The following is a 49,680-nucleotide window of genomic DNA, read 5'->3' as shown; positions in this document are numbered from 1 at the left end:
TGGGCCGGTTCCGGGGCGAAGGTGACGATCAGGGCGTTGCACAGCACCATGCTGAGAAACGCCGTGAGGAGGGCCAGGACCGGTCGCATGCTTCCCTTACGCGCCGGGAGCCGCGGGCGTTGCCGGGCGGGGGTCGCCGGGTTGCGGGTGCTGGGCGTGGAACGTGAGGGCGCCGGCAGCAGCGTCCACCCAGACGGTGCGGGGGTACCCGGAGGCGAGCAGCCACCCGCCGATCAGCGCGTGCAGGGCGTGCCGGTGATCCCCGGCGTGCACGGCCACGTGCTGGAGGAGCGCGACGAAGGCCGGGTCGTGATGCAGGGCTTTCAGGGCGCGCTGGACGTCCGGGTCCGGGGCGGCCGCGTCCCACGTCCGCTGCACCGCTGACGCCTGGCGGAACCGCAGGGCCTGAGTCGCCAGGGCGTGCAGGGCCGCCGGGTCGGGCAGGACGCCCCAGGCGAGGCACGCGCCGGTCAGGGTGGCCTGGAAGCGGAGCGTGGCGCTGGCGGGGTTGTCCATCTGGATCTGGGCGATGAGCTCCTGCCGCAGGGGCGGGCAGGCCTGGATGCGCGCGGTGAGCGGGAAGTGGGCGTGGTGGTCGGCGAGGACGGCGTCCTGCGCGGCTTCGGCGTGCCGGGGGCTGGGGTCGCGCAGCCAGGCGGTGAGGGTCTGCCGGACCGGGGCGCCCCGGTCCCAGCCGGGCACGTGCGTGTCCAGCAGGGTCAGGACGTCCAGGGCGTCGTGAGGGCCTTCGGGAAGCGCGCCGCGGTGGTCCTGCAGCATGATCCCGCCGGGGGCGGCGTGCAGCTGCAGGGACTCGTTGAGGTCCACGGAGGGAAGGGGGGTCATGTCTGGCCGGGCACCCGCGGCCGCGCGGGTGAGAGGGCGTCTTCCCCTGCACTGAACTGCGCGGCGACCAGCAGGACCTCGCGGATCAGGAGTCGGTCGGTGGGCGGCCAGTGCAGGGTGGCGGGGCCCGCGGTGGTGAAGCCGTCATGGAGGGTGAAGTGCGCACTGGGGCTGGTGAAGGTCAGGGTCCCGGTGTGGGCGTGCACGTCACCCCGGTGCAGGGGGAGGCCGCCGCAGAGGGCCTCGCCGAGGGCCGCAGCGTCCGCGGCGGGGAGGCTCAGCTGCCCTTCGGCGTGCATGACCCGGACCTCTCCGGGCCCGTGCGCCTGGATGACCAGGCCGCACACGTGCGTGCCGTGACGCAGGGCGCGTTCCACAGCGAGCTGGCTGAGCATGCGTTCGCGGTCCAGTTCGGCGTGGTCGTCGGCCGTGAAGCCGTCGGCGAGGGCATCCTCCAGGGCGGCCCACGCGGCGGTTTCGCGGCCGTCCAGTCCGGTGAGGTCCAGCAGGTGGCGGTTCCCGGCGTGCACGCGGCCGGTGTCGGCCAGGGTCGTGAAGGCCGTGTGGAGGGCGAGGTCGCCGACGACCGCGCCGGTGAAGTCCAGCAGGACGCCGTCCGGGAACGCGTCCAGGGCGGCGGTGATGGCGCGGGTGAGCGTTTCGCTGTTGTGGGGGCTCTCGTAGCTCCACTGCGTGACGGTGAACGGCGCGGCGGTGCGGATCAGGACGCGCGGGCGGGGATTCGGGAGGGTCATGCCCCGGCCTGGACCGCCTGCGGTGAGGGCCGGTCCGGGCCGGGGAGGGACCGCTCCGCGCGCCTGGACCGTGACTGGGGTTCAGCGGCCCTCGACCGGCGGGGCGCCGGACGGAGGAGGTCAGAAGGGCAGGTCGTCGCCCTGTTCGACCTTCGGGCGGGGCAGGTGCTGGCGGATCAGGCGGGCGAGGCCCTGGGCGGCGCTGGGGGGCAGCGTGAGGGCCGCGGTGGCGTGCACGCTCTCCGGGGCCTGGGGGTTCCCGGTCCAGTGGGTGCGGGGCGCGGTCAGGCGGAAGGTGCCCGTGTCGGGGACGAAGTGCACGGCCGGGGTGTGCCAGGGCGTGAGGGTCTCGGCGGCCTGCGCGAGGCCCTGGGCGTCCGCGGCGGGCAGGAGGGCGCTGACGTGGGCCCCCCCCGTGACGGCGATCAGGCGCAGGGCGGGCCCGGCGGCGTGCCCGCGGGGGACGAGGCTGGCGTGCAGCGTCCCGTCCGGCAGGGGCAGGAACACGCCGCTCGCTTCGAGCAGGCCCGCGCACTCCGCGTGGCGTTGCGCGTCGTCCCAGCGGGTGACCTGTTCCGGGAACAGCTGCCGGGCGAGGGGGTGCGCGCCGTTGTACCGCACGGCGTCCCGGCAGTCCTCGTCGCTGTACCCGGGGTAGAGGGTGACGCTGGTGATCCAGTCCCCGCCGAGATGCACCTCTTCGTGCCAGGCACACGAGCCGCTCGCCTGGGAGATCACGCGGCCCAGATGCCAGGTGCCGCCGACGCGCAGGGAAAGGCCGACGTCGTCCGGGCCGTCCTGGTCGGGGAAGTCCGGGTCGCTCTCGGCGGGCAGCACGCGCAGGTCGCAGCGGGGAAGGTCGCGCAGGGGCGTGAGGGCCTGACTGCGGAAGACCGGGTGGTCGTCCGGGACGGGCTGGCCGAGCAGCAGGGCGCACAGGCCGCTGAGGTCGTCGTGGTCCAGGACGCGTCCGGCGAGCATCACGCGCCGCCCGTCCGTCCAGAGGGGACCGGCGGGGGTGGTGTGGGGCATCGGCGTGCTCCCGAGGCGCCGGGCGAGCGCTGCGGCAGGGGTGGAAGTCAGCGGAGCGGTGATCGTCATGGGCGCACCATCACCCCCGGGTGCGGGGGTGAAAGGCTCGTCACGGCGACTGGCGCAGCCGTCCCTCCGCCCACAGCCCCCGCGCCTGGGCGTGCTCGTCATTCGGGGTCGACACCCACGCTTCTGGACCGGAACGACCTTCCGGTAGGCTGACCACGATGGCCGATGACGCACCCATTGTGATGCCCCTGATGCTCCTGATACTCATGAGCGGCGGGGCGCTCGTGACCCTCTTATTCAAAGCAGTGTTTGGATCAAGAAACTGGCACGTGACCGATGGCGTCGTCACCGGAACGAAGACGTCGACAAGCGACTCGGTGGGGAGGCTGCCTGCCTACAACGCGCACATCGTCTTTCAGTATGAAGTGGGGCCACAGACCTACGATGGCGAGATGGCCGTCCCCTACTTTTCCGCGCGGACCGCACACCAGGTCATTGAGTCGCATCCAGCCGGCACGGCCGTGAAGGTCCATTTCAATCCCAGGAAACCCGCTCAAAGCGTGCTTCGCGTCAAGAGTCCAGGCATCTGGCTGCTCTGGATCGTGACTGCGCTGAGTGTGTTTACCTTCTTTTGCATGATCATGGCGGCTCGGTCTCTGCTGTTTGAGTGAATCGCCAGCCCCTGACACTGTGCCGCAAGTGGCGTGCTGATCCGCTGGCCGCCCACCTGCACACGCCCCGCTGATCGAGCCCCACTATGCTCAGCCGATGAACAACAAGTACTGGCCGCTGTACGGCCTGGTTCTCCGCACGCCTCGCCTTGAACTGCGCTTCCCTTCTGAAGACGAACTGGGGGCACTGGCAGAAGTGGCCGCGACTGGCGTGAACCGGCCGGGGCAACGGACCTTTCTCACGCCCTGGCCGGACCTGCCACCCGAACAACGTGGGTTGTTCGTCGTTCAGAACCACTGGGGCTGCAAAGCGGAGTGGGCAACCACCAATTGGGTCCTGAATCTCGGCGTGTTTGCCGAGGGCATGCCGATCGGGATGGTGTCCCTGCGAGGGAAGGAGTTTTCAATTCTGCGCGAGGTCACCACCGGCTCATGGCTGGGACTGGAGTTTCAAGGGAAAGGCTATGGCACGGAAGCCCGGACGGCCCTCCTGCATTTCGCCTTTGAGCACCTTGGGGCGGTCGCAGCGCGCACGGAGGTCTTTCAGGACAACGCGTCCTCCCAGGGGGTGTCCAGAAAACTGGGCTATCAGCCTGACGGGATTTCCAGAGATGTCCTTGATGGGCAGGTGGTCGTCTCCGACCGGCTGCGTCTCACGCATGACCATTGGCTCCGGGTGCCACACGTGCCGGTGACGGTGCTCGGGCTTGAGCAGTGCAAGGCGTACTTTCTGGGAGAGGACGTGACCTGAAGGGGGGAGAAGGAGCGCACGGGGTGAGGGGACCGTGCGCGCTCTGGCTGCCCTTCAGCCGGGCCGAGAAAGCCGGGCAGATCCGCAAGGCCGCCGAGCAGGGCACCACGGTGAGCGCCATGGTGACCACCCACCTGAAAGAGACCCTGTAACCGCACGAAAAAGGGGGCCGCGCGTGCGCGGCCCCCTCTGTGTTCCTGAGGGTCTCAAGCCTGTTTCGCGGCCGGTCCGCCCTTGGCGCCGTGGCCTTTGAGGCGTTCGAGGACCAGGCGGCTGATGTCGCGGAGGGTCTCGAACACGCCCAGCCCGGCTGACGCCTGCGCCTCGAAGGTGATGTAGCGCTTGTCCGGGTCGATCACGGCGCGGATCATGTCGGTGGGCAGGGCGCCCGGCACGTCCCGCTTGTTGATCTGAATGACCATCGGGAGGGTGTCCGGGTCGATGCCGTGCGCCTTGAGGTTCTCGCGGAGGTTGCGCATGCTCTCCGCGTTGGCGCGCAGGCGGTGCGGGGACGAGTCCGCGACGAACACCACGCCGTCCACGCCGCGCAACACCAGTTTGCGGCTGGCGTTGTAGAACGTCTGTCCGGGCACGGTGTACAGGTGAAAGCGCGTCTTGAAGCCCTTGACAGTCCCGAGGTCCAGAGGGAGGAAGTCGAAGAACAGCGTGCGTTCATCCTCGGTCTCGACGGAGATGAGCTTGCCGCGCAGGTCCTCGGGGACCTTGGCGTGCACGTGCTTGAGGTTGCTGGTCTTTCCGCCCATGCCGGGGCCGTAATACACGACCTTGCAGCTGATTTCGCGGAGTGCGAAGTTGATTTGGCTCATGATCTCACCTCACCCGAGCAGGTCGTCCAGCATACCCAGAGCGCCTTCGGAAAAATCGTCGTCCAGCTCGGGCACCGGGAGGTTCTTGAGCTGCAGCAGGATCTCCGACACGCGCCGGATCGCCTGCTTGGAGTGCATCTTGACCTTCGACAGCGGCACGCTCGTGTCGAAGATCAGCGCCAGGAGCGCCTCACTCCCGACCGCATCCACGTACAGGGTGCCGTTCTTGCCCTGCTGAATCTGCTCGGTGAACTCCTCCTCGCCGAGCAGGTCCGCGAGCGTGCCGGTCGCCGCGAAGTTGCTCGCGACGAGCGTGGCGATCCCGGCCATTTCCGGCGGGCGGGGCGCCCAGGGGCTTTCGCAGTGCGAGAGGATGAAGCCCTTGCGGTCGATCAAGATGGCGTACCTGATCCCGGTCTCGTCGAGGAGGGTCTTGATGAACGTGTCGACCCGGGCGTAAGCCTCGCCGTACAGGGCCAGGGATGGATGCGTCATACCTCAAGTATGGAAGCGCGTGGGTGGTCGCGAGAAAGCACCTGCGCTGGACGCCGCGCCAGCCTTGCTGAGCATCCGGTACTCGTCCGCACCAGGATCATGAGTCAACCCCCGGCATTTCCGCCGGGGGCAGTCTCAAGGATGGTGGGTGAGCGGGGCGTCTAGTAGTCGCCGTCTCCGGCCGGGTGCGGGCAGGGGGGCGGCGTGCCGATGGCCACGCTGGCCCCCTGCGTGCCGGTCATGCCTCCGTAATCGCTGGTGGTGGTGCCGTCGATGCGGTGGTACACCCGGGTGATCTCCCAGTTGCAGCGGTTGTACCGGGCGTACCAGGGCCCTTCGATGCGGGACATCACCTTGCGGTACGTGTACGTCGTCCAGGGGTAGAGGGGGTCCTCCGGCACGTAGGCAGGGGCGACGGTGGGGTCGGCGACCGTCGTCTGGGCCTGGGCGGGGCCGGCGGCGGGCAGGGCGGCGGTGAGGATCAGGCTGAGGGCAAGCAGAATCTTTTTCATGAAGCTCCTGAGGTGAATGGGGGCGAGCGGCCGTGAAGTTCCTGCTGGAGCGAACTTCACCGCCCGGCCACCCCGCAGGGGTGAGTGGGGTTGAGGCGCGGGTCAGGACCGCCGGGCGCGCGTGGCCTGCTCGGTGCGGATCATGGCGGCGAGCAGGGCGGGGACGCCTCCGGGGGAGGTGCGCTGCAGGTCACGGGTGTCGAGCCACTGGCTGAACTCGGGCGTGGCGTGCCAGGACACGCGGGTCTGCCGTGTGCGGGGGTGGCTGTCTTCCTGGACGGTGCCGATCGCGTCGAATTCGGCCTGCGTGTCACCGGGATGGGCGAGCCGGACGGTGTCGCCGGCGCGGAAGTGGGGGGTCATGGGCGGCATCTTGGTCAGGCGCGGGCGCGTGGGTGGACGAGGTGCGGGTCGGTGCGGGGGACGATCACCAGCTGGTCCTGGCTGCGCAGCTGGCGGTGCAGGGGCTGCACGTCCCGGAGGCGGAGGCCGCCGTCCGTGGCGGGAATGACGGCCGTACATGCCACGGTCCCGCCGCGGCAGACGGTGACCTCCACCGTCATGATCGGGCGGGTGAGCTGCGCCTTGACGGCGTTGAAGAGGTGGGTGCCGAAGTGCATCAGGTTCAGGTCGGCGGGCTGCACGGCCTGGGTGATGCTGACGGTCGGGCGGAGGGTTGGCATGCCCGCTCCGTCACCCGCCGGGCGGGTGAGCGTCGGTTCACGGCCGGGCGGGCCGGGGTCAGGCCTGCAGTGCTCGGGGGGCGGGCGCGGGGAAGAACACGGCGCCGGGCAGGCAGTGGCGCAGCGCGCGGGTGAGCGCGAGGTAGCGGCCCTGCGCGCGCTGGTCGGGGTCGTCCTCCCCGCTGAGGGTCAGGTGCTGCGCGGGGGTGCCGAGGCCGAGGGTGGCGGCGATCAGGCCGTGCCCGGCCGGGACAGTCCCGCCGTCGCGCAGGTGCAGGTCGAACGTGACGTCCCCGAACGTGACGTGCAGGGCGTTGCCGGTGCGGGTGACGTGCGCGGCGCGGGGACTGAGCTGCTGGCGCAGGTGGGTGTGGAGCTGCGCAGCCTGGGTGGTCCGGGGCAGCAGCAGAACGGTCTCGTAGGCGCGCAGGCTCATGCCCTTCAGTATGTGACCCGCCTGGCTGGGCGCCGCCTTCAGAGCCCGAAATAGGTCTCCTGCGGGAAGATGAACGGGTTGGGGTCGTCGGCCGGGTCCCGGTCGAAGTCCTGCTCGACCTCCAGGGCGAACGCGGCCCACACCTCGTCGGTGAAGGGCAGGGACTGAAGGGCGTGCAGGGCGTCCGCCCAGAAGGCCCGGACGTCCACGCCGCGGGGCTGGTCGTGCCGCGCGGCGCTCCGGGCGCGGCGGAGTGCCTGGTGGTCCCCGTGCCCGTCACTGAGGGTCACCTGCACGGGCAGGCTGGGCAGCAACCGGATCAGGTGCATGCGCAGCCGGTCCGCTTCGGCGTACGGCAGCGTGGTGCCCGCCAGGCCGGTGAGGGTGAGGTGCGCGGGCAGGGTGGTGTGGCTGGGTGCGACCGACCCGTACGTGGTGGCGACGCTCTGCACTTGAGGGAACGTGAGGTCGATCAGGCCGGTGGCCAGGCCGCCGCTGGTGATCAGGGCGGCGGCCTCGCCGCGGAGGGCCACCCCGCAGTCCAGGGCGGCGCGCACCGCACCGGCGAGGTCGTGGGGCAGGACCGGCTGGGCGTTGAGCGACTCGTAGCTGTCGAAGCGCTGCGGGGCGGTGAAGAGCACACCGGTTGGCACGGCCGTGTGCAGCGCCGCGCTCAGCGCGTGACCGGCCGTGCCGGGCGTCAGGTGCACATGCGGGTCAGCAAGTGCCGCGAGGCGGATTGTGAGGGTCTCGCGGGACGCCGGGTGGATCAGGGTGTGCGCGAGGGTGCTCAGCGCGCGGGTGGCGTGCCTGCCGAGGTCGCTCGGGTGCAGGCCGGGGAAGTGCCGGGCGAGCGTGGCGATCAGGGCGCAGTACGCGCGGTCCATGCCGCGGGCGCCGAAGTGGTGCTCGGGCAGGCTGCCGGGCGGCAGGTACGTCACGAACGCCTCCGGGTTCGCGTGCCCGGCCCAGCGGAGGGAGGTGGTGAGGTTCTCGGTCAGGTCGGGGCTGGACAGGACGGTCATGCCCGGCCGGGCACCCCTTGGGGGTGAAGGGGGTGCCCGGCTCAGTCCTGCGCGGCGAGGCCCAGCACGGCTGACCGGAGGTGCTCGGCGTGGCAGGGCCGCGGGGCGCACCAGCAGACCAGCACCAGGTGCTCCCCGGCCCGCACGCGCCGCGCGAGGTCCTCAAGGGTGCGCCGGATGACCGCGCCGCGGCGGTACTCGGTCCGCAGCCACGGCAGGAACGCGGCGGCCGCTTCCCCCTGCGCGTACCCTGCACCGACCACGAACGGGTTGCCAAGGTGCGCGTGCTCCAGGCCGTCCGGTGCGCGGCCCCGGCCCACGTACACGTAGGTCTTCCCGCGTTCCTTCACGAGGGTCCTGACATTGCCGATCTCGACGGTGCCCAGCAGGCGGTGAGTCATGACCGTCCCGCCACCCGGGGGCGGCGCCCGGGTGAAGTGCGGGCCCCGGACCGGCGTGCCCGTATCCTGAGGCCCGGATGGACGTCATCGGCCTGTTCAGTGAACTCGAGCCCGGGCACCCGCACCTCCGGAGTATCCGGGACTTCGTGGGGCAGCTGACCGAGGCGGATCAGCAGCTCGTCCTGAAGTACCTGGACGACAACGCCGGCATGGTGATGTGCTGGATGGGGCTGACCCGGGACCCGCTGTCGCCGGAGGGCCGCCGGGTGTACGGGCCGAGCGTCTGCAGTGACGGGCGCTGGATCTGGCGCGAGGACCTCCGGTACTTCGTGGGGCAGTACCGGATCGGCCTCCCGGAGGCGTTTCTGGAGCACGTCCGGTCGGCCGGCGGCGTGTTCTCCACCCCGGACGAGGAACTCCGGGTGAAGTTCGATCAGATCATGGCCACGTATGAACGCGCCGAAAGGCACGGGGAGGCGCTGGGGTACTGAAGGGCGACGGACCACTGTTCCAGGCGGTCCCGGCTTTCACACGGGGCTGAACAGCTGTTCCGCCTCGGCGAACCCGTAGAAGCTCGCCTGCATCGACGGGGAGGTTCCGGTCTCCTGGAGTTCCCGGGCGATCCGGGCGGTGAGGCCCAGCGTGGCGAGCATGGCGCTCTGTCCCAGGCTCACCCGCGATGCGCCGGCGTCCAGCAGATCCCCGACCGCGGGGCCGCCGGGCAGCGCCATCACGTTCACCGCCCCGAGTTCGGCGGCCAGGGTGCGGATGGTGCCGGGGTCGGTCACGAGGGGCACGAAGATGCAGTCCGCGCCGGCGTTCAGGTACGCCCGGCCGCGCCGGACGGTCTCGGCCAGGCGCTCGGCCTCGGTCGCCCCGAACGCGGTGAGGTACGTGTCGGTGCGGGCGTTGAGGTACGCGGTGACGCCCGCGGCGTCCGCGGCGGTCCGGGCGGCGGCCAGGCGGCGCTGCTGGTCGTCCAGGGTGTAGAGGGGCTGCCCGCGGTCCCCGGTGGCGTCTTCCAGGTTCAGGCCGACGGCGCCTGCGGTGAGGAAGGCCGTGACAGTGCGGGCCACGTCGGCCGGGGAGTCGCCGTACCCGGCCTCGATATCGGCGTTCACGGGGACGGTCACGGCGCGGACGATCGCCTCCACTTCCCGGCACATCTCCTCGCGGGTCAGGGACTGCCCGTCCTGCCGGCCGCGCGCGTAGGCGATGCCGGCGCTGGTGGTGCCGACGGCGGGGTACCCGGCGGCCTGGAAGACCCGGGCGCTGGCGCTGTCCCAGGCGTTCGGGAGGAGGAAGCCGCGTTCAGCCTGATGCAGCGACCGGAAGTGATGGGCGAGGGTGGAGGCGGGCTGGGGGGACGTGGTCATGGGAGGTCTCCTTGGTGGACTGGAAGTGACGCCAGAAGTGAAGGGTGGCCAGGCTGCGGTAGGGGGCAAAGCGGGCCATGAGCTCGGTGGTCTGCGCCCGGTCCGGCCGGCTTGGAAGGGCGAAGTGCCGCTGCAGGGCAGTGGCGAGGGCGGTGTCGCCGAGCGGCACGCAGTCCTGAAAGCCGAACACGCGGAGCATCACGTAGTGCGCTGACCAGGGGCCGATGCCGTTTTGGGCCAGCAGGGTGCGTTCGGCGCGGGTGGCCGTGCCGGTGGCCAGGGCAGTCAGGGGCAGCTGGCCGTCCACGACCTGTCGCGCGGCGTGGCGGAGGTATCCGGCGCGGGCGCGGGTCAGGCCCAGCCCGACCAGGTCCGCGTCGGTCAGGGCCAGGACGGCATCGGGGGTCGGCGGCGCGAACAGGCCATCCATCACCAGCTCCCCGGCGCGTTCGGTGATCCTTCGGCGCAGGGTGCAGGCGAAGGGGAAGTTCACCTGCTGGCCCACGATCGCCCACAGCAGGCCGTCGAAGAGGTCGGCGATCAGGGGCGTGCGGAGGCCGTGCCCGCCGCTGAGCAGGGGGGCGAGATCGGAGGCGGCGGTCACGTGCGCCTCGAAGCGGCTGGGGTCGGTGGTCAGGCCCAGGCGGCGCAGGAGCATCCCGTGCAACTCGGCCCAGTTCAGTCCTTCGAGAGACTGAGGAGAGAGGACGGTGCAGGTGGCCGTGCCGGGCGTGAAGTCCACCTGGATGACCACGGCGCCGGACGTCAGGCGCACGGCGGCCGTGTACCGCTGACCGTCCACCCGGTCGGTGAGACTGGCCGGGTCGCGGCCCAGGTCCCGGAGGAGGGCGGCCGTGGGGTACCCAGGGGGAAGCGTCAGGCGGATGGCCTGGGTGTGCGGCAGGCGGCGGTAGGCGTGGGGGGTCAGGGCACTCCAGCGGCGGAACTGCTCACCGAACGCCGAGAGGCTCTCGAAGCCGACGTCGAAGGCGATCTCCGCGGCGGTGCGGGCGGTGGTCATGAGCAGCCGCTGCGCGTGCGCGACCCGCTGCCGGGCAAGCCATTCCACGGGCGTGGTGTGCAGGTGCATGCGGAACAGGTCATGCAGTTTGCTGGGGCTGACGTCCGCCAGGCGGGCGAGGTCCCGGACGTTCCGCACGGCCGCGGGGGAGGCATCGATCAGGGCCATCAGCGCTTCGACGCGGGCTTCGTCGCGGTGCACGTCGGCGTAGAAGTCGTCCGGCCGGCAGCGCAGGCAGGCCCTCAGGCCCGCGGCCCGGGCCTGGCCGGGTGTGAAGTGAAAGACGACGTTCTCGGGTTTGGGTTTGCGGGCGCGGCAGGACGGCAGGCAGTAGATGCCCGTGCTGACGACCCCGGTGATGAAGCGGCCGTCGTAGGCGCGGTCGGCCGCGAGCATGCGGTCGAGCATCAGCTCGCGGTGAAGGGGCGCAGACATGCCGTGATTGTCCCAGCGGGGTGGGTGGAGGTCTACCGGATTCATCGCCGGGATTTTCGGCGCGGCCGGACTCAGGCGCTGTGGCGCGACGAGCGGCGTGCGGTCAGTTCAACGCCTGGGGTCACTCATCTTCGTCATCGTCGACGTGCTGCGCTGTCGGGAGCCATCGCTCCTCGACCCAGGACAGGAAGTCTGGAAAGTGCTCGATGACGGTCCCATCATCGTGAGCCCACAACACCACCGCATACTCCGGCCCCGGCGAACGGACGTCGAAGCAGAACGCATCCCCATTGTCGATCACGAATGGCACAAACGTCGTGGGCAGGCCGATCGTGCGGAGCTCGCTCACCTTCGGCAGCAGGTTGAGGTACGGCCACTCGGACTTCGGGAGCAGGAGTTCGTACCGGCCAACGGACAGCGTGGACAGTTCCTGGAGACACGCTGCGTACGAGGGTGGGAAGGTGACGCCGAGCGCCTCTTGCGCGGCTCGTACGTCCTCAGCGGTGGGGAGCGGAGGCGTGACTGGTGTTTCATCTGCGGCGTCCCGCACCCTCTGAAAGACCTCATCCTGGCGCACGACCGCATGCTACGGCACACGTGCTCGACGGCTTCCTGGCCCGCCACCACACTTCTTCGGCGGCACCGAGCCGCCCTGTGGCAGCGATGTTTCCTCTGTGGTGACGGGCAGGGGCGTGAACGGCCCGGTACGCTGACCCTGAACCCGGCCCAGGGGACTGGCGTGCCGGCCGCATCTTCTCGGAGGCTCGATGACGCATCCTCTGCCCACGGCCGCTGACTTCCACACCCTTTCGCCCTGCGCCCTGGCGGCCGTCCTCACCCAGAGGCACGTCATGGACGATGGCTTGCGTCCCCTCTGGACGCCCATGCCCCGCGCAGCACCCGGGCGCGACCAGGGCGCCGGCCTCTCAGGCGTCCACTCCCCGAGGAGCCCCCTGTGAGTCCCCTCCGGTCTGTCGTTCGCCCTGTCCAGTCCCTGGCTGCCCTGTCCCTGGTCGCCCTGCTGCTGAGCAGCTGCCGGGAGGGCGCAGCGTCCACCAGCGGTGGCCCCGGCGGGCAGGCCGTCAAGGGCCGCGTGCAACTGGCCCTGGGGGCGGAAAGTGAAGCCCCTGGGCAGCACAAAGACGCTGACGCGGCCGGCCTCACGCTGGCGGTGGTGGTCGACACCAATACCGAGTCCACCCCCCCGACCCTCCCCGAGGGAATCCTGGCGCAGACCAAGGTGGCCAAGGACCTCAGCTGGCGCCTGGCCCTGCCGCCGGTGCCGGAGGGCTACCTCACGCCCCTGATGGCCATGGAGAACATGGGCGAGGCCTGCACCGTCAAGCAGACCCGGGTCTCACCCGCCGGCGTGAACATCGCCGCGGCCTACTTCGCCCTCAAGACCGCCCACGCCGAACCCGACCCCTACCTGGAGAAGGCGCCCACCGACTTCGAGCGCCTGTACGCGCCGGGACGCCCCCTGAATGAAGAGGAGCTGGCGGTGGCCATGCTGCTGCACGGCCTGAATGGCAATCACCGCACGTACGAGCTGCGCTACGTCGACCGCGACGTCGAGGCTGCACTGGTCGCCGACTGCCGCCTGGGCGGAGCGCGGCTGAGCCGCATCGATCAGCAGCTGAGTCTGAAACAGGGGTGGAACCTGCTCGAACACGAGGTGCTGGAGTCCTTCGAGGACCAGAACCTGGTGATGCTGCAGCGGACGCGCGTGGCCCCCTGGGACGCGGCGCTGACCCTGCGCGCCCGGCACTGACCCGGCCGGGCCGCTCTACGCCAGGCGTCCGACATGACCCCTCCTTCCCCCCGCCCGGTGCTGGGCCTGCTGCTGTGCAGCGCCCTGCTCGCCGGTTGCAAAGGTCCGGGCGCCCACGTCGCCCGCGCCAACCTTCCCTCCCTGGAGTTTCCATGACACCCACCCTGCTCACGGCCGCCGACTTCCACACCCTTTCGCCCTGTGCCCTGGCCGATGTGCTCTCCCAGGAGCACGTCATGGACTTCGGCCTCCGCCCCCTCTGGGCGCCGATGCCCCGCGTGGCCGGACCCGCGTACCCCGTGCAGTGCGCACCGGGCGACAACCTGATGCTGCACGCCGCCATCCACCGCGCCCCGCCCGGCGCCGTGATCGTCGTCGAAGCCGGGGACACCACCTTCGCGGTCGCCGGCGGGAACGTCTGCGCGGTGGCGCAGCGGCGCGGCATCGCGGGCTTCGTCGTGGACGGCGTGATCCGCGACCTGGCCGAGATGCGGGCGATCGGCTTCCCGGTGTTCGCGCGGGGCCTGAGTCCGATTCCTGGCCGGAAGGCGGGCCCTGGACTGCTGAATGCCCCCGTGCGGTGCGGCGGCATTCCGGTCAACCCGGGGGACATGATCGTCGCGGACGAGGAAGGCATCGTCGCGGTCCCGGGGGAGCGGTTGAGCGAGGTGTGGGCGGCCGCGCGGAAGAAAGCGGATCGGGACGCGGCGACCCCCCTGGACGTCTGGGAGGCCGAGCACCGGGCGCGGATCGAGCAGCTCCTGCAGGCCGCGGGCGAGCCCGTAGCCCCGTAAGGTGAGGCATGAGCGCTGACCTGTTCGACCAGTTGAAGGCGCAGTGGCGGGCGTGGAACCGCGAGACGTACGGCACGCCCATCGGGCGCCTGTGGGGACGGATGAAGTCCTCCGGCGCTCAGGCGGGCTGGTCGGATCCCGTGCCCGTCCCGGAGGACTTCGACGCGCTGGGGCAGCCGCAGCGGACGGACCTGTGCGAATTCCGGGTGGTGCTGGGCCGGGAGGAGCTGGCCTCGGGGGTCCTGGGCGCGCGGGATCCCCTCAAGGTGATCGCCGCGTGCCTGATCGAGGCAGGGCGGAAAATGAAGGCGCAGGACTACTGGATCGAGGTCGAAGGCCTCGGCCCGGAGTTCGCGCCGGACCCGGACGCCGATCCGGAAGCGACCCGCCGGACGCTTCGTGAGCGGCGCCGGGCCGCGCGGGCCCCAGACGCGTGACGGGGGAGACTCAGGTGTGCAGGCCCTCCACGGCGCAGGTGAGTTCGGCGAGGTCCTGACCGGAGAAGTCGATCCCGAGGGCGTGCAGGACGCCGCTGAGGTAATGGCGCAGGTCGAGGTGCGCGGCGTAGTACGTCTGCGCGGCCTGCAGAACCGCCCGGCGGTGGGCGGGGTCGGCCGTCCAGTTCGGGTGGGCGCGTTTGGCCTGAGCGATGCCGAGCCGGCGCGTGGCGATCAGGCGGGTGTGCTGCTGCGCGCCGGCGAGGACCAGGGGCCGGCGCTGGATCTGGTCGAGCAGGCTGGAACTGAGCGTGGTCACGGTGGGCGGTCTCCTCGGCAGGGGGGGCGGCAGGGTCGGGCCGGGCGTTACCAGTTCATGGGGTGGGCCGCTTCCCAGGCGCGCGTCGCGGCGCGGTGCGCTTCGCGGCTGGCCTCGTAGGCGGGCAGCCAGGTCAGCCAGGCCTGCCCGAGGTCGGTGAGGGTGGCGTGGCCCGCGGCGTGCGCGGCCCGCAATGCGGCCAGGCTGCCGGTGTACCCGAGGGTGGCGGGCTCGTGGCATGCGGTGATGCCGCCGGTGCCGACCTGCACGCCGCCGTACAGGGTGGGGCAGTGGTCGAGAACCTTGGTGGCCTGGAGCGTGCCGTGAACGTCGGTGGGGCTGTACGGTTTCTCACTCCGGAAGACGTCGATGGTCTGGGCGGGCACGTCGAACTTCGCGTACCACGCGGCCACTTCGTAAGACCGGGTGACGGTGTGCGCGTCGACCGTCAGCGTGCCGAGCAGGCCGGTCTGCGCCGGGGGCGGCGGGACCTGCCAGGTGGGCCGGTCAGGCACAGGCTCGAAGAGGTCGGCGGGGGCGTCGAAGGCGCGGCCGTACAGGGGCATGACGCGCAGGACGCCTTCGCGGGTGAAGCCGCGGCTGCAGTAGGTCTGGCCTGCCGTCACGAGGTCGCGGGCGTGCCCGTCGGGGCGGTGGCTGGCGGTGGCGCGGACGGTGTGGGCAGTGGCGAGTGTGGTCATCGGTGGGCCTCCGCGGCGGCCTGGACCCTCCCGGGGGAGGGTGAGGGCCCTGCTTGGTGCAGGGACGCACAGCCGACGCGTTCCCTTCATCTGCGTGCGCCCGACAGCACAATCCCCCCGCTGGTGCCGGGGGGTCGTGTTGTCCAATCGTGCCGGGCGCCAGGGTTACGGCCGTGCGTGACTGGCCGGGACCTGCTCCGCATCAGCCCGCAACTCGCCTTCCTGGATTTCCTCGCCGTGCCTGAAGTATCTGAAGGTTTCGCCCGTTTCCTCCAGGACGATGAACAGCCCCAGCTGATAGTGGTAGCGGGCTCCCATCTTTCCCGCTGGCGACGTGAACGCCCGGAGCTTGGCGACGTCCACGCTCGCACCGTCTTCACCGCGACCGTCACCGGCCATCTTCACCTCAATCACGAGCAGATTGCGGTCGTTCGTCCCGCGTTCGTGAATCAGGATGTCCGGATAGGTCGTGGTTCTGAACGTGGTCCACTGCTCGATCGCCTTTTTTGTGGTCACGCGTTTCGCCCTCTTTTTCATTGCCTTCTCCCTGTAAGGCTTGCGGGCACTGGGCGTCAGATGGGCACTCGGAATGTCAACGTACTTGGGACGGGCGCCGTTGCGGTTGTACTCGCAATCCACCTGGAGGTCCGGGAAGGCCAGGTGCAGGTACACGGCGATGCTGTGAGTCACCGAGCGCTCAGCCACGCCACGGCGAAGGGCATTGCCAGGCTCATTCCGGACCGACTGGAGAGCCTGCCGGACGATTTCAACGAGCTGCTGTTCACTTCGGGGGGGCATGGTTGGCATCGTACCGAGCCCCTCCCATATTTGAGCGGGCGCTGCCCCACGACCGCCCAGGGCAGTGGGCATTCACCTGAGCCCGTCCTGCTGTTTCATCAGTTGGAAGAGCTCCGGAGTGGTCAACCACGCCGCGTGCTGGGCGTCCGCAGGGAACGACGGCAACTCAGGGGGTGGGAGGTGCACGGTCTCTTCACCGCCGTCCACGGTGACCAGCAGGGCATACGGGCCGGCCGGCGTGCCTGCCGGGTCGCTGCTCCGGCTATTCAGGCCTGGCGACTGCCTCCAGGGCGTGTGTCTGGCGCTGACCACGCTGCCGACCTGCGCGGTGAGCCTCTGAATGCCCGGCGCTCCAACGGTGTCCTCCAGGTGAGACCAGAGAGGGACGTGCAGGACGACCTGCGCCCGCTCTCGCTCCGACGCGTCCAGAACGTCGCGCGCTGGAATGAGCCGGCTGCCCGGAAGGTCCACGTGCACCAGCGCGGGTCGCACGTGGACGCCCCGGCGGGTGGTCCGGCTCGCGAGCCAGCGTTCCAGAATGTGCGCGTTGACTCCGGCGGTCTGCCGGGATGCGCTGGGGCTCGGGCTGAGCACCTCGATCAGGTCAGCCTCGTCCCAGGAACGGAGGATCCGGTGAGCGAACAGGTCCAGCCCGGGCTGGTCTGCAGCGCTGCCGATCAGGAGGAGGGACAGGTCCGGGTGGTCGGCCAGGAGCGGAGCGGCGTGCACCGCGGCGTGGCGGGTCAGGCAGGCGACGGCGGCGCGGTGACCGGTGACGCCGGCGAGCGCCAGGCGGGCGGAGAGCTGTGCGGACGCGTGACCGAAGGCGAGCACCTGTTCTCCACGGGCGAGGGCGTAAAGGACCTGCGGAGTGAGCAGGGCGCCGTGCAGGTCCAGATCGTGATCGCCGACCGCCAGCATGTGCGGCCGCGTGGTGTGCCGGGGCTGGGCAGGGGCGGCCTGATCCCGCGCGACGAGCGGGGACCGGAGGCTCTGGGTAGGCGGCTGAAGGCCCACGTACAGGCTGCCGGCTGACCCGAACTCCGCGCGGCGGCGGAAGGGAACGGAGAGGTCCGGGGTCATCGGGGCTCCTTGATCGGGTGGTCGTCCCGATAGTGGATGCGGCCGTCTTCCAGCGCTTCGGGGGCGGCGCGGGCCAGTACGCATTCCCGGTCCTGAGCTTCGCGGGTGGCGCCGCAGGTGGGCATGGGGACGCCTGGCGCGAACCAGAGCGTGGCGTGCCGCGCGGCAGGCTCGTGCTGGCAGATGAGGGCGAGGGCGTCCGGTCCCTGGTCATCGGCCCGGGGCGGGAGGGGCATGGTCATCAGATCTCCTGGAGAGAGCGGGGTGGGGGGCGTGTCCCCTCCGTTGTACGGCTCTCCTGGGTGGTCGCGCTGGGGGTACCATGGGCGCTTGATGTCCTCCAGTTTCCCCTGCGTGCTGCCGCCTGACGAGCACGTCCGTCAGCTGCAGCGTGTGTTCGCGCCATTGAATCCGGGGTTCGTTGCTGAGGAACTCGAGTGCACGCCCGAGGCCGCGGCCGCACACCTGTACGGCGAACGGGCGGCGCGGCACACCTGGGTGTCCCTGGCGGATGTCGCGCAGATCGGGGAGGTGCCGATCCGGCCGCTGAAGGCCTGGATGCGCCGGCATCACGTCCCGTGCGTCCCCATGGGGCCGGGGCGGACCGCGGTGCTGCTCGTGCACCTGGACGACGCCCGGTGGTACCTCGAGCGGCACGCGCCCCGCTTCGAGTGGCGGCCGTTTCCGAACGTCGAGTACCTGACCCGCCTGGCCCTGCCGGAACCCGAGGTGCCGGGACCGGCGCCTGCACCGGTGGTGGATGTGGACTGGCAGCTGGCCCGCCGGGCGGCCTGGCCGATGACGGCGGAGCGGCTGGCCGAGGCGGTGTTCGGCACGCGGTCCGGTGACGCGCGGCCGCGGGCGTTGAAGCTGCTGCGGCGCTGGGAGCGGGAGGGGCGGGTGGTGTGCTTCGCACGGGGGTTGTACGACCTCGTCCGCCCGGTGACCATCCTGGATCCGGCGGGGCACCAGGGAAGGCCGCTGCCCCTGGCGGACAGCCGGCGGCTGCGCGCGAACCACCCGGAACTCGCCCACTGGCCGTCCGCGGCACTCGGCGCGGCCTGGCGGGCGTACAGCGCGCTGTACGGCGGGCGACTCCTGCCCGTGCTGGACCGGGCGGAACCGACCCTGCTGGAGTTCCTGCTCGTCCGGCAGCTGCACCCGGGCGAGCAGGACCTGCGCCTGGACGCCCGGTACGAGGCGCTGTGCCAGGACGCCGCCCTGTACCGCGTGGGGGTCGCGCCAGTGCCGCGCCCGGCGGCCCCGGTGCCGGTCACGGCCGAGAACATCGAGGCGGGGTTGATCGACTTCCAGGCGCTCGTGCAGGCCACCCGCCGGAAGCTGCAGCGGGGCGTGGACCGCGCCCCGCCCCGCAAGCGCCGGGACGTCCCGGTCCGCTGAGGCCCGGTCAGGGTCCAGCCGGTGAGGGCGCGGCGGGGGAGGCGTCCAGGAAGCCGGGCGGGGAGAGCAGGATGACCATCTCGGTGTCACTGCCCGGCGCGCACGCGTACCGCTCCACGGTCCACCCGGCCGTCACCCAGCTGCGCACGGCGGCCTGCAGGTCCAGGTCCGGTTCGCCGAGGAATGGTTCGCACGTGATCACGCCTCGGCCGGTGTCCGCCTGAACCCAATACTTGGCGTTCTCGAACAGGTACACGCCCACCTGCCGTTGCCGGCCGAGCGTGTGCACGGCCGTGCGCAGCTGCGCGCGGGTGGCGGCGTCCGGGGACGCCCCGCTCAGGCGGTAGTGGTCGAGCAGCGCGTCGTAATGCTCGGCGCGGGCGAGGCGGGCGAACGCGGCGTCCGGCTCGGTGGCCCGCAGGCGCCACGCCTGGCGCATCAGGGCCTGGGTGTACGGGTACCGGCCCTCGTACTTCAGGTCGCGGAAGGGGCGCTGGACCGGCTCCGCCTGTTCCGGGCGGGCGGTCATCGGCGCACCTGCGGAGTCTGAACGTCCAGGGGGAGCGGGCGGACGACGGGAGCGGTCCCTGGGATCGAGATGGTCAGCATCCTTCTCGTTATGACCCGCGCGTGGGTGAAGGCGGTTCCGGGGCGGGACATGCGGCGCCCCTCCCGCCTGCGGGCAGGGGGGCGCGGCCCGGCTCAGGCGCGCAGAGCCTGCTCGATCAGCGGGTCGAGCGCCTCGGGCGTGACGTCCGGCAGGTCCACCCAATGCGCGCCGCTCTGACCGTCGTCGCGCAGCCCGAACACGACGCGCAGGGCCCGGCCGCCCCGCTCGGGCCGGAAGGGGAAGTACCGCAGGACCGCGGAGGCCCGGACGCGCAGGGAGCGGCCGAGCGTGATGAACCGGCCGACGACGTGAAGCGCCTCACCGCACGGGGCGGTGCTGGGCAGGCCTTCGGCGCGGAGCATCACCTGGTCGAACGCTTCCGGGGTGAGGCCCGGCACCGTCGTCCAGTCGGCCCCGGGAATGCCATGGTCGCGCAGGCCGTGCACCACCCGCAGGGCCCCGCCGCGCTCGAGGTAGTAGGACTGGATGCTTGAGACAAGCACGCGCTCGCCGCTGGGGAAGACCAGGAAAGCGCCCTGCACGCGGATGGTCTGATCAATCTCGGAGGAAGTCGTCATGTCCGGGCCTGCACCCTGCAGGCGCGGGGTGAGCGCCGTTCAGAACGGCAGGCGCTCCGGCGGGTCTGGGGTCCCTGGGCAACCGCAGGGGGGAACAGGCGCCATTGGCGGTACGGTGAGCGCATGTCGAGTGTGCAGCGGGCGGTCATCGTCCTTGGGGTCCTGGCCGCGTTGGCGGTGACGTTCGTCTGGCCGCCGAAAATCGTGCATACCACGACCGGCGCACGCCTCACCCTGGCGGCCTGCGTCGCCGACTACTCGGACCGCGCGCAGGGTCTCAAAGACTGCGGAACGCTCGCCACCGTTGACGGGGGGCTGCTGGCCGTCTACCTGGTGGTGATCGCGGCCGCGACGGCGGCCCTGTACTTCGTGATGCGCGGAGTGGACCGGCCGGCGGCGTGACCTCGGGGACCTCCGGTTAAGGGACGCAGGTCACGCGGTCGGTGGACGGGCGGGTCCAGGCAGGGGGTGCCGCCTGCTTGATCGCGTGGCGCTGCTCGCGCGTGCGCACCCCGAAGACCACGACCTGCCCGTCCGGGTAATCGCTGCGCCGTTCCTCGGCCCACCTGGCGCGCAAAGGAACGGCGGGGTCCAACGGAAGACCCAGCAGGTTCTCTCAGGTCACCCCCGGCCCTCTTCGCAGAGGTGGGGCGTTCCTGAAGTGGTCAGCACCTATGCTGACCGCAGCATGTCAGCACACCAATTGGCACCGTCCAGCACTCCAGAAGCGGCCCTCGCGCGTGCACAGCTGTCTCTGGAAGGTCTCAGTGTCGGCGACGCCTTCGGTGAACAATTCTTTCTCCCGACCGAGGCCTTTGAGGCTGCGGTCGCCGAGCGGCGTCTGCCTCCCGCACCGTGGTCCTGGACGGACGACACGCAGATGGCCCTCTCCGTGGTCGCGGTGCTGGCCACTCACCATGAAATTCAGTCTGACGCGCTCGCGACAAGCTTCGCGGCGCAGTTCGATCCCGCCCGCGGATACGGCCCCTCCATGCAACGTGCCCTCCGGCAGATCCAGGGAGGCGCGGACTGGCGTGTGGTGGTCCAGGAAGCGTTCGGCGGTCAGGGGTCATACGGGAACGGCTCGGCAATGCGTGCTGGGCCTGTTGGCGCGTACTTCGCCCCTGACCTGCAGGAGGTGGTGACGCAAGCCCGCCTGTCGAGCCTGGTGACGCATACCCACCCGGAAGCAGTCGCGGGTGCGGTCGCGGTCGCGGTGGCCGCCGCGCTGTGCGCCCAGCCGGACGCCCCATATCTCGACACGCCCTCAGCCTTTCTCGATCAGGTCCTGACGTGGGTGCCGCCCAGTGAAGTGGCCAGCAAGATCCAGCGTGCTCAGAAGCTCTCCCCGCACGCCACTCTTGCGTTCGCGGTCTCCACGCTTGGGAATGGCGTGCAGCTCTCAGCGCAGGACACGGTCCCGTTTGCACTGTGGTGTGCCAGTCGACACCTGAAGGATGTGGAGGCCGCGTTGTGGCTCGCGGTCAGTGCAGGCGGTGACCGGGATACGGTGTGTGCCATCGTGGGCAGCATCGTGGCCCTCAGTGCCGCGGACACCATTCCACCGGCCTGGCGGATGGCACGGGAGCCGCTGCCCACCCATGTCACTGCCTCTGCTGAGCCCACCTCCCTGACAGACCAAAGGTGACCTCCCAGCAGTAACCCACGGCGATCAAGCGGGAATCACGCAGCGCCTGGCTGGAATGGAGCGGCTCGTCTTGATTCCCGACAACGAAGTACGGCATTTGTCCGGGCACGCCCCTGTCGTGCCCGGCACGCCAGGGGGCGGGTGCGTGGCAGCGAGACGCCATGAAAAACCCCCGGATGCCGTGGTCGGGTCGTTCCGGGGGTGGGTTACAGCTTGGGTTGGGCCTGCTCGGCGTGGCGCGCGGCCGCGCGCGTGCCGAACGGGTCGGTGACGTGGTAGATCAGCGCCAGTTCGAGCGGGGTGTGACCGGCCGCCCGGTCGGTGGGCGCGGGGGTCTGGCCGGGGACGTGGTCCAGGGCGGTGAACAGGTCCATCAGGACGGCGCGGTTGCCGCGGCTCATGCGGGTGAGGGCGGCGACGCCAGCGGCCAGCAGGGCCGTGCCCAGGAGGAACCAGGCGGCCCCGAAGACCTGCAGGCTGGTGGGGGGCTGGGTGAGGGTGTGCAGGGACAGGCCGAAGAGGTGACCGTACACGGCCGTCCCGAGAGCCGTCCAGAGCAGCGGAAGCACGAGAAACAGGATGTTCATTCTGTCCGGGAATCTCTCATTGTGGGGAGGACGTCCTGAAGGGACGCCGTCCCACATGGAGTGAAATCTGTTCTGAAGTCTGACCCTGCTCCCTTCCAGACGCGTCGGGGGCCTGGTCCTGCTTCGCTGAACACCTGCCCCTACAAGTGGGTGGATTGTCAAGGGGGCCAAACGACACGATTGGCGGAACATTGGACACTTTGAGAAAATCGTCGTTCCGCACAGCGTTCTGCGCACTGCGAGAGGTGAGATTGCTGATGCAGTCGGTCTCTGGCTCTTGTCCCAGTTCAGGGGCTCGAGTTCTCTGCAGGTGACGATTTGTCCAGTGTGATCTCGTCAGCTGGGAAGGGCCCGCCAAGTGATGGTATTCAGATCAGCGGACCGGCAGGTAACCCACCGCGTGTACCCCAGCAAAGACACGACGTGTGAGGAACACATCGCCCGGCACGACCAGCAGCTGCAGTCCAGTCGGCTGGATTACCTCATGGCTGCGGAGCAACCACGCGGGAACTTATTCTTCTCACACTGCGTAGAGTTTTTTATGAGCGAGTCTCCTCACGAGAAGTCCCATTCGGGGTTGACCCCGAATGCCACCCTCTACTACACCGCGCACGTCAGGACCGTTGAGGACGCTCCCCCGATGGGCGCATGGCACAACCTGACCGACATCTCGGCTTGTGCTGCCGCCTTCACCCGCGAGTTCAACGACGCGCGCCCGGAAAGCAGCGTCGACCACCTCCTCCCCCAGCACTTCGCTGCGGTCAACCGCGCCGAGCTCAGCCACTTTGCCCAATCCAAAGGCACGACCTTGAAGGTCGACGGCAACCCCTTCGGCACGCTGGACTGGCTGGAATACCAGGTCCCCGCCGCTTCCTGGCCCACTCTCCCCAAGGACATGCACCTGGGCGACTGGACCATCCAAACCGACGGCCTGCACATCCTCGCTTCCCTGAAGCTTCCTACCCAGCTCTCGCCGGCAATGCTGACGCTCATGGATTTTCCGCTTCAGGTGACCCGGGCACTCCAGGCCCAGTTCAAGGCCTGGATTCTGGAAGACGAGCGCCTGGCCATCGGCTGGAACTGGCACGACCTTCCCGCGTCGCGGCCCCTCTACAGCGGGCTCATCTACCAACTTCCGGATACAGGTCTGCCCATGAGCGGTTCCAGCTCCTTGAGTTCGAGCATCCAGACGTACGTCGGGACTGACCTGAGCAGGTACCTCCCGATGATCCTGGCCGACACCCTCACGCTGCGCTTCACCACCCGGGCTCTGACCACCAGGCTGAACGAAACGGGAACCCTGTCCGTTACCTCGCTCGATCTCCCCCTTGACCTCAATGATCCGGCTCAGCGCGCGACGCATCAGACCAAGCTGCTCGAAACGTGGCGGCAGGTCAGCGAAATGCAGCGGACGCTGGACGCCGTGGAAGACGTGCTGCTGGCGGGCCGCACGTGGATCACCGCCCTGGAAGGCCTTCGAGAACGAGGCTTTCAGTGGAAGCCGACTGGACCGCATTCGTCGCGCACGATTGTCCATGGTCCGTTCACAGCCAAGATGAAGACAGTGAAAGGCAGCGGTGTCGTCCTCACGCCCGATCACCGGGTCAGCTTAAGTGGCCGTGACCTGCCGACTCAGGGCCTGAGACGCGTCATCCGTAACGTCGATCACTACCGTTTGCGCCTGGTCCAACAGGCCGCCACTGTGAAGGAAGGCATCGACGTGCGAACCAGCCTGATGTCCGCCCGCTCGGCCGAGGAGAGTATGGCCGCCACCAAGCAGGGCCTCGTGGTCTCGAAACGAGGTGTGGTGCTTGCGGTCATCGCTCTGGTCGTTTCTGCCCTCTCTCCCTTTTTGCCGGATGACTGGAAGTTCGGCACGCACAACAACGAGCCCGCCGTGCAAACCCGGTCCCCGGAGGCCGCGCCCAAGGCGTTCGGGATCAGCCCGTCCACGCTGATCCCCTGATCGGGCTGGAACATCGAAGTGGCCAGTTGGGAAACCTCGTGTACCCCGTACCTCAAGGACCACGCCCAACAGGAAGGTCGCTTGATTCGCCTCAAGGACTTCTCCTTCGATGTGACCTTCCTGACTGGGGGGCGCAAGGTGGGCGAGCGACCCGGATGGTCTGAGGTAGCCGAGGCCCGCCCGGTGTAGTGACCGCCCCGGGCGGTGCGCATTACACCGGTGAGGGTCCCAGGTGCTGAGGCTCGGCGGAGCGGGCCCGGGAAGCGAGCTGCTGGCAGCGCCGGGCACTCGGCAGGCTCAGGGCCCGGGTGCGGCCGGGGTCGTGCATGCAGATCTGCAGCAGGCGGTCGTGCACTTCCGCCTCGGCCGCCCGCTCCGCGGCAGGGAGGTGAAGGGCGGGAATGTCGTCGGCCGCCTCGCGCAGCCGCCACCCCAGGCGCCGGGCCTGGCCGGGCGTGAACTGTACCGTCCCGGTCTGGCGGTAGGCGTGGTGCGTGACGCGCACTTCCAGGCGCCACCCGCCGCCCGCGGTGACCCACCCGGCGTACCGGGCGCGGGGGGCGCTCGGGCCGCCGGTGGTGAGGGCGAGCAGGTCCGCGGTGCCGGCGTGCAGGCTCAGCAGGTTCACGCCGCTGCCGAGGTGAGTGCGGGTGACGCCGGGCGCGACCCAGGCCCGGCCGCCAGGTTCGCCGTGGCACAGCGCGCCGGCGAGAATCAGGCGGTGGAGCGGCACGTCATCCGTCTCCAGCACCCCGACCCGCCCGGTCTCGGCGTCCCAGGTCAGGGTCAGCTGGCCGCTGGCGCTCCCGACGAGCACCTGCCCGCCCTGGGCGGGGGTCACCTGCGCGGCCCGGCCGTCCAGAAGGGCCTCGCCGAGCCGGGCCGCGTCGGCGCGCTCGAGGGTCAGGGGCGGGGCGCCGCGCGGCAGGCGCAGGCGGACGTGGTGGCGGTCGGCACGGACGTCTTCGAGCAGGTTGAGCATGGCGTCACCTCTGGGAGTCTTGAACCGGCACGGCGAGCGGACCCGGCCAGGCCGGTCGGCTCGTGGCAAGGTCCGCAGGGTGTGACGGGCCGGGGACCCTGGAGGGGTGAGGGGGGTTGCGGCCATGACAACGCCCCCTCGGCCGAGGGGGCGTCAGGGGGGCGCGGGGTCAGAAGGGCAGGTCGTCGTCGGGCGGCGTGCCGGCCCCGGGGCCCGCGGCGGCCGGACGGGGTGCAGGGCGCTGCGCCGGGGCGGGGCGGGGGGCACTGGCGGGGCGGGTGGCGCCGGCAGGGCGGGAGGGTGGGCTGATGATGAAGAACTGCTCGCCCTGCACCTTGAGCGTGCTGCGCTTGCCGCCGTCGCGGTCCTCCCAGGAATCACTGATGAGCATGCCACTGGCGAAGAGGGGCATGCCTTTGCGCACGGTGGCGTGGGCGCGCTCGGCCAGCTCGCGCCAGAGCGTGATGCGGACGTAATCGGTGCGTTCCTGAGGCTGGCCGCTGCGGTCGGTGAAGCGCTGGTTGCAGGCGATGTCGATGTCGATCACGGCGTCCCCTGCCGGCGTGTGGCGCAGCTCGGGGTCGCGGGTGACGTTGCCGCCCACCTCGACGCGGTTGTACGCCCCCCGCATGCGCACGCCCCCCGCGGCGTCCTGCAGCAGTTCCGGGTCTTCCTGCACGACTTCGGCGCGCAGGGCGTTCAGGGTGAGTTTCGTACGCTTTTGACCCTCGGCGCCCCACTCGTCGGTCTTGAGCGCCCCTTTGACCAGCATGACCGCGCCCGCCTCGAGCGCGCGGTCAGCGAGTTGCCTGGCCTGCTCACCGAGCAGCGAGGTGTTCACGTAAAAGGGCGTGGTGTGCCCGGCCTGGACCTGCTCGCCGGCCAGGGTGAACTCCAGCACCGGGACGTTGGTGCCGGTGTGGCGCAGCTCCGGGGTCCGGGCGAGGGCGGCTTTGATCATGACGGTGTTCTCTCCGCGCATTGGGTCTCCTGTGGGAAGGACCGTGGGCGCCTGTCCTTCCCGAACGGCGCGTCCCGGTGGGTGATGGAACGCGCTTTCCGGATGGTAGGGGCCGGGTGGGTGAACGCAGGCGGCCACGCCCTGCCGGGAACGTGGCCGCCTGCGGAGCGCGCGGGTCAGTGCGGGTCGCCGGGGGCGTTCTCCTGGGCGCGGGCGCGCTCCGACGCTTCCTGGATGCCGCGGCGGGCTTCTTCGGCGAGCATCGCGCGCAGCTGCTCGTCGTCACTGGTGTCCGGGCCCGGCCGGTCGAGGGCGTGGACGTGGTCGTCCCCGCCGAGCAGACTTTCGGCGTTGAGGATGAACTGCTCTTCCACGTGCGTGCCGAGCGGCACGACGCGCGCTTCCCCGGGCGCGGGAGACGCCAGGACCGGCGCGGCGGGCGTGACGGGCGGAGCCGGCTGCTCCGGTGCCACCTGAACGGCGGGCGGGGCGGGTTCCACGGCGGGCGGGGCGGGTTCCGCGGCGGGCGGGGCCGGGACCTGCACGGCGATGTTGGCGGGCGCGGGCGTGAAGACCGGCGTGGACGCGGCCTTGACCGCGGCCTGGGGGAACCAGCCCTGCACGGCGAACACGACGCCGCCTGCGCCGACGCTCTCCCGAGCGTACCCGGGCCGGCGGGTGGTGTCGACGTACGGCAGGGACTGGACGGAGAGGCTGATCTGCACGTCCTGCGTCCGCGCGGCGCCCGGCTGGGCGAACAGCGCCTGCGCTTCCTCCTCACGCTGCGCCTGCGCGCGGGCAAGGGCCTGGGCCGCCTGCACCTGAGCGAGCCGCTCCGCGTCCGGCTCCGGCTCGGCGGCCGGCTCGTCCACAGGCAGGGTCAGGGTCTCGCCGCTGGGCGCGATGAGGTCCTGGACCGGCGGGACGGCCGGGGCGGGCGCCGGCTGCACGTCCGGGACCGGCACGTTCGGGGAGGCCGTGTAGACCAGGCGCTGGCGCAGGTCGGGTTCGGTGCCGCGTTCCTCCTCGCCCACTTCCACGCCGGGGATGACGTTCACGGCCGGGGCGGTGCCCAGCGCCGCAGTGGTGGGCTGGGCGGGAATGCCGGGGGGGCCCTGACGCGGCGGTGCGCTCAGCGGTTCAAGCTTGCCGGTGAGGGGCTCAAGCCTCTCCTCAACGGCTTTTTTCTTGTTCTTGATCCAGGACATGACATTCATGCTACATCCCTCACCTCGCCTGTTTCCGGGGGCGAGGTGAGGGCCTTTTTGCCGTGTGGGGCAGCGAAACCACCCGCGTGCAAGTGGGTGGTTTTGGCCGTGCATCCGCCCCGGTCACGCCCCGCGGCGCAGCTGCGGTTCGGCGCTCAGCGCGGGGCTTTGCGCGGCGGCGCTGCGGGTGAGCAGCAGGGTGTCCTTGGCGCGGGTGTACGCCACGAACGCCACCGCGCGGACTTCGTCGGCGTCACCGCGCACGTCGTCGAGTTCCTCAGGCCGCAGGATGGTGACGCGCTCGGCCTCCAGGCCTTTGGCCTTGTGGATGGTGCAGAGCTTGATCGGCGCGCCCCGCCCGCGTTTCTGGAGGTCCTCAAGCAGGGCCATGACGCCCTCCCCGGTGCCGGTGCCGCCGCTGCGCAGGCAGGTGGTCGTGGCGAGCGCGGCGACGCAGGCGATCAGGTCCGTGTCGCGGGTGGCGGCCGCGCGCAGGGCCCCGCCGCTCAGGCCGCTCTGGAAGTGCTTCTCCGTCAGCTGGTAGTGCAGGGCCATCAACCGCTGCTCGATGTCCGCGAGCGTGAACGTGTGCGGGAACGCGAGCTTCGCCAGGCGCGTGATGCTCTTCTTGATGTCGATGCCGAGCAGCACGACGTTCTGGTGCTGCTGGGTGAGCATCAGCGCCAGTTCGATCAGCGGCGCGGCCTTGCGGCTGATCACGAGGTCCCCGCCGCGCAGCTGCCGGGGCAGGTCGCGTTCGTCGACGTGCAGCACGGTGCCTTCCTTCGCGCCGTCGAACGCGCGGATGTGATCGGAGTACCGCTGCGCCAGGGCGACGTGGGCTTTCGGGCAGCGGAAGGTCACCGTCAGGTGCAGTTTGACCGCGGCGAAAATCTCCTCCGCGCGGGCCAGGCCCTGCTTGTCCGCGCCGGAGAAGCGGTAGATGGCCTGGTCGCTGTCCCCGACGAAGATCACCCGGCCGGTGTCGCCGGCCAGCCAGCGGATCACGCGGTGCTGCAGGGCGTTGAGGTCCTGCGCCTCGTCGACGAGCTGCACGTCGAGGCTGCCTTTGCCGACGTTCAGGCGCATGGGCAGGTACAGCATCTCCGTGAACGACACCTCCCCGGTGCGCAGGAAGTCACCAAACGACCGCAGGTGCAGTTCCTTGATGATCGGCGCGAGCTTGAGGTGCGCGTCGAACTTCAGGTCATGCTCGGCCGCCAGGGCGCGCAGTTCGTCCTCCTGGCCTTTGAGGTAGACCATGCTGAGCTCCATCAGCTTCACGAGGTTCTGCAGCAACGCGTGCCCTTCCAGCCCGCGTTCCTTGATGTAGGCGTGCACCAGGTTGCGTTCCTTGAACTCGTTCGCCTTGGGCGCGCGCGGCGCGTGGGTTTTGAGGAGGTTGTTGCAGATGGCGTGGATGGTGCCGGTCTGCACGCCCGCGGGCATCTTGTCCTGCAGTTCCCGCGCGATGGTGGAGTTGAACGCCATCACGCCGATCTTGCGGGTGGGCGCCATGGCGCTGAGCACTTCGGCCATGACCTGCAGCACCGTGCTTTTCCCGCTGCCGGCGGTGGATTCGATGATCAGGTTGCGGGGCGTGGCGACGACCCAGTGCAGGACGCGGCGCTGCTCCGGCGTGAACCGGCGCACGCGCGCTTCGATCTGACCGCGCGTGCCCGCCGGGATCAGGTCGAGCAGGGCGGTGGCGTCGGGCGTCTGGGCCATCTGCATGGCGGAGGGAGCGTCCTGGGTCTGCATGCCTGGCCCTCACCCGGGAAGAGGGCCGTCAGGCCCCCGGGTGAACGGGGTTCCCGCGCCGCCCCCGTCCACGCGCTTACCAGCGCGGCACGTACGCCGCCCGCGTCTGCGGCAGGTCACTGCCGGCGGGTGGGGTGGCGTACAGCACCTTCACCCACACGATCTGGTCCAGGGCGTTCAGGCCGCACAGTCCGGCCCGCAGCGCGAAGTGCTGCAGGGGTCCGTCCGCCCGGGCGTAATTGTCGAGGTACCCGCCGGCGTCGTGCTCGCCGTCGTCACTGGCCGGGAAGACGAACGTGTCCCCGCAGGCGGTGGACATCAGGCCCTCGGCGTCCGGGGTCTCGCACCACACCCCGATCCGGTCATGCTCCGGCAGCGGCGCGTCGTGCGGGTCCAGGGGACTGGCCTGCCACTGCCCGGCGGCGTCCTGGTGGAGCAGCAGCACCGGCGGGCACGGCGCGAGGTCCGCATGAATGCCGGCCACCTTGAGGGGCAGGGCGTCGGCGCGGCTGTACAGCACGTCGATGCCCAGCACCTCGCCCGCCTCGCCGAGCTGGGCCAGGCCCGCCTGGAGGACGTCCTGCTGGTCGAGGTGCCCCAGCTGTCCGGCCAGGACCTCCCGCGCCTGCGCGGCCTCGTGCGGGCACCAGGTGGTGGGGGAGACCGACGCGTGCCCATCCGCGTTGCGGGTCCACAGCGCGACGCTGCGGACGGTCCCTTCGGCCGGGCCGTGCACGGCGGGGGTGAGGGCGGGAGTCAGGTGGAGGGTGGTGCGTTGCAGGTTCGGCATGCGTGCCCCGGCACCCGCGTGCGGGTGAGGCGGTGAGACGAGTCCGGCCGGGCCACAGCACGCGCCCCCCGGGGCTCAGCGGCACCGGGGGGCGGCGGGAAGGAGTGTTCAGGCGATCAGGGCCGGGCCGAGGAAGTCGAAGTCGGCGTCCTGGAAGTACGTTTCGAGCGGTTCGAGCGTCTCGCGAATGACGTCGAGCATCCGGGGCGGGTGGCCGCTCATCTGCAGGAGCAGGGCCCGGCCGGACACGACCGCCATGAACAGCGCCATCGGGGAGAGGGTGTGCAGCTGGCCCCGGGCCAGGCCGCGCTCGGCCTCGCGCATCCAGGGGTCCGTTTCATGGTCGAGCGGCCGGTCGACGTCCTCGGTGGACCGGCTCAGACGCATGCTTTCCTGGATCCGGATCAGCCGGGCGACTTTGTACTGGGACTCGGGGTTCATAAGGTCATCCTATGGACGCGTGGTTTCGTCCTTCAAGTGCGGGGCGCCGGGCCCCGCAAAGGGCGCGGCCGGTCCGGGCGTCGGACCCTGGCCGGCGTGGGCCTGGCAGGCTGGTCAGGACGCCGCGTCCGCCGGCCACGGCAGCGGCTCAGTCAGCACCACCGGTTCGGGGAAGACGAGGTTCCCGGGCGTCCACAAGCCCGGCATCTCCGGCGCCTGCCCCGGGGTGCCGCGGGTCCGGGCGCCCTGGCGCCGCGCGCCCCGCAGGGAGCGGACCCGGTCGACACTGAGCTGCATGGCGGAAATGTCGCCCGCTTCGAAGAGTTTCGGGCGGGCCGCGGCGGTGAGCCACGACCCGATCGTGCGGATGCCGCGCTCGACGCCGCTGAACGCCACGTACGTGCCGTCGCAGGAGTCGGCGTGGCAGAAGCTCAGGTGCACCACCCGCCGCGCACTGTTGACCCGCCCGACGTGCGTGCGCAGGCCTTCGTCCCGGGCGCGTTCGAGCAGCCACGCGCCGTGCGCTTCCCGCCAGTCGTCCGTGCCGCCCAGGAACGCCACGTCGCAGCGGGGCAGCTCCTGCGTTTCCGCGCCGTCCTGCAGGCAGTACGCCAGGGGGAACCCGAGCGGCGCGAGCAGCGGCGCGTAGGCGTAGAAGGCCGCGAGGGTGCCTTCGCCGTCCCCGGGCATGTCCGGCACGACCACGAACCGGCACGTCGCGTGCAGGCCGCCGAGGCGCTCCAGGTGCGCGATGTAGGCGTCGTCGCTGTACCCGTCCTTGCTGAGCGCGTCACAGTCGCTCGCCCACGGCCGCTGCAGTCCCTTGATGCTCCCCAGCCCCCCGCACCGCGGGCCGGTCATCACGCCCACGCCCGGGTGGGCCTGAAGGTCGTCGAGGTTGCTGCTCGTGCTCGCGAAGTAAAGCATGCGCCGCGCGTCACCCCGCGCGCGGGGTGAGGGCCGTGCACCGGGACGGAGGATCAGAAAAAAACCCCCTCGTTCGAGGGGGCGTGGTGCGCCTGGGTCAGAAGGGCATGTCCTCGTCAGCCATGTCCGCCAGTTCCGCCGCGGCGGCGGCACTGATCGGCTCGTGCGTGTCCGGCTGCGCCGCCCGGCCTTCCGGCGGCTGCACCTGGAAGATCCGGCTCGCCTCGAACTTCAGGGCCGAGCGCTTCTGCCCGTCCTTGTCCGTCCACGACTCGCTCACGGCCGCGCCCAGCACCGTCAGTGGCGTGCCTTTCGGCAGCGTCGCCATGAATTCCGCCAGGTCCTTCCACGCGGTGACGTCCACGAACGACACGCGCTCCTTGACCTCGTTCTTCCGCGTGCGGAACTTCTCGTTCAGTGCCAGGCTGAACGTCGTGACCGCGTCCCCGCCCGGCGTGTACCGCACCTCCGGCGTGGCGACGAGGTTCCCGCCCAGCGTCACCTCGTTCACGCCCTGCGCCAGGCGCTGGCCGCCCCCCTGGTCGGTGACGGTCGCGAAGTCCCCGCTCAGCACCTCGGTGCGCAGCGCCTGGATCCGCATGCGGGAGCGCTTCCCGCCCTCGGCGTCCTCCCACTTCTCCTGACGCGGCGCGCCCTGAATCGACAGCACGCTGCCGGCCGTGGTGCGGTCGAACACCCGCCGGGCGGCCGCGCCGATCAACACCACCGGGACGTAGTTCGTCAGGGTGCGTCCGTTCTGAACACTGTCCATGGCCAGGGTGCCTTCGGCGATGTCGGTGGTGCCGATGGTCCGGAGGGTCAGGGGGCGTACGAGGGTCCCGATCAACGTCGCTGCGAGGATGGCTTTCATGTCTGCTCCTTGGGGTCAGGGCGGGGAGTGTCTCTCACCCGCGTCTGGTTGACCCGCATGCTTCGTCCCTCACCGCCGACAGGCGGTCAGATCTCCTGGTGGTCGGCCGGCCCACCCCCGGGAAAACGCAGCCGAGCCGGGCCAGAGGCGGGAGACGGGAGGGAACGGCGGCGCCTGGACGGCCCATGAAAACACCCCCTCCGGGGAGGGGGCGTCGCGTGCGGCTCAGGCGCGTCGGACCGCGTCTTTCAGGGCCTGGGGGGCGTCGGTGTCGTCGATGCTCAGGCCGGGCGTGAAGGTCGGTTCGTCCCACTCGAACATCGTGCCGGGGTAGTGCCGCGCGCCCTGGGTGACGGTGACGTCCCCCTGCCGGTTGCCACTCTGCGCGCCGGCGACGTGCGTGACCATGTACCACCAGCGGTACTGCTCGTCGCCGGGCGTGGGGAGCAGCAGGTCCCGGCGCATCCCGTCAAGGTCGTCGACGGTCTCGTCGGGGAAGTGCGCGCCGAGGCGGTGCAGGCCGAGCAGCGCCTCGCGGACGCCGTCGCGCAGCAGTTCGTACCAGCGCTCACCGAGCTTGATGACCGGCACGGGATGGAACTTCACGGCGTGCCCGCTGTGCTGCCCCTCGCCGATCAGCACGAGCCGGCCTTCCGCCCCGGCGCGGCTGATGACGCGCGCGACGCTTCCGTAGGCGCTCAGGTGGAAGATGCCGTCGCCCTGGTCAGGCAGGGGGCTCAGGGCGTGGGTGACGGACGGGTCGACAGGAACGGTCATGGGTCATCGTCCACCCCGCTGGGGTGAAGGGGGTGGACGCGCCGGGCGTCCATGAAAAACCCCCGCCGGGAGCGGGGGCTGAAGGTCAGTTCAGGGCGGGCGTGGACCGCCCTTTCGTGAGGGCGCGGCGCAGCCGCCGCACGAGGCGGCGGAACGGGCCGGGCCGGCGGGTCTGAGCGGCCACCTGGCGTTGACGCTGGATGACGTCCCACTGCTCACTGCTGATTCTGGCGTAGTTGTTCATGCGGGCACCTCCTTCACTTGGGAGAAGCCCGGTCGGACTTCGCTGGCAGGCGGCCTGAGTGTGAGTTCCGCCTTGAAGGTGCGGGTCAGGAACGACACTCCCTGCGGGAGGGGCGTGAAATCTGTTGCCGTTACGTCCGGGGTCCGAAGGCGTCGCCGCTCAGCTGGTCGAGCCGGTGGCGTTCCTCGCGGGTGAGGGGGGGCAGGCGCACGCGGCGCAGGTCGTCGGCCGTGCGCAGCAGGCGCCGGTCGGTCTCCTGCGGCGGGAGCGTCACGGTGCGGCCGGTCAGGGCCTGCTGCAGCAGGTGCGGGCGGCGTGCCAGGGCGGTGACGTGCGCGCTGCTGCCCGGCCGGGGCGACTCCTCACGCAGGTACAGCAGCCCGGCAGGCAGACGCCGGAAGGTGATGCGGAGGCCCGGGCGGTGGAAGTGAACGTCCATGCCACGGCGCGGACCCGCGACCCGCGGGTGAAGGTCCGGCCAGCCCGGGGATCAGGGGCTCCGGCGGGGCCGGGTCAGCCCCCGTCCTCCTCGACGGCGCACGCCTCCATCTCGCACTCCGCTTCGAGCTCCAGGCGCGCTTCGCGTTCCAGGGGCGACTCACCAGCGTGGCGCTGCTCGGAGAGGTGCAGCTGCGTGAGGCGGGCGTTCAGGTCCCGGGCGCGTTGCGCGTCCGGTGAGTGGCCCAGCACGACCCGGGCGACCTCGTGCCGGCCGGACGGTGTGGCCAGACTCACCGCGCACTCGGCCGCGCTGAGCTGCACGGCGTCGTAGATCACCGGCGTTCCGGTGAGCCGCGCGAGATGCGAGGCGGTGACGCGGCTGGCCGGGACGTCCTCATGGGCCAGTTCTTCCAGCAGGACATTGGCCAGGTCGCAGGGGCGGCCGGTGGCGTGGCGGAACGTCGCCGCGACGGTCGCGGCCGCGTACTCGGGGCGGCGGTGCGGCGTGAAAGGTCGGGCAGCGTGAGGCATGACAGCTCCTTCGGGTGTCGAGACCCGGCTGGTTTCAGGCACGGGCTGGGTCCGCCGTGACCCGGGCGTCGTCGAACGCGCCCTGGATCAGGCCGGCGAGCGCTTCGTACTGGGACTGCACTTCGTGGTAGCCGTCACTGTGCCCCTGCGTCCAGGCGAGGGTGAAGACCCGCGCCTGCGTGGCCGGGTTGCAGCCCGGAAGGTACGCGGCGGCGAGGTCCTCCGCGAAGGCGCGTTCGATGGCGCGCAACTGCTCCTGGTACGTCCAGAGGGCCGCGTCGTACGTCGCCCGGGCACGGTCGTACTCGGCGTGCTGGTCAAGCAGCGCCTGGCGCTCTTCGGCGTTCAGGCCGGCGAGGTTGTCCCCAGGCCGGACGGGCAGGGGGGGCAGGGTCAGGGCGCGGACCGCGGCGTCGGCGCGGCGGGCAAGGTCAGACATGGTGACTCCGGTGAGGGAAGGAAGCGGGGTGCAGGGGTGGCGCGGCCTGGGACGGCGGGGTCCGGCCGCGCGGGTCCGCTCAGGGTGAGGGGGTGAGGTCCGCGAACTTCGGGTCGTGCCGCAGGTCACTGAGCCCGAGGATCAGTTCGGACGGCGTGGCGCTCCAACTGCCGGCGCGTTGGTACGGCACCTGCACGGCCCAGCAGGCCATGCCGCCGTCCTCGCCTCCCATGTCGAACAGGTCGATGCCGCGCAGGCCACCCGTCCAGTGCCGCTCCTCCCAGGGGGCCTGCAGCGCCCGCGTCAGCTGGTCGAGCGGCACCGGGAGGGTCAGGGAGGTCGTCCCGGCCTCCACCAGTGTCTGCCCGGCCCAGGCGCGGACCTTCACCGGCGTCTGGGGACGGTCCCCGCGGCGCAGCGCAGCCGCGAGGAGCGCGCGGTGTCCGCCGAAGTCCTCGACGCTGATCAAGGTCAGCGCCCAGCCGCGCAGGGACTCGACGTCCTGACCGGGCTGGCCAGGGCGCACCCACGTGAACTCCACCATGTCCAGCCGGTACCCGCCCGGCTCGGCCGCGCGGTAGGTCAGGCGCACGGTCCCGCCCTGCGCGGCCGGCACTTCCGCCTCCTGGCGCGCGTCGAGTGCGTCGGCGAGCAGGCACGCGTGAAGCTCACGGACCGAGACGATCAGCGCCACGCTGGAGTGCGGGGCGGTGAAGTGCGTGAAGCCGTACGCGGTGCTGATGGCAGCGAGGTCAGGAAGAATCATGCCGCGCCTTCCACCCGCGTCCCGCGGGTGAAGGTCCTGCTTACGCCTCCTGGAAGCTCAGCAGCGTCCCTGGTGTCAGCGCGAGCAGGGCCACGGCGTCCTCCGGGTGCAGGCGCTGGCGGACTTCACCTCCCGGCGTGACCAGCACCGCCTCGGTGCCGATCAGGGTCAGGCTGGCCTGCTCGCTGGAGGCGCGCAGGGTGTTCGGGGCGGTGTCGGTCACGGTCAGGGTGTGCATGCCAGGCCTCCTGTCAGCGGACCGCGGCGAGGTCCGCGAAGTGAAGGTGCGCCGCGCCGCGCGGCCCGGCGCCCAGGCTCAGCACCTTGAGCTGCACCGTCCCGCCGCGGGCGTGCAGGTCGCCCGTCCACAGCCGCGGGTCGTGGGGGTTGCGCAGCACGGCCGAGAACTGCTCCGGGGTCACGGCCGCCTGAACCTGCCAGCGGCTGTCGAGGTGCCAGAGCACACCGCCGGCCGTGCGCTGCCACTCGCGGAGCGGCACCCGGTCGCGCCGCAGGGCGTACGCGACGAACGGCACGTTCGCCCATGGAATGTCGAGCAGCGCCACGTCCTCCCCGAGGTGACCGCACTGCCAGAACAGCGCGGCGTGGTCCGGGTGGACTTCCGTGCGGAGCGTGCCGCCGAGGGTGGGCAGGTGCGCGGCCGCCTGGTCCTGAAGGGCGTCCGCGAGGGCGTGGGCATCCAGGACACTCGCGGTCAGGCCGCCCCGGCCCTGCACGAAGGCCAGGCCCCGCGCAGTGGTGACGCTCTGAAGCAGGGAGAACATGCGTTCAGCGTAGGCGGCGCCCGGGTGAAGTCCGCCCGCGCCCCACCCCCGACACGCGTTCGGACATCTCGGTCAGTTCAGGGCCGCGCGCGGCGCGCTTCCCGCATCGCGTTCAAGCTGACGTCCGCGCCGAGACACACGAAGTCCAGGTTGGAGTACACGCGCATCAGGTGCTCCACCAGGACGTCCCGGGACCAGCCCAGACCCAGGTACCCGACGCCGCACCCGCTCCCCCCGGACACCCGGAAGCGCAGCCCCGTCCACGCCGGGTCACTTGACTCCAGCACGCAGTCCCCGGAACGCTCCTCCGGCGTCAGGTCCGACAGCGCAGCGAGCGGCGTGGCGGCGTCCATCACGATCGCCTCTCCCTGACCGAACAGCACCACCGCCTGTCCCTCCTGATCCTCCGGGGACGTCAGCAGGGGAAGCGGAATCTTCAGGCGGAGCGCCTCCTCCAGAATGTGCCGCTGCCTCTCCCGCTTCAACGGCGGGTTCATGCACCGCTCCGGGTCCAGGCCATACGAGGGACGCTTCAGGGTGTCGGCCGTCAGGTCAATGCCAGTCATGCCGCCTCCCGCACCCGGACCGGGTGAGGTCCGTTGCCCCGCCCACGGAGACCGCGAAGTCCGCGCCGAACTGAGCCGCACGCCCGGACTGTGCCGCCGGCCGACCACAGCACAAGAGGGCACGTCCGTCAGGAAGTGCCCTCAAGGAATGTTCGCAGGTGCCGGGTCGGTCAGGCGGCCGTGACCACCCCGTCCTGCACCTCCGCCAGGATCACGCCGTCCTCGTCCACCAGGACCCCCGACGCCACATCCGCGCACGCCCGCTCCGCCGCGTCACGGGATGGAAAGACCGAAGGGAATGGCAGGGAGAAATCCACCAGTTGCGTCATGCCCGCCCCTCACCCGCCAGGGTGAACGCCCTTCCATGCCCGGCAGGGGAGCGCGCGAGCAGCCGAGCCCACGACAGAACAGGCCCCCTCGGTCAAGGGAGCCTGCCTGGAAGCGAGGGTCAGAAGGGCATGTCCTCCTCGGCCATGTCCGCGAGTTCCGCCGCGGCCTCGTCACTGATCGGTTCGTGCGCGTCCGGCTGCGCCGCCCGGCCTTCCGGCGGCTGCACCTGGAAGATGCTCCCCGCCTCGAACTTCAGGACCGAGCGCTTCTGCCCGTCCTTGTCCGTCCACGACTCGCTCACCGCCGCGCCCAGGACCGTCAGCGGCGTGCCCTTCGGCAGCGTCGCCACGAACTCCGCCAGGTCCTTCCACGCCGTGACCTCCACGAACGACACGCGCTCTTTCACCTCGTTCTTCCGCGTGGTGTACTTCTCGTTCAGCGCCAGACTGAAGTCCGTCACCGCGTCACCGCCCGGCGTGTACCGCACCTCCGGCGTGGCCACCAGATTCCCGCCCAGCGTCACCTGGTTCACACCCTGCGCCAGGCGCGTGCCACCCGCCCGGTCCACGACCGTCGCGAAGTCCCCGCTCAGCACCTCGGTGCGCAGCGCCTGAATCCGCACGCGGGAGCGCTTCCCGCCCTCGGCGTTCTCCCACTTCTCCTGACGCGGCGCGCCCTGAACCGACAGCACGCTGCCGGCCGTGGTGCGGTCGAACACCCGGCGGGCCGCCGCGCCGACAAACACCACCGGAATGTAGTTCGTCAGGGTGCGTCCGTTCTGAATGCTGTCCATCGCCAGGGTGCCTTCGGCGATGTCGGTGGTGCCGACCGTCTTGATGGTCAGCGCGCGGGCGAGGGTACCGATCAGGGTGGTCGCGAGAATTGCTTTCATGTCTGCTCCTTGGGGTCAGGTCGGGGAGTGTCTCTCACCCGCGTCTGGTTGACCCGCATGCTTCGCCCCTCACCGCCGACAGGCGGTCAGATCTCTTCGCCGTTCGCCCACCCGACCGCGCCGCCCAGCGAGACACCCAATCCACGAACGCGCCCTTCCCGAGCCGCGCCGGCACACTCCACCGTCAGGCAACACCGCCACACAAAAAAAGAGAAAGGGGGAACAGCTCCCCCTTCCTCTCCAGGTCCGGCGCTCACCCTGACACGCCCTCAGAAGAACGCCGAGATCGGTGTCAATTCCAACAGGTCCGGATCGATGAAGTCGTCCTCGTCCGTCACCCCCGTCATCACCCGGTCCTCCATGTCCGCCGCGCCCACCTCCGCATCCGCAGACGACACCACCCGCACCGGCCGGCCGGACCGGTCCAGCGTCTCCTGCACCGCGCGCACCGCCATGCCCATCAACCGGTCCGACAACGCCGCCGCGTTCCGCTCCGCCAGTGACCGCGTCGCCTCCACAATCTCCGGCCGGACATGCAGGTCCGCGCGCTCCACCACCACCGACACCTCCCCCTCAGACCGCCGCTCCGCCCGGCCCGATAAGACGAACACGTCCCGGCCCTGGCGCAACTCCCGCTGCACCTTGAACCCCACGTCCCCCGACGCGCCCAGACCCGCCCGGCCATCCCCATCCGAGACCGCCTCATCCCGCAGGAACAACACGCGCTCCCGACCCCGCTCCACACTCACCGCAAGACGAAACGCCTCGCCAAAAAAGAACAGGTGCTCCCGACTCCCGACCGACGGTTTCAACAAGGTGTCCATGCCCACGCGTGAACCCCGCCGCCGCGGGGTGAAACGGTCCTGTCCACCACCGAATTCGTGTACGCATCCCACCCGCCACACCCCGGCCCGAACACCGCCCGCCACACCACCCACACCAAGGCCACCGACACCACCCGCACGCCCCACCACCATCACGCCCCAGCACCAGCCCATACGGCACATCGCAGCGGTGAAACCGGAGGCGGCCTCACCCCGCAACGCCAGGTCGGGGAACGACAGAGTATTTTCCTCTCTAGCTGTATGAAGGTAATGGGATTAACTGCTACTGTCTGCGTTTTCCCGCACCCCAATAACTTCTGTTGGTCTGAGTTTGCCCACCGATTAACTTCTATAGGTCGGAACTGGTCCCATTTCCCTGGTCGAATAACTTCTGTAGGTCGGAAACAGGGTCCCGAATAACTTCTGTAGGTCGGGGGTGGTCCCAGCGATTAACTTCAAGAGTTCGGGGTCCGCGTGAGACGTCAACGCATCCGTCGAGCACAGGCTCCGAGAGCCGAAGAGCCTCTGAGGCACCGTCACGAAAGCATCAACTGGCTCCGAATCAGCGTGTGGTCTGCCCTTCATCACAGGGGAATGCAGGTTCAATTTTCGGTCCTCGTTGGTGGCAATTTGTGTACTGACCCCGATCCAGGCAACGGGCCTGGAACACCGACTTCCAGGTGCCCCGCGAGGAAGGCGGGCCGCTGCTTGCAGAGGCGCGGGAAGGAAGGGGATGGAGACCATGCTGGCCCTGAACAAGCGTGCCGTCCCCACAGAAGAGCAGGCGCCTGATGACCAGGCGCCTGGGTTCAGCTGAGGGGTACTGCGGCTACTTCCACCACTCGGCCAGGAGGATTTCGCGCTTGAGCTGGCTCCCGATTTCACGGGTCAGGTTCCGCTGCCGCAATGGGTTGGACACGCCCCAGATCACCTCGTCAAACCCCCGGTCCTGGAAGGCGCCGAGCTTCCGGTCAATCACCCTCCGGAGATACGTGCCGTTGTCGAATTCCACGGCGAGTTCCCGCCCGTCACTCCCGAAAATCACAGCGTCTGGTTCCTCGGCCTTCAAGGTGCCGCGGTACTCCGCTTTGTACGCTGCTGGGTCGGGCCGGACGTCCACAAGATGCCGGATCCGCCCCGTCCCGCACCGGTGGGCGAGGCGGTGCATCTCCTGGCGGGCCAGTCGTCGGCTCAGGGTCAGAAACTCGACCTTCACTTCGCTGGTGCGCTGCGACGGGGTGGTGCGGAGAATCGTCTGGATGCGGTGAATGCCCTGGAGATCCTCCGGGATCAGGCCGTAGTAGGACCGCAGCTGCGCGGCGCTCATGACCCCGTCGCACTCGATGCTGAGCATGGCTTGTTCAACGCGCTCGTCGCGGGGCATCTGCAGGGTCCGGAGGACGCCGGGCGGAAGACTGAGGTACCTCTGGTCCTGCTTCCAGAAGCTTCCGGCCAAAGCGGGTTCAGGAGGCGTTGTTGAGACGCGCCTGTCCGCACGGCCATCGACCTGATGATCAAACTCAGGGGGCGTGGGATGCTCGGGAAGGACCTGGATGACCTTGAGAAACGCCCCGTGCTTCGCTGCGTGCTGCCGCCCCCGGCGGGCGTTGGGCGTGAGCACGATCACGTAGAAATTCTCGAAGAGCGCCGTGCTCTTGAGGCGGTCCGTCATCCGGCGCAAGTAGTCGGTCGAGTACCCGTCAGACGTGAGCTTCCCCGCGACGAGGGCCAGGCCGAACTCGGTGTTCACTTCCTTGAAGCGTCCCGTCGGATCGTACGATTCCAGGTTGCGGACCGGCTCGCCCGGCTGGGGGTACCGCCACCCGAGCGCCTGCAGCGACAGGCGGAAGTACGCCTGATTGATCTGTCCGTTCAGGCTCACTGACGCACTGGCCCCCCCATACGTGGCGATGCGCCCGTGGGCGAGCAACAGCAGCAGATCGCCCATCGCGGTGGGCGTCACCCCCAGGCACTGGTGGTCGATCATGGCGCGCAGCCGATCGGCACCCAGAGCGTCCAGCCCCTCCTGGATGGTCCAGGCACCGTCGAGGCGGTACAGCCGGTCGAGGAGAACCTGCTCCGGCTGCGTGATCGGCAGAATGACCCGTTGGCGTCCTGGTTTGATGATGTTCATGGCACTCCTTGACCCAGCCTAGGAGGCACGTGGGTGGTCGCTGGACACGACACGCCGGCCTCCTGGGAAGAGCGAGGCCCCCAGGGCCTCTGGCAGGCTCCTGGGGGCGCGGTGGGGCAGAGGTGGTCAGCCAGCGGCCAGCCCGGCTGCGGGCTCCGCCGGGGCTGCGGGCGCCCCAGGAATTTCAGCCGCCGGAGTTGGGGCAGCCTTGCTGGTCCCGGGCGCACCTGGGGTGGATGATGTCCCCCTGGCCCTGGCCGCTCCGCCCTCACTCCCCTTCCCGGCCTTCGGCTTCGCAGCGGCGGGTCCCTTGCTGACCGGCTTGGGTTTGGCCCGGGCGGCCGCCGTGTCGCGCTGGGCCAGGTGCTCCTTGCGGAGTCGGGCCAGGACCGCGAAATCATCCACGGTGTTCAGGCGTTCCTCGGTCGTGGCGATGCTGCCGGTGTTGCTCATGATCGCGTACCGGGACTCGCGGCGCATCTTCTCCAGCCAGTTCGTCCAGCCGTCGCTCACTTCCACGAACTCGTCGGTGACCTGGCTCTCCGTCGCCTGACCCTGAACGCTCAGGTGCTTGAGCGTGAAGTCCCGGCCTTCGATCGGCACCGCGAGGAACTTGCCGGTGCGGATGGCCTCCTCGTAGTGGGCCAGCACCAGGCACAGCTCGTTCGCCGGCACGGCGCCGAGCAGGGCGCTGAGGTGTTCAATGACGGGTTTGGCGGCGGCGTCTTTGGTCATGGGTGGTCTCCTTGCAAGGGGTGTGGTCAGGCGTTGAGCGTGGGCTTGAGTTCAGGCCAGAGCCCAACCTTCAGGCCCTGAGGTTCAGCGCCGGCCAGCAGTTCTTCGACGGCGCCGTTCAGGTTCTGGTGCACGAGGTAGCGGCCCTTGGCGCGGACCTCGATGGCCGTGTCGAAACAGGTGTCGGAGCGTTTGACGAGCTCGCCGTTCCGCTCGTCGATGGCCACGCCGAGCAGTGGCAGGAGCGGGGGGTTGCGCAGCACGTCACCGAGGACCTTGCCGTGCATCGTGGCGATGACCGACACGCCGAATTTCGAGGCGGACACGAGCAGGGGAACGTCGCCGTTGTAGCCCACCTCGTCCATCAGGATCTCCTCAGGACCGTGGTTGCGGATGGCGCGTCTGAGCTTGGGGGCCTGCTGCTCCGGGTCACCGACCTTGAAGCGGCGCACGCGGCTCATCATCGGGTGCGGGGTCTTGCCGTCGCCCGTGATTTCGTTGGAGGAGTCGATGATGATCAGGCCCGAGCCGAGCTTCTCCGCGCGGATGCGCGCAACGTCTCTCAGCAGGGTGGTCTTGCCGACCGCGGGCGGGCCGATCACGGCAATGCCGTGCGCGTCCTCGATGATCTTGCGCAGGGGTTCCGCCACGCCCATGATGGCCCGCGCGACGCGGACGGTGATCTTGTCGACCAGGCCGTCCTCGTCGAAGTCACCACTGATGCGGTGCAGGGTCCCGGGCAGGCCGCGGCGCCCGTCATCGCGGAACTTCCCGACTTTCTTCTGCGTGTAGTTGATCTCGGTCTCGGTGATGGGAATCGGGAACTCCAGGCGCAGACCGTCGAGCTTGAGTTTGAGGTTCTGGCCCTGGTCGAGCACGATCTCTTCCACCTGGTGAATGCGGCTGGCGACCAGGTCGAGGACCTTGCCAGGCAGGATGTCCAGGATGGCGTCGTACTCCGCCTGAGTGGTGATGTCGATGGGCCGCATGCGGGGTCTCCTTGGGTCCAGAGCGAGGAAGTGAAACGGTTCGGACAAGCAGTGGCGGGACGGGTCCGGGTGGCCAGCCCCGCCTTCCGATGGTGCCCCGCAGGTGGGTGGCTGGAGAGCGCCGAACAGCTGGAGCGTGCCGAACAGCTTGATCACGCAGGGCTGCCTGCGCCTCAGCATTCAGGGCGGGCGGGGGTGAGCCGCTTAGAACGGGTGGGGGTAGAACAGCCACCAGACGGAGATCGCCGCGTTGAGCGTTTCCGCGTCATGCCCCCGGCAGAGCCTGTTGAGGCAGGCGCCCCAGTTCTTCGCCGGATCAACTTCCGTCACGGCGAGATATTGCCCCTGGCAATGCGAGCAGCGCTCCGAGCGAACGCCCTGAATCAGCTGGACGTCGCACACGGTCCCATTGTGGGCCCGGCAGGCACGCGAGACACGCTAGGGTTTGCGCGAGCACCTCATGGCGTCAGACCCGTCCACCGTTCCCCCCTCGCTGCCCCGGCTCTCCCCGTCCGGCTCGCCGGAGGACGTGCGCCAGGCCCTGGTGGGCACCACCGCAATCACCCTGTCGCACGCGCGCAGCACCCGCACCGACTTCTACGCGGAGCTCCGAGTGAGTACCATGCTGGTCTTCCTGGGGTACGCCTTCGTCGGCCTGATGGTCATGAGTTTTCTCGTGAGCGCCTGGGGAACAAAGATCGACCGCCCAGCGGCTCTGGTGATGCTGGTGCTGGTGTCCCTGGCCGGCACTGGGCATCACGTGTACCGGAAGCTGTTCGAGACACCGTACACCGCCGAAGAACGCTGGACGTGGCTGGACTTCCAGGCGCAGGAGCTGCGGCGGTCGGTCGAGCGGTCCGGGCGGGTGCCGACGGCCTGGACCGAGCGTCAGCGGTTCGAATGGCTGGTCCTGGCGCTCGACGCCCCGTTCCTGGAGCACAGCGACGACCCGTCCGAGTTCGAGGTGTACCTCAGCCGCCGCAGGGCGGGCGAAGAAGCCCAGCGTCCCGCGGCGCACACCCCGGTGCTGGACCACCAGGAGCGGCTGTACGTCACGGCCTCGCGGGAGGACGCTCTGGCCGTCATCAGGCTGTTGCAGGGCCTCACCGGCTGTCCGGCCTGGGACGTCACGCAGCGGCCCGGCGTGCTGATCCGGCAGGCTCAAGACACGCTTCTGGCCGCCGGTCACCAGGACGGTTGAGGGCGTCCAGTGAGGTTGCCCCGTACCGGTCTTCGGCGGCTGCGACACTGCGTCATGCATCTTCGCGCCTCCTCTCTTCCGTTCACCGGACTGGGGCTGTGTGCACTGCTCACGGCCTGCAACATCACGACCCAGACGGTCGTCACGACCACCGCGTACCAGGGCGTGGAGCTGGACCTCATCCACCTGGAGAAGCAGCCCCGGACCAGCCAGGGGGATGTGCAGGACAGCCTGGTGGTGCGGTGTACCGACAGCGGCCGGGTGCTGCTCACGCAGCGGTTCTTTCCTGGGCCGGACTGGGCCGTGCTGAGGGAACCCGGCCGGATCACCACGTCGGGGCAGGGCCTGGCTATTCAGGGCGTGGGGGAACGGATCGTGCTCCTTCCTGCTCAGGTCGCCGCGTGCTCATGACTTGAGTGTCACTGAGGTGCAGGGGCGTCACCAGCTCCGCAAAACGTCCCGACCGTGGCTGTCGTCCAGGTGTGTGCGCAGGCCACACTTGTGGCGGTGAACGCGGGAAGGGCGTCCTATGCTGCGCGGTATGGCCCGTCTTTCCTCCCGTCTGCGCCACGGCGTCCTGTTCGCGGTGTATGCCTTCGTCATCAACGTCTTCTTTGCCGCGCTGACTGGGCACACGCTCGGTGTGGACAAGCCCAAAGTTCAGTCCAGTGACGACTGAGTCCGTGTGAACGCTGGGGAGAGGCCAAGTGAATGACACGGATAACGGTCGGGAGGAGGATGCGCTCACCTCATCGCGGTCCACGTGCACGGAGAGCAGGGGTCGCGTGACCACAGAACGGCTCGTAGAGTTTCGCGCGTACCGGCTGAAGCCTGGCACCGTTCAGGCGTTTGAGCAGGTGTTCGTCGAGGAGAGCCTGCCCCTGCACCAGCGGTGGGGCATGGACGTGGTCGCCTACGGCTCACCCCCGGACACCATCGATCAATTCTTCCTCATCCGGGCGTACGCCGATCACGACCACCGGGAGGCATCACAGGCGGCCTTCTACGCGAGCGCCGACTGGGTCCTGGGGCCTCGTGAGGCCATCGTCCGCCTGATCGACTCGGACACCTGCACCCTGGCGTGCCTGCCTGAACCACTCATCGACGCCCTGAGGAACCCGTCCCACCCTGAGGCGTGCTGACCTCCCGCTCGGGCGCCCAGACAGACCGGGGGGCGTGGGAGTGCTGGGGTGAATCTGCAGATTCGGCCGCAGGACTCCGCATCAGGGCTGGGGGAACGGCGCGTGTCCGGGGACGCGGTACCGCGCCGCGATCAGCCACGCGGCGGCGTAGGCCAGCAGGCTGGCCAGCGGGACCGGGAGGAACAACAGCAAGCCGGGCAAGGACAGCAGGGCGGCCAGGGCACGGACCCTGCCTTGTGCCTTCCTGGCGTGGATCAACCAACTCACCCCCAGCAGTCCACTTGGGGTGGCGAACACCAGGATCACCCCGAACGCGAACCACTGATCACGGCTCAAGGGGAGGCCCATGCGCACCACTGTGGTGAGCGCCGGCAACAGCAGGCCGAGAGCGGGCAGGAGGGAGAGGCCGGCGCACCATCGGCGGACATTCACTGGAAGGTCAGCCACCTCCGCCCCTCACTCGCCCTGCACTGGCTGCCCCCGGGCGTTCCTGAGCGAGCGATGCCGGCACCGCTTGAGGGGACAGTCCGAGTCTCATCACGCCCCGCTTGAATGCCGCCACCAGGAGAGTTTAGGGCGTGTCAGCCAAGGGGTCGCCGGCTGGTGAGGTGCCGTGCGAGCATGCACCATGGAGCCTTGGATGGTGTCGGAAATCGAGCGCCTGACCGCCAGGGATGGCACGGTGCCACCGCCGTGGATCGTCGCTCCAGATGAGCATCCCTACAGTGCGTACTGGCGGATGGGGGGTGGCGAGAGCCACATCATGGTGTGGGGGGCCTGGTGGGCCTCTCAGGACTGGGATGAGGCGGCACGGATCACCTATTTCCGGCAGTTCCCTCCGCAGCCAAGGTGGCTGGACTGGATGCTGGAGGCGATCTGGGATCTTCCCCTGTCTGAGGGCGATGAGGACGAGGAAGGGTTGAACCGAACGCAGTACTTTGCTCGTGCCGAAGCGCTGGGGTTTGGCAGCCAACAAGCCTATGAACGAGACCTGAACGACCCGAGGCCCTGACCAGCAGGTGACCTGGGCCGACACACTTTAGTGGACTGTCAGCAATGGTCCGTCCCGGGCCGGGATGAAAGCCTGGTCCTGGCCATGACGTCCTCATGCGAAAAGCTGTCAGGTGCCACCATGAACCCCATGCTGACCCCTGAGGACTATCAGACGCTCCTGAGTATCCTGGCGAAAGTTCGCACGCCTTCAGGTCGGGAGGGCGAGGACCGGGGGTGCTATGTCATCGGCGACGGGCCGGAGTCCGCCATCGTCGGAGATGAAGGGGCATACCTCAGTCTGGTGCGCACGCTGATCGGCGTCCTGTTCGAGGCGAAACGAGGTCTGGCCGAGGGCGAGTACGAGGTCTATCCCAATGAAGAGGGAGGGTGGGTATCGAACATCATTGCTGGCGAGATCAATGATTGGCACGGCCACCTCAACCTCATGGCGATGTATGTGGTACAAGATCGGATGCAGATGGATCAGATCGGCAAACGGTTGGGCTGGTACCGGGAGAAGCCGAGCAGCTGACATCCAGTTTCTTTATTGATCAGCCGAAAGCGCTGGCCCGGGAGTCTTCCTGGGCTCGTATCCTGAGGTTTGAAATGCGCGGTGGACCTCACCTGTGCGGCACCAAAGGAGAAGGGAGCCTTGCGGCTCCCTCTGTCGGTGCAGGATTCTGGGTACGACCCAGGCCTCTGCTCACACGCCCGTTTTTTTAGCGAGGTGGACGCCTCCCTCGACAGCGGCGCACCGCAGGACGCCAGAGCGCCAGAAATGATGCTAACCGATTCCGACATAAACGTAATGAGGAAGGGGTTTATGTCATGCAACAAGCGGGGTGGGCTCCGGGAGGCCCACCCCGCCGACGATCTATTTCAGGACGGGCACCGCCAGCTTGTGGTCGACCCAGATATTGGGCGCTTCCACCATCGGCATGTACACGGTCCTGGCCTTCTGTCCAGGCGCGAGGTCCGGGCGGAAGGCGGTCTTCTCCGCGATGACATACGACAGGTCGCCTTTGGGTGACTTGCCGACAGTCACCGTCAGCCCATTGCAGTACTGCGTGCGGCGGTCGTTGTCCAGGTAACGCAGCAGCCGTGTCATCTCCCCGGCACTCAGGAGCTTCTCGCGCTCCTCCCAGTGATAGCCGCGCCACGCCCAGATCTCCATCAGGGTCAGGCAGGGCTGCAGGGGATCCAGGACCAGCTGCTGAGGCTGGCCCTTCGGCGCGACGTTGAGGTAGTGCAGGCCTGTCTTGACCTCCCCGCGGGAGCCGATCTCCGTTTCCGCCTGTTCACTGCTCAGCGTCAAGAGGAGGTCCAGGTCGTTTTCACTCAGGTCACCCGCGGGCACGGGCGCCTGCGCGGCCGGCCCCCTGGTCGCACCCGGGTCCTGCGTCAGGACGTGACGGGGGAAGGCGCCGATCACCGCGCCGCTCAGGTTGACCGACACCGTGCGGGCGGCCATCTTGAAGGGATACTTCTCGGTCAGGGCAATGGTCATGGCGTTGCCGACCTTCACCGCCTTGAGCACGATGCCCTCGCGTTTACAGGTGCCGCCCGTGGAAAGAAGCTGCTCGGCAAATCGAGCGGCTTCCTGGGGATACACCGGCCGCTTGGCGGCTTTGCTGAGGTAGGTCAGGCCAAGTTTCACTTCGTGCAGGCAGGCGGCAAGGGGGTCCATGCTCAACTGGGCATTGACATCCTGATTGAAGCTCCTGTTCAGGAGGGGGCCATCGTAGTCCTGTTCCAGCCAGACGGCAGTATCTTCCTTGGCCTGATATGTCACGTCCTGCATGGTCTTGACACTGACCTGGGTGACACCGCCGGCGACGACCGGCGCGGCACGCTGCGCCTCGTCGGCGGCGGCGGTACCGGCCCCTTTCCCCGCGTGGGCAGTGGTGCTGAGGGTGAGCGATGCAAGGAGTAGCAAGCTGACGGTTCGTGTGTTCACGCCTTCATGGTGTGGTGACGGTGGGTGGTCGCGGGGGAAGGGTGGCGCCTGAGTGTCCCCGGCGATCAGTGCGCCGTGCTGCACGTCAGGAAGAACACCGAACCAGTCCAGGGCGGCCGTGTGTCCTTCGGCACGGAACGTAAGGGCGGACAGTACTGGCAGCAGCGGCAGCCGTTGCGTTCGTTCACTCCTTGCGGCAACAGGCGCCCACACGTGAAGCCTCGCGACTTTCCCGCGTACCCACCACGTCCACTAGAGGTTGTGTCCGCAGGGCGGAGTCGACGCTGTCACCCATTGCCCGAATGGTCGGTTCGTCGGCCGCCTGGGCCTGATTGAGCCACTCCGGGAAGACAATGGCCACCACAGGCGCGCGGGCGGCCCGAACGACGAACTTGCGGGAGGGACGCCCGGTTCCGCGCCCCAGGACCGGTTCCTGACCCCCGAGTCATCAGGTGTGGACTCCGGCAGACAGAGTGGTTGCTATTCACCACTTGCCACCGCTCTGTCTGTGACGGCTACGCAAACAGTTCACCAGCTGGGCCAGCGAGTTCGCCAAGGCGCTCAAGAGAGCGGCCCTCGATCTGGGAAAACCTGCAGGAATGGGCGATCTCGGGTGGTGCGGCTGGCACAGTGTCGTGGTGATCGTCGTTGGCTGGTCAGGATGCAGGGGTGACAGTGAGAAGCCCGGGACGCCAACTGCCCATGGCGATGGCTTTGGCTTGCGAGGGCGCGGCGCTGAGCCAGGTGTCGAGGTCTTTGGTAAGCAGCAGGGCCGGCATCCGGTCATGCACGTCCGTGAGGTCCTCGGTGGGCGGGCGGGTGATGACCGTGCAGCTGACAAGTGGGCCGTCCGACGAGTCCTGCTGGCTCCAGAGGCCCGCAGCGAGCAGGGGGCGGTCGTCAGGGCGCGCGATGCGGACCTTGACTTTGTTCGGCCACTCGAAGAAAGCGCTCAGGGGCAGGACGCAGCGTCCACCCGCCCTGAAGGCCTCCTTGAAGGATTTGCTGCGCTCGACGGTCTCGATGCGGGCGTTGAAGGTGGCGTACTTCTTTGCGGCCTGGAGGTCCATGCCGGGCGGAATCAGGCCCCACCGGCCGGACTGGACGGTCCAGGTGCCGCTGTGGGTGAGGAAGGTCGCCTGCTCGGTGGGCCGGAGTTCCTGGTGTTCAGGCCAGGCGGCGTCGATCTGCAACGTGTCGCGCAGGGCGCGTTGCATCCGTTCGGTGAGGGTGAATTCAATGCGGCCGCACATGCGGGGTCCTCCTCTGGAATCGTCTCGCTTAATTACGTTAGGAGCATAATTCTAGCACAGACGCCGCCTTGGGGAGAATGCTGCGAGGCCCGGAATTGCCTGGTCGGATGGACCTTAAGTTGCGGTCCGCGATTCAACCAACTCCTGGGACGCAACCCGTTCACTGCCCGCTGAAAAGCGACGGCCCCACACGGGCGGGGCCGTCGCGTGAGTACCGCCTCACCTACTTCCTGACGCGGATCACCACCAGGCCTGTACTGGCGGACGAAGGGGCGGCCTGTGCTGGAGCGGCCTGGGGTGCACCCGCTGGCCCAGGCACGGCGGGTGCGGCTCCTGGCGCGGCCTGAGGGGCTGTCCCCCGGCGGATGACCACCAGGATGCGCTGGTCAGTCACGGTGGAGGCCGTCACGGGGCCCCCAGGTGTCGTGGACCGGGCCGCTGTTGCTGGGGCGGCCTGGGGGAGCGTGGTCGTGACGATGCGGGCGGCGGCTGGGGCCGGCGTGGGTTGGCTGGTGGCCGTGGCGGGGGTCGGTTTGACTCCGGCCGGAACAGGCTGGATCGTTCCGCGCGAGGCGGTTCCGGCGCCTCCGGCGATGTGCTGCGCCGCAGGACTGCTGACGAGTGTGACCGGTGCCTGGACGCCAGAGACATTCCGGGGTGAGGCGGCCTGGGAGGCAGCCAGCAACGCCACCTGCGGACGGGCCGGGGAGGGCAGGGTACGGAGCTGAGCGATCGGGGTGTTCAGGGCCGTAATCAGTGGGATGCCGCGCTC

Annotated in this window: 70 protein-coding genes (2 of these 70 running past the window's edge); 18 read left to right on the top strand and 52 right to left on the bottom strand. The window is 69.6% G+C overall.

All coding sequences use genetic code 11. From position 1 onward, the window contains the following. The 4 genes from DFI_RS20460 to DFI_RS19355 all read right to left on the bottom strand — a co-directional run. Positions 1-89 carry the 5' portion of a hypothetical protein gene (locus DFI_RS20460; protein WP_155864540.1) on the bottom strand. 82 nt of this gene lie to the left of the window's left edge, so the window shows 89 of its 171 coding nt (coding positions 1-89); the start codon lies at positions 87-89; its stop codon lies off the left edge, out of view. A gap of 7 nt (positions 90-96) precedes the next feature. After that, the gene (locus DFI_RS19365) at positions 97-846 is read right to left on the bottom strand and encodes a hypothetical protein (protein WP_118376056.1); all 750 of its coding nucleotides are present in this window, start codon (positions 844-846) and stop codon (positions 97-99) included. After that, positions 843-1,601 carry a hypothetical protein gene (locus DFI_RS19360; RefSeq protein WP_027462795.1) on the bottom strand — a complete coding sequence of 253 codons (759 nt, stop codon included), beginning with the start codon at positions 1,599-1,601 and terminating at the stop codon, positions 843-845. The genes DFI_RS19365 and DFI_RS19360 overlap by 4 nt, the downstream gene beginning before the upstream one ends. A 120-nt stretch (positions 1,602-1,721) precedes the next feature. Further along, positions 1,722-2,702, bottom strand: coding sequence for a hypothetical protein (locus tag DFI_RS19355; RefSeq protein WP_027462794.1), 981 nt, complete (start codon positions 2,700-2,702; stop codon positions 1,722-1,724). A gap of 158 nt (positions 2,703-2,860) precedes the next feature. On the opposite strand from DFI_RS19355, the gene DFI_RS19350 reads away from it, so the two are divergent. From DFI_RS19350 to DFI_RS21015, 3 genes are all read left to right on the top strand, one after another. Next, complete coding sequence (locus DFI_RS19350; RefSeq protein ID WP_027462793.1) at positions 2,861-3,313, top strand: DUF3592 domain-containing protein; 453 nt, start codon at positions 2,861-2,863, stop codon at positions 3,311-3,313. A 97-nt stretch (positions 3,314-3,410) separates the two neighbouring features. Next, a complete protein-coding gene (locus DFI_RS19345) occupies positions 3,411-4,064 on the top strand; it encodes a GNAT family N-acetyltransferase (RefSeq protein WP_027462792.1) in 654 nt (217 codons plus the stop codon). Positions 4,065-4,087: 23 nt separating this feature from the next. Further along, a complete protein-coding gene (locus tag DFI_RS21015) occupies positions 4,088-4,216 on the top strand; it encodes a hypothetical protein (protein ID WP_276345327.1) in 129 nt (42 codons plus the stop codon). Positions 4,217-4,270: 54 nt separating this feature from the next. Here DFI_RS21015 and DFI_RS19340 read toward each other — a convergent pair whose 3' ends face one another. The 8 genes from DFI_RS19340 to DFI_RS19305 all read right to left on the bottom strand — a co-directional run bounded on the left by DFI_RS19340 (position 4,271) and on the right by DFI_RS19305 (position 8,443). Continuing rightward, positions 4,271-4,891 carry a GTP-binding protein gene (locus DFI_RS19340; protein WP_027462791.1) on the bottom strand — a complete coding sequence of 207 codons (621 nt, stop codon included), beginning with the start codon at positions 4,889-4,891 and terminating at the stop codon, positions 4,271-4,273. A 9-nt stretch (positions 4,892-4,900) separates the two neighbouring features. Then, positions 4,901-5,386: a GTPase-activating protein MglB gene (mglB, locus tag DFI_RS19335; protein WP_027462790.1), complete on the bottom strand. Its 486-nt coding sequence runs from the start codon at positions 5,384-5,386 to the stop codon at positions 4,901-4,903. Positions 5,387-5,547: 161 nt separating this feature from the next. Further along, positions 5,548-5,898: a hypothetical protein gene (locus tag DFI_RS19330; protein ID WP_027462789.1), complete on the bottom strand. Its 351-nt coding sequence runs from the start codon at positions 5,896-5,898 to the stop codon at positions 5,548-5,550. 102 nt (positions 5,899-6,000) lie between these two features. Further along, positions 6,001-6,261, bottom strand: a complete 261-nt coding sequence (locus DFI_RS19325) for a hypothetical protein (RefSeq protein WP_027462788.1) — start codon at positions 6,259-6,261, stop codon at positions 6,001-6,003. A gap of 14 nt (positions 6,262-6,275) precedes the next feature. Beyond that, complete coding sequence (locus DFI_RS19320; protein ID WP_027462787.1) at positions 6,276-6,581, bottom strand: hypothetical protein; 306 nt, start codon at positions 6,579-6,581, stop codon at positions 6,276-6,278. A 58-nt stretch (positions 6,582-6,639) separates the two neighbouring features. After that, a complete protein-coding gene (locus DFI_RS19315) occupies positions 6,640-7,017 on the bottom strand; it encodes a hypothetical protein (RefSeq protein ID WP_027462786.1) in 378 nt (125 codons plus the stop codon). 38 nt (positions 7,018-7,055) lie between these two features. Further along, complete coding sequence (locus DFI_RS19310) at positions 7,056-8,042, bottom strand: hypothetical protein (RefSeq protein ID WP_027462785.1); 987 nt, start codon at positions 8,040-8,042, stop codon at positions 7,056-7,058. A 41-nt stretch (positions 8,043-8,083) separates the two neighbouring features. Then, positions 8,084-8,443, bottom strand: coding sequence for a DUF4326 domain-containing protein (locus DFI_RS19305; RefSeq protein ID WP_043777891.1), 360 nt, complete (start codon positions 8,441-8,443; stop codon positions 8,084-8,086). A 77-nt stretch (positions 8,444-8,520) separates the two neighbouring features. Here DFI_RS19305 and DFI_RS19300 point away from each other — a divergent pair, with 77 nt between their 5' ends. After that, positions 8,521-8,934, top strand: a complete 414-nt coding sequence (locus DFI_RS19300; protein ID WP_051307718.1) for a hypothetical protein — start codon at positions 8,521-8,523, stop codon at positions 8,932-8,934. Between the two features lie 36 nt (positions 8,935-8,970). On the opposite strand, the gene DFI_RS19295 is transcribed toward DFI_RS19300, so the two are convergent. From DFI_RS19295 to DFI_RS19285, 3 genes are all read right to left on the bottom strand, one after another. Further along, positions 8,971-9,819 carry an isocitrate lyase/PEP mutase family protein gene (locus DFI_RS19295; RefSeq protein ID WP_051307714.1) on the bottom strand — a complete coding sequence of 283 codons (849 nt, stop codon included), beginning with the start codon at positions 9,817-9,819 and terminating at the stop codon, positions 8,971-8,973. Further along, positions 9,755-11,275 (bottom strand): DNA-3-methyladenine glycosylase 2 family protein, encoded by a 1,521-nt coding sequence (locus tag DFI_RS19290; protein WP_051307712.1) that lies wholly within the window; start codon positions 11,273-11,275, stop codon positions 9,755-9,757. Before DFI_RS19290 ends, DFI_RS19295 begins: the two co-directional genes overlap by 65 nt. Positions 11,276-11,396: 121 nt before the next feature. Beyond that, positions 11,397-11,852 (bottom strand): SMI1/KNR4 family protein, encoded by a 456-nt coding sequence (locus DFI_RS19285; RefSeq protein ID WP_027462784.1) that lies wholly within the window; start codon positions 11,850-11,852, stop codon positions 11,397-11,399. Positions 11,853-12,230: 378 nt separating this feature from the next. Between DFI_RS19285 and DFI_RS19275 the strand changes: the two genes are divergently transcribed. Genes DFI_RS19275 through DFI_RS19265 form a run of 4 tightly spaced genes read left to right on the top strand, consistent with a single transcriptional unit; the run spans position 12,231 to position 14,277 of the window. Beyond that, positions 12,231-13,046: a hypothetical protein gene (locus DFI_RS19275; RefSeq protein ID WP_027462782.1), complete on the top strand. Its 816-nt coding sequence runs from the start codon at positions 12,231-12,233 to the stop codon at positions 13,044-13,046. Positions 13,047-13,079: 33 nt separating this feature from the next. Further along, positions 13,080-13,202 (top strand): hypothetical protein, encoded by a 123-nt coding sequence (locus tag DFI_RS21010; protein WP_276345326.1) that lies wholly within the window; start codon positions 13,080-13,082, stop codon positions 13,200-13,202. Next, entirely contained in the window at positions 13,199-13,840 is a 642-nt protein-coding gene (locus DFI_RS19270) for an RraA family protein (protein WP_027462781.1), read from the top strand. The genes DFI_RS21010 and DFI_RS19270 overlap by 4 nt, the downstream gene beginning before the upstream one ends. Before the next feature lie 8 nt (positions 13,841-13,848). After that, positions 13,849-14,277: a hypothetical protein gene (locus DFI_RS19265; protein WP_027462780.1), complete on the top strand. Its 429-nt coding sequence runs from the start codon at positions 13,849-13,851 to the stop codon at positions 14,275-14,277. A 10-nt stretch (positions 14,278-14,287) separates the two neighbouring features. Here the strand turns inward: DFI_RS19265 and DFI_RS19260 are convergent, their stop codons facing one another. The 5 genes from DFI_RS19260 to DFI_RS19240 form a co-directional block, all read right to left on the bottom strand. Beyond that, positions 14,288-14,596 carry a hypothetical protein gene (locus DFI_RS19260; protein ID WP_027462779.1) on the bottom strand — a complete coding sequence of 103 codons (309 nt, stop codon included), beginning with the start codon at positions 14,594-14,596 and terminating at the stop codon, positions 14,288-14,290. 47 nt (positions 14,597-14,643) lie between these two features. Then, positions 14,644-15,297: a hypothetical protein gene (locus tag DFI_RS19255; RefSeq protein WP_027462778.1), complete on the bottom strand. Its 654-nt coding sequence runs from the start codon at positions 15,295-15,297 to the stop codon at positions 14,644-14,646. Positions 15,298-15,462: 165 nt separating this feature from the next. Further along, positions 15,463-16,095 (bottom strand): hypothetical protein, encoded by a 633-nt coding sequence (locus DFI_RS19250; RefSeq protein ID WP_155864539.1) that lies wholly within the window; start codon positions 16,093-16,095, stop codon positions 15,463-15,465. 72 nt (positions 16,096-16,167) lie between these two features. Further along, positions 16,168-17,178 (bottom strand): hypothetical protein, encoded by a 1,011-nt coding sequence (locus DFI_RS19245; RefSeq protein WP_027462776.1) that lies wholly within the window; start codon positions 17,176-17,178, stop codon positions 16,168-16,170. After that, on the bottom strand, positions 17,175-17,420 hold the full coding sequence (locus DFI_RS19240) for a hypothetical protein (RefSeq protein ID WP_027462775.1): 246 nt from the start codon (positions 17,418-17,420) through the stop codon (positions 17,175-17,177). Before DFI_RS19240 ends, DFI_RS19245 begins: the two co-directional genes overlap by 4 nt. 91 nt (positions 17,421-17,511) lie before the next feature. Between DFI_RS19240 and DFI_RS19235 the strand changes: the two genes are divergently transcribed. Beyond that, a complete protein-coding gene (locus DFI_RS19235; RefSeq protein WP_027462774.1) occupies positions 17,512-18,579 on the top strand; it encodes a hypothetical protein in 1,068 nt (355 codons plus the stop codon). A 7-nt stretch (positions 18,580-18,586) separates the two neighbouring features. Here the strand turns inward: DFI_RS19235 and DFI_RS19230 are convergent, their stop codons facing one another. Both DFI_RS19230 and DFI_RS19225 read right to left on the bottom strand, forming a co-directional pair. Then, entirely contained in the window at positions 18,587-19,108 is a 522-nt protein-coding gene (locus tag DFI_RS19230; protein ID WP_027462773.1) for a hypothetical protein, read from the bottom strand. Between the two features lie 173 nt (positions 19,109-19,281). Next, on the bottom strand, positions 19,282-19,767 hold the full coding sequence (locus DFI_RS19225) for a hypothetical protein (protein WP_027462772.1): 486 nt from the start codon (positions 19,765-19,767) through the stop codon (positions 19,282-19,284). 123 nt (positions 19,768-19,890) lie between these two features. Here DFI_RS19225 and DFI_RS19220 point away from each other — a divergent pair, with 123 nt between their 5' ends. Next, positions 19,891-20,169 carry a hypothetical protein gene (locus tag DFI_RS19220; protein ID WP_027462771.1) on the top strand — a complete coding sequence of 93 codons (279 nt, stop codon included), beginning with the start codon at positions 19,891-19,893 and terminating at the stop codon, positions 20,167-20,169. 16 nt (positions 20,170-20,185) lie between these two features. On the opposite strand, the gene DFI_RS20455 is transcribed toward DFI_RS19220, so the two are convergent. Next, the gene (locus DFI_RS20455; RefSeq protein ID WP_155864538.1) at positions 20,186-20,344 is read right to left on the bottom strand and encodes a hypothetical protein; all 159 of its coding nucleotides are present in this window, start codon (positions 20,342-20,344) and stop codon (positions 20,186-20,188) included. A gap of 111 nt (positions 20,345-20,455) precedes the next feature. On the opposite strand from DFI_RS20455, the gene DFI_RS19215 reads away from it, so the two are divergent. Beyond that, positions 20,456-21,415 carry an ADP-ribosylglycohydrolase family protein gene (locus tag DFI_RS19215; RefSeq protein ID WP_043777884.1) on the top strand — a complete coding sequence of 320 codons (960 nt, stop codon included), beginning with the start codon at positions 20,456-20,458 and terminating at the stop codon, positions 21,413-21,415. A gap of 206 nt (positions 21,416-21,621) precedes the next feature. On the opposite strand, the gene DFI_RS19210 is transcribed toward DFI_RS19215, so the two are convergent. Further along, positions 21,622-22,002 (bottom strand): hypothetical protein, encoded by a 381-nt coding sequence (locus tag DFI_RS19210; RefSeq protein ID WP_027462769.1) that lies wholly within the window; start codon positions 22,000-22,002, stop codon positions 21,622-21,624. A 541-nt stretch (positions 22,003-22,543) separates the two neighbouring features. Between DFI_RS19210 and DFI_RS19205 the strand changes: the two genes are divergently transcribed. Next, positions 22,544-23,968, top strand: a complete 1,425-nt coding sequence (locus tag DFI_RS19205) for a hypothetical protein (protein ID WP_155864537.1) — start codon at positions 22,544-22,546, stop codon at positions 23,966-23,968. Positions 23,969-24,179: 211 nt separating this feature from the next. Here the strand turns inward: DFI_RS19205 and DFI_RS19200 are convergent, their stop codons facing one another. The 24 genes from DFI_RS19200 to DFI_RS19095 form a co-directional block, all read right to left on the bottom strand. Next, positions 24,180-24,950, bottom strand: a complete 771-nt coding sequence (locus tag DFI_RS19200) for a hypothetical protein (protein WP_027462767.1) — start codon at positions 24,948-24,950, stop codon at positions 24,180-24,182. A gap of 169 nt (positions 24,951-25,119) precedes the next feature. Continuing rightward, positions 25,120-25,911, bottom strand: coding sequence for a single-stranded DNA-binding protein (gene ssb / locus DFI_RS19195; protein ID WP_162145415.1), 792 nt, complete (start codon positions 25,909-25,911; stop codon positions 25,120-25,122). A 176-nt stretch (positions 25,912-26,087) separates the two neighbouring features. Beyond that, positions 26,088-27,119, bottom strand: coding sequence for a hypothetical protein (locus DFI_RS19190; protein WP_027462766.1), 1,032 nt, complete (start codon positions 27,117-27,119; stop codon positions 26,088-26,090). Positions 27,120-27,242: 123 nt separating this feature from the next. Next, a complete protein-coding gene (locus DFI_RS19185; protein WP_081425814.1) occupies positions 27,243-28,880 on the bottom strand; it encodes a UvrD-helicase domain-containing protein in 1,638 nt (545 codons plus the stop codon). A 76-nt stretch (positions 28,881-28,956) separates the two neighbouring features. Beyond that, complete coding sequence (locus DFI_RS19180) at positions 28,957-29,670, bottom strand: hypothetical protein (RefSeq protein WP_027462764.1); 714 nt, start codon at positions 29,668-29,670, stop codon at positions 28,957-28,959. A gap of 108 nt (positions 29,671-29,778) precedes the next feature. Next, entirely contained in the window at positions 29,779-30,111 is a 333-nt protein-coding gene (locus tag DFI_RS19175) for a hypothetical protein (RefSeq protein ID WP_027462763.1), read from the bottom strand. Between the two features lie 114 nt (positions 30,112-30,225). Then, positions 30,226-31,038 carry a hypothetical protein gene (locus DFI_RS19170; RefSeq protein WP_051307710.1) on the bottom strand — a complete coding sequence of 271 codons (813 nt, stop codon included), beginning with the start codon at positions 31,036-31,038 and terminating at the stop codon, positions 30,226-30,228. A gap of 97 nt (positions 31,039-31,135) precedes the next feature. After that, a complete protein-coding gene (locus DFI_RS19165) occupies positions 31,136-31,909 on the bottom strand; it encodes a single-stranded DNA-binding protein (RefSeq protein ID WP_051307709.1) in 774 nt (257 codons plus the stop codon). 225 nt (positions 31,910-32,134) lie between these two features. After that, positions 32,135-32,686: a hypothetical protein gene (locus tag DFI_RS19160; protein ID WP_027462762.1), complete on the bottom strand. Its 552-nt coding sequence runs from the start codon at positions 32,684-32,686 to the stop codon at positions 32,135-32,137. An 85-nt stretch (positions 32,687-32,771) separates the two neighbouring features. Beyond that, positions 32,772-32,930, bottom strand: coding sequence for a hypothetical protein (locus tag DFI_RS20450; protein WP_155864536.1), 159 nt, complete (start codon positions 32,928-32,930; stop codon positions 32,772-32,774). Positions 32,931-33,060: 130 nt separating this feature from the next. Then, entirely contained in the window at positions 33,061-33,369 is a 309-nt protein-coding gene (locus DFI_RS19155; protein WP_027462761.1) for a hypothetical protein, read from the bottom strand. A 74-nt stretch (positions 33,370-33,443) separates the two neighbouring features. After that, the gene (locus DFI_RS19150; protein ID WP_027462760.1) at positions 33,444-33,902 is read right to left on the bottom strand and encodes a hypothetical protein; all 459 of its coding nucleotides are present in this window, start codon (positions 33,900-33,902) and stop codon (positions 33,444-33,446) included. Between the two features lie 34 nt (positions 33,903-33,936). Next, positions 33,937-34,341, bottom strand: coding sequence for a hypothetical protein (locus DFI_RS19145; RefSeq protein ID WP_027462759.1), 405 nt, complete (start codon positions 34,339-34,341; stop codon positions 33,937-33,939). Between the two features lie 79 nt (positions 34,342-34,420). After that, complete coding sequence (locus tag DFI_RS19140; protein ID WP_027462758.1) at positions 34,421-35,107, bottom strand: hypothetical protein; 687 nt, start codon at positions 35,105-35,107, stop codon at positions 34,421-34,423. 40 nt (positions 35,108-35,147) lie between these two features. After that, entirely contained in the window at positions 35,148-35,345 is a 198-nt protein-coding gene (locus DFI_RS19135; RefSeq protein ID WP_027462757.1) for a hypothetical protein, read from the bottom strand. A 13-nt stretch (positions 35,346-35,358) separates the two neighbouring features. Further along, on the bottom strand, positions 35,359-35,892 hold the full coding sequence (locus tag DFI_RS19130) for a hypothetical protein (protein WP_027462756.1): 534 nt from the start codon (positions 35,890-35,892) through the stop codon (positions 35,359-35,361). A 77-nt stretch (positions 35,893-35,969) separates the two neighbouring features. Further along, on the bottom strand, positions 35,970-36,458 hold the full coding sequence (locus DFI_RS19125; RefSeq protein WP_027462755.1) for a hypothetical protein: 489 nt from the start codon (positions 36,456-36,458) through the stop codon (positions 35,970-35,972). A 170-nt stretch (positions 36,459-36,628) separates the two neighbouring features. Beyond that, positions 36,629-36,787 (bottom strand): hypothetical protein, encoded by a 159-nt coding sequence (locus tag DFI_RS20445; RefSeq protein WP_155864535.1) that lies wholly within the window; start codon positions 36,785-36,787, stop codon positions 36,629-36,631. 119 nt (positions 36,788-36,906) lie between these two features. Beyond that, a complete protein-coding gene (ssb, locus tag DFI_RS19120; protein ID WP_051307708.1) occupies positions 36,907-37,680 on the bottom strand; it encodes a single-stranded DNA-binding protein in 774 nt (257 codons plus the stop codon). A gap of 269 nt (positions 37,681-37,949) precedes the next feature. Beyond that, positions 37,950-38,504, bottom strand: a complete 555-nt coding sequence (locus DFI_RS19115) for a hypothetical protein (protein ID WP_027462754.1) — start codon at positions 38,502-38,504, stop codon at positions 37,950-37,952. A gap of 829 nt (positions 38,505-39,333) precedes the next feature. Next, entirely contained in the window at positions 39,334-40,638 is a 1,305-nt protein-coding gene (locus tag DFI_RS19110; RefSeq protein WP_027462753.1) for a hypothetical protein, read from the bottom strand. Between the two features lie 126 nt (positions 40,639-40,764). Next, on the bottom strand, positions 40,765-41,373 hold the full coding sequence (locus tag DFI_RS19105; protein ID WP_027462752.1) for a hypothetical protein: 609 nt from the start codon (positions 41,371-41,373) through the stop codon (positions 40,765-40,767). Positions 41,374-41,399: 26 nt separating this feature from the next. Next, positions 41,400-42,362 (bottom strand): hypothetical protein, encoded by a 963-nt coding sequence (locus DFI_RS19100; RefSeq protein ID WP_043777873.1) that lies wholly within the window; start codon positions 42,360-42,362, stop codon positions 41,400-41,402. 204 nt (positions 42,363-42,566) lie between these two features. Beyond that, positions 42,567-42,764 carry a hypothetical protein gene (locus tag DFI_RS19095; RefSeq protein ID WP_027462751.1) on the bottom strand — a complete coding sequence of 66 codons (198 nt, stop codon included), beginning with the start codon at positions 42,762-42,764 and terminating at the stop codon, positions 42,567-42,569. Positions 42,765-42,822: 58 nt separating this feature from the next. Between DFI_RS19095 and DFI_RS19090 the strand changes: the two genes are divergently transcribed. From DFI_RS19090 to DFI_RS19080, 4 genes are all read left to right on the top strand, one after another. After that, complete coding sequence (locus tag DFI_RS19090; protein WP_081425824.1) at positions 42,823-43,563, top strand: hypothetical protein; 741 nt, start codon at positions 42,823-42,825, stop codon at positions 43,561-43,563. A 54-nt stretch (positions 43,564-43,617) separates the two neighbouring features. After that, a complete protein-coding gene (locus DFI_RS19085; protein ID WP_027462749.1) occupies positions 43,618-43,974 on the top strand; it encodes a hypothetical protein in 357 nt (118 codons plus the stop codon). Positions 43,975-44,104: 130 nt separating this feature from the next. Then, positions 44,105-44,242 carry a hypothetical protein gene (locus DFI_RS20440; protein WP_155864534.1) on the top strand — a complete coding sequence of 46 codons (138 nt, stop codon included), beginning with the start codon at positions 44,105-44,107 and terminating at the stop codon, positions 44,240-44,242. A gap of 106 nt (positions 44,243-44,348) precedes the next feature. Beyond that, positions 44,349-44,705 carry an NIPSNAP family protein gene (locus DFI_RS19080; RefSeq protein ID WP_027462748.1) on the top strand — a complete coding sequence of 119 codons (357 nt, stop codon included), beginning with the start codon at positions 44,349-44,351 and terminating at the stop codon, positions 44,703-44,705. An 81-nt stretch (positions 44,706-44,786) separates the two neighbouring features. Here DFI_RS19080 and DFI_RS19075 read toward each other — a convergent pair whose 3' ends face one another. Beyond that, positions 44,787-45,152, bottom strand: coding sequence for a hypothetical protein (locus DFI_RS19075; protein ID WP_155864533.1), 366 nt, complete (start codon positions 45,150-45,152; stop codon positions 44,787-44,789). A 181-nt stretch (positions 45,153-45,333) separates the two neighbouring features. Between DFI_RS19075 and DFI_RS19070 the strand changes: the two genes are divergently transcribed. Continuing rightward, on the top strand, positions 45,334-45,717 hold the full coding sequence (locus DFI_RS19070) for a hypothetical protein (RefSeq protein ID WP_027462746.1): 384 nt from the start codon (positions 45,334-45,336) through the stop codon (positions 45,715-45,717). 129 nt (positions 45,718-45,846) lie between these two features. Beyond that, on the top strand, positions 45,847-46,230 hold the full coding sequence (locus tag DFI_RS19065; protein WP_027462745.1) for a hypothetical protein: 384 nt from the start codon (positions 45,847-45,849) through the stop codon (positions 46,228-46,230). A gap of 342 nt (positions 46,231-46,572) precedes the next feature. Here DFI_RS19065 and DFI_RS19060 read toward each other — a convergent pair whose 3' ends face one another. The 3 genes from DFI_RS19060 to DFI_RS19050 form a co-directional block, all read right to left on the bottom strand. Continuing rightward, positions 46,573-47,868: a hypothetical protein gene (locus tag DFI_RS19060; RefSeq protein WP_155864532.1), complete on the bottom strand. Its 1,296-nt coding sequence runs from the start codon at positions 47,866-47,868 to the stop codon at positions 46,573-46,575. Positions 47,869-48,311: 443 nt separating this feature from the next. Next, positions 48,312-48,908: an SOS response-associated peptidase gene (locus DFI_RS19055; protein WP_027462743.1), complete on the bottom strand. Its 597-nt coding sequence runs from the start codon at positions 48,906-48,908 to the stop codon at positions 48,312-48,314. Positions 48,909-49,131: 223 nt separating this feature from the next. Further along, positions 49,132-49,680, bottom strand: partial view of a lytic transglycosylase domain-containing protein gene (locus tag DFI_RS19050; protein ID WP_051307703.1) — the 3' portion only. 450 nt of this gene lie beyond the right edge of the window; the window shows 549 of its 999 coding nt (coding positions 451-999); its start codon lies beyond the right edge, outside the window; the stop codon is at positions 49,132-49,134.

Origin of the sequence: Deinococcus ficus (assembly GCF_003444775.1) — a bacterium.
Classification (GTDB): domain Bacteria; phylum Deinococcota; class Deinococci; order Deinococcales; family Deinococcaceae; genus Deinococcus; species Deinococcus ficus.
This window is presented reverse-complemented; position numbering and strand designations above follow the sequence as displayed.

What these genes read in the sequence shown, in the direction of transcription:
- DFI_RS19225 (WP_027462772.1), bottom strand. Translation starts at nt 19,767, where the DNA reads ATGACGACTTCCTCCGAGATTGATCAGACCATCCGCGTGCAGGGCGCT.
- DFI_RS20440 (WP_155864534.1), top strand. Translation starts at nt 44,105, where the DNA reads ATGGCCCGTCTTTCCTCCCGTCTGCGCCACGGCGTCCTGTTCGCGGTG.
- DFI_RS19255 (WP_027462778.1), bottom strand. Translation starts at nt 15,297, where the DNA reads ATGACCACACTCGCCACTGCCCACACCGTCCGCGCCACCGCCAGCCAC.
- DFI_RS19105 (WP_027462752.1), bottom strand. Translation starts at nt 41,373, where the DNA reads ATGACCAAAGACGCCGCCGCCAAACCCGTCATTGAACACCTCAGCGCC.
- DFI_RS19215 (WP_043777884.1), top strand. Translation starts at nt 20,456, where the DNA reads ATGTCAGCACACCAATTGGCACCGTCCAGCACTCCAGAAGCGGCCCTC.
- DFI_RS19115 (WP_027462754.1), bottom strand. Translation starts at nt 38,504, where the DNA reads ATGGACACCTTGTTGAAACCGTCGGTCGGGAGTCGGGAGCACCTGTTC.
- ssb (WP_162145415.1), bottom strand. Translation starts at nt 25,911, where the DNA reads ATGATCAAAGCCGCCCTCGCCCGGACCCCGGAGCTGCGCCACACCGGC.
- DFI_RS19140 (WP_027462758.1), bottom strand. Translation starts at nt 35,107, where the DNA reads ATGATTCTTCCTGACCTCGCTGCCATCAGCACCGCGTACGGCTTCACG.
- DFI_RS19290 (WP_051307712.1), bottom strand. Translation starts at nt 11,275, where the DNA reads ATGTCTGCGCCCCTTCACCGCGAGCTGATGCTCGACCGCATGCTCGCG.
- DFI_RS19130 (WP_027462756.1), bottom strand. Translation starts at nt 35,892, where the DNA reads ATGTTCTCCCTGCTTCAGAGCGTCACCACTGCGCGGGGCCTGGCCTTC.
- DFI_RS19150 (WP_027462760.1), bottom strand. Translation starts at nt 33,902, where the DNA reads ATGCCTCACGCTGCCCGACCTTTCACGCCGCACCGCCGCCCCGAGTAC.
- DFI_RS19265 (WP_027462780.1), top strand. Translation starts at nt 13,849, where the DNA reads ATGAGCGCTGACCTGTTCGACCAGTTGAAGGCGCAGTGGCGGGCGTGG.
- DFI_RS19340 (WP_027462791.1), bottom strand. Translation starts at nt 4,891, where the DNA reads ATGAGCCAAATCAACTTCGCACTCCGCGAAATCAGCTGCAAGGTCGTG.
- DFI_RS19170 (WP_051307710.1), bottom strand. Translation starts at nt 31,038, where the DNA reads ATGCTTTACTTCGCGAGCACGAGCAGCAACCTCGACGACCTTCAGGCC.
- DFI_RS19100 (WP_043777873.1), bottom strand. Translation starts at nt 42,362, where the DNA reads ATGCGGCCCATCGACATCACCACTCAGGCGGAGTACGACGCCATCCTG.
- DFI_RS19070 (WP_027462746.1), top strand. Translation starts at nt 45,334, where the DNA reads ATGGAGCCTTGGATGGTGTCGGAAATCGAGCGCCTGACCGCCAGGGAT.
- DFI_RS19345 (WP_027462792.1), top strand. Translation starts at nt 3,411, where the DNA reads ATGAACAACAAGTACTGGCCGCTGTACGGCCTGGTTCTCCGCACGCCT.
- DFI_RS19315 (WP_027462786.1), bottom strand. Translation starts at nt 7,017, where the DNA reads ATGAGCCTGCGCGCCTACGAGACCGTTCTGCTGCTGCCCCGGACCACC.
- DFI_RS21010 (WP_276345326.1), top strand. Translation starts at nt 13,080, where the DNA reads ATGACCCCTCCTTCCCCCCGCCCGGTGCTGGGCCTGCTGCTGTGCAGC.
- DFI_RS19300 (WP_051307718.1), top strand. Translation starts at nt 8,521, where the DNA reads ATGGACGTCATCGGCCTGTTCAGTGAACTCGAGCCCGGGCACCCGCAC.
- DFI_RS19220 (WP_027462771.1), top strand. Translation starts at nt 19,891, where the DNA reads ATGTCGAGTGTGCAGCGGGCGGTCATCGTCCTTGGGGTCCTGGCCGCG.
- ssb (WP_051307708.1), bottom strand. Translation starts at nt 37,680, where the DNA reads ATGAAAGCAATTCTCGCGACCACCCTGATCGGTACCCTCGCCCGCGCG.
- mglB (WP_027462790.1), bottom strand. Translation starts at nt 5,386, where the DNA reads ATGACGCATCCATCCCTGGCCCTGTACGGCGAGGCTTACGCCCGGGTC.
- DFI_RS19230 (WP_027462773.1), bottom strand. Translation starts at nt 19,108, where the DNA reads ATGACCGCCCGCCCGGAACAGGCGGAGCCGGTCCAGCGCCCCTTCCGC.
- DFI_RS19085 (WP_027462749.1), top strand. Translation starts at nt 43,618, where the DNA reads ATGCATCTTCGCGCCTCCTCTCTTCCGTTCACCGGACTGGGGCTGTGT.
- DFI_RS19360 (WP_027462795.1), bottom strand. Translation starts at nt 1,601, where the DNA reads ATGACCCTCCCGAATCCCCGCCCGCGCGTCCTGATCCGCACCGCCGCG.
- DFI_RS19245 (WP_027462776.1), bottom strand. Translation starts at nt 17,178, where the DNA reads ATGACCCCGGACCTCTCCGTTCCCTTCCGCCGCCGCGCGGAGTTCGGG.
- DFI_RS19160 (WP_027462762.1), bottom strand. Translation starts at nt 32,686, where the DNA reads ATGACCGTTCCTGTCGACCCGTCCGTCACCCACGCCCTGAGCCCCCTG.
- DFI_RS20445 (WP_155864535.1), bottom strand. Translation starts at nt 36,787, where the DNA reads ATGACGCAACTGGTGGATTTCTCCCTGCCATTCCCTTCGGTCTTTCCA.
- DFI_RS19135 (WP_027462757.1), bottom strand. Translation starts at nt 35,345, where the DNA reads ATGCACACCCTGACCGTGACCGACACCGCCCCGAACACCCTGCGCGCC.
- DFI_RS19065 (WP_027462745.1), top strand. Translation starts at nt 45,847, where the DNA reads ATGCTGACCCCTGAGGACTATCAGACGCTCCTGAGTATCCTGGCGAAA.
- DFI_RS19190 (WP_027462766.1), bottom strand. Translation starts at nt 27,119, where the DNA reads ATGTCCTGGATCAAGAACAAGAAAAAAGCCGTTGAGGAGAGGCTTGAG.
- DFI_RS19185 (WP_081425814.1), bottom strand. Translation starts at nt 28,880, where the DNA reads ATGCAGACCCAGGACGCTCCCTCCGCCATGCAGATGGCCCAGACGCCC.
- DFI_RS19210 (WP_027462769.1), bottom strand. Translation starts at nt 22,002, where the DNA reads ATGAACATCCTGTTTCTCGTGCTTCCGCTGCTCTGGACGGCTCTCGGG.
- DFI_RS19240 (WP_027462775.1), bottom strand. Translation starts at nt 17,420, where the DNA reads ATGACCATGCCCCTCCCGCCCCGGGCCGATGACCAGGGACCGGACGCC.
- DFI_RS19350 (WP_027462793.1), top strand. Translation starts at nt 2,861, where the DNA reads ATGGCCGATGACGCACCCATTGTGATGCCCCTGATGCTCCTGATACTC.
- DFI_RS19055 (WP_027462743.1), bottom strand. Translation starts at nt 48,908, where the DNA reads ATGTGCGGCCGCATTGAATTCACCCTCACCGAACGGATGCAACGCGCC.
- DFI_RS19270 (WP_027462781.1), top strand. Translation starts at nt 13,199, where the DNA reads ATGACACCCACCCTGCTCACGGCCGCCGACTTCCACACCCTTTCGCCC.
- DFI_RS19330 (WP_027462789.1), bottom strand. Translation starts at nt 5,898, where the DNA reads ATGAAAAAGATTCTGCTTGCCCTCAGCCTGATCCTCACCGCCGCCCTG.
- DFI_RS19325 (WP_027462788.1), bottom strand. Translation starts at nt 6,261, where the DNA reads ATGACCCCCCACTTCCGCGCCGGCGACACCGTCCGGCTCGCCCATCCC.
- DFI_RS19145 (WP_027462759.1), bottom strand. Translation starts at nt 34,341, where the DNA reads ATGTCTGACCTTGCCCGCCGCGCCGACGCCGCGGTCCGCGCCCTGACC.
- DFI_RS19175 (WP_027462763.1), bottom strand. Translation starts at nt 30,111, where the DNA reads ATGAACCCCGAGTCCCAGTACAAAGTCGCCCGGCTGATCCGGATCCAG.
- DFI_RS19205 (WP_155864537.1), top strand. Translation starts at nt 22,544, where the DNA reads ATGAGCGAGTCTCCTCACGAGAAGTCCCATTCGGGGTTGACCCCGAAT.
- DFI_RS19180 (WP_027462764.1), bottom strand. Translation starts at nt 29,670, where the DNA reads ATGCCGAACCTGCAACGCACCACCCTCCACCTGACTCCCGCCCTCACC.
- DFI_RS19200 (WP_027462767.1), bottom strand. Translation starts at nt 24,950, where the DNA reads ATGCTCAACCTGCTCGAAGACGTCCGTGCCGACCGCCACCACGTCCGC.
- DFI_RS19320 (WP_027462787.1), bottom strand. Translation starts at nt 6,581, where the DNA reads ATGCCAACCCTCCGCCCGACCGTCAGCATCACCCAGGCCGTGCAGCCC.
- DFI_RS19110 (WP_027462753.1), bottom strand. Translation starts at nt 40,638, where the DNA reads ATGAACATCATCAAACCAGGACGCCAACGGGTCATTCTGCCGATCACG.
- DFI_RS19165 (WP_051307709.1), bottom strand. Translation starts at nt 31,909, where the DNA reads ATGAAAGCCATCCTCGCAGCGACGTTGATCGGGACCCTCGTACGCCCC.
- DFI_RS19125 (WP_027462755.1), bottom strand. Translation starts at nt 36,458, where the DNA reads ATGACTGGCATTGACCTGACGGCCGACACCCTGAAGCGTCCCTCGTAT.
- DFI_RS19355 (WP_027462794.1), bottom strand. Translation starts at nt 2,702, where the DNA reads ATGACGATCACCGCTCCGCTGACTTCCACCCCTGCCGCAGCGCTCGCC.
- DFI_RS19310 (WP_027462785.1), bottom strand. Translation starts at nt 8,042, where the DNA reads ATGACCGTCCTGTCCAGCCCCGACCTGACCGAGAACCTCACCACCTCC.
- DFI_RS19155 (WP_027462761.1), bottom strand. Translation starts at nt 33,369, where the DNA reads ATGGACGTTCACTTCCACCGCCCGGGCCTCCGCATCACCTTCCGGCGT.
- DFI_RS19235 (WP_027462774.1), top strand. Translation starts at nt 17,512, where the DNA reads ATGTCCTCCAGTTTCCCCTGCGTGCTGCCGCCTGACGAGCACGTCCGT.
- DFI_RS19295 (WP_051307714.1), bottom strand. Translation starts at nt 9,819, where the DNA reads ATGACCACGTCCCCCCAGCCCGCCTCCACCCTCGCCCATCACTTCCGG.
- DFI_RS19365 (WP_118376056.1), bottom strand. Translation starts at nt 846, where the DNA reads ATGACCCCCCTTCCCTCCGTGGACCTCAACGAGTCCCTGCAGCTGCAC.
- DFI_RS19250 (WP_155864539.1), bottom strand. Translation starts at nt 16,095, where the DNA reads ATGCCCCCCCGAAGTGAACAGCAGCTCGTTGAAATCGTCCGGCAGGCT.
- DFI_RS20450 (WP_155864536.1), bottom strand. Translation starts at nt 32,930, where the DNA reads ATGAACAACTACGCCAGAATCAGCAGTGAGCAGTGGGACGTCATCCAG.
- DFI_RS19305 (WP_043777891.1), bottom strand. Translation starts at nt 8,443, where the DNA reads ATGACTCACCGCCTGCTGGGCACCGTCGAGATCGGCAATGTCAGGACC.
- DFI_RS19090 (WP_081425824.1), top strand. Translation starts at nt 42,823, where the DNA reads ATGGCGTCAGACCCGTCCACCGTTCCCCCCTCGCTGCCCCGGCTCTCC.